The sequence below is a fragment of the Deltaproteobacteria bacterium GWA2_45_12 genome, assembly GCA_001797365.1.
In the GTDB taxonomy this organism is placed as follows: domain Bacteria; phylum UBA10199; class UBA10199; order UBA10199; family UBA10199; genus UBA10199.
Window position 1 is genome coordinate 1 of record MGPH01000048.1, and the last position, 54,141, is coordinate 54,141.

The 54,141-nt window shown below is 45.8% G+C and carries 38 protein-coding genes and 3 pseudogenes; 26 read left to right on the plus strand and 15 right to left on the minus strand.

Features of this window, described 5'->3' with window-relative positions; genetic code table 11:
- Positions 1-1,604 (plus strand): annotated as a pseudogene (locus tag A2048_04760) (hypothetical protein).
- 53 nt (positions 1,605-1,657) lie between these two features.
- On the opposite strand, the gene A2048_04765 reads toward A2048_04760, so the two are convergent.
- From A2048_04765 to A2048_04785, 5 genes are all read right to left on the minus strand, one after another.
- A complete protein-coding gene (locus A2048_04765) occupies positions 1,658-2,206 on the minus strand; it encodes a hypothetical protein (GenBank protein OGP08333.1) in 549 nt (182 codons plus the stop codon).
- Entirely contained in the window at positions 2,203-2,934 is a 732-nt protein-coding gene (locus tag A2048_04770) for a hypothetical protein (GenBank protein ID OGP08334.1), read from the minus strand. The genes A2048_04765 and A2048_04770 overlap by 4 nt, the downstream gene beginning before the upstream one ends.
- A 200-nt stretch (positions 2,935-3,134) precedes the next feature.
- Positions 3,135-4,352 (minus strand): kinase, encoded by a 1,218-nt coding sequence (locus A2048_04775; protein ID OGP08335.1) that lies wholly within the window; start codon positions 4,350-4,352, stop codon positions 3,135-3,137.
- A 2-nt stretch (positions 4,353-4,354) separates the two neighbouring features.
- Positions 4,355-4,669 carry a hypothetical protein gene (locus A2048_04780; GenBank protein ID OGP08336.1) on the minus strand — a complete coding sequence of 105 codons (315 nt, stop codon included), beginning with the start codon at positions 4,667-4,669 and terminating at the stop codon, positions 4,355-4,357.
- Positions 4,670-4,759: 90 nt separating this feature from the next.
- Complete coding sequence (locus A2048_04785; GenBank protein ID OGP08337.1) at positions 4,760-6,286, minus strand: hypothetical protein; 1,527 nt, start codon at positions 6,284-6,286, stop codon at positions 4,760-4,762.
- Positions 6,287-6,373: 87 nt separating this feature from the next.
- Here A2048_04785 and A2048_04790 point away from each other — a divergent pair, with 87 nt between their 5' ends.
- The 9 genes from A2048_04790 to A2048_04830 all read left to right on the plus strand — a co-directional run bounded on the left by A2048_04790 (position 6,374) and on the right by A2048_04830 (position 15,059).
- On the plus strand, positions 6,374-7,999 hold the full coding sequence (locus A2048_04790; GenBank protein ID OGP08338.1) for a hypothetical protein: 1,626 nt from the start codon (positions 6,374-6,376) through the stop codon (positions 7,997-7,999).
- 2 nt (positions 8,000-8,001) lie between these two features.
- Positions 8,002-8,574: a hypothetical protein gene (locus tag A2048_04795; GenBank protein OGP08339.1), complete on the plus strand. Its 573-nt coding sequence runs from the start codon at positions 8,002-8,004 to the stop codon at positions 8,572-8,574.
- 32 nt (positions 8,575-8,606) lie between these two features.
- On the plus strand, positions 8,607-9,611 hold the full coding sequence (locus A2048_04800) for a GTPase ObgE (GenBank protein ID OGP08340.1): 1,005 nt from the start codon (positions 8,607-8,609) through the stop codon (positions 9,609-9,611).
- A gap of 100 nt (positions 9,612-9,711) precedes the next feature.
- On the plus strand, positions 9,712-10,518 hold the full coding sequence (locus tag A2048_04805) for a glutamate 5-kinase (GenBank protein OGP08341.1): 807 nt from the start codon (positions 9,712-9,714) through the stop codon (positions 10,516-10,518).
- Positions 10,515-11,768, plus strand: coding sequence for a glutamate-5-semialdehyde dehydrogenase (locus tag A2048_04810; GenBank protein ID OGP08342.1), 1,254 nt, complete (start codon positions 10,515-10,517; stop codon positions 11,766-11,768). The genes A2048_04805 and A2048_04810 overlap by 4 nt, the downstream gene beginning before the upstream one ends.
- A 14-nt stretch (positions 11,769-11,782) precedes the next feature.
- The gene (locus tag A2048_04815) at positions 11,783-12,229 is read left to right on the plus strand and encodes a ribosome silencing factor (GenBank protein ID OGP08343.1); all 447 of its coding nucleotides are present in this window, start codon (positions 11,783-11,785) and stop codon (positions 12,227-12,229) included.
- On the plus strand, positions 12,229-12,678 hold the full coding sequence (locus tag A2048_04820) for a hypothetical protein (protein ID OGP08344.1): 450 nt from the start codon (positions 12,229-12,231) through the stop codon (positions 12,676-12,678). Before A2048_04815 ends, A2048_04820 begins: the two co-directional genes overlap by 1 nt.
- An 80-nt stretch (positions 12,679-12,758) precedes the next feature.
- A complete protein-coding gene (locus tag A2048_04825) occupies positions 12,759-14,312 on the plus strand; it encodes a phosphoglycerate mutase (2,3-diphosphoglycerate-independent) (GenBank protein ID OGP08345.1) in 1,554 nt (517 codons plus the stop codon).
- A gap of 30 nt (positions 14,313-14,342) precedes the next feature.
- Complete coding sequence (locus A2048_04830; protein OGP08346.1) at positions 14,343-15,059, plus strand: hypothetical protein; 717 nt, start codon at positions 14,343-14,345, stop codon at positions 15,057-15,059.
- A 112-nt stretch (positions 15,060-15,171) separates the two neighbouring features.
- On the opposite strand, the gene A2048_04835 is transcribed toward A2048_04830, so the two are convergent.
- Both A2048_04835 and A2048_04840 read right to left on the minus strand, forming a co-directional pair.
- Positions 15,172-17,472, minus strand: coding sequence for a hypothetical protein (locus tag A2048_04835; GenBank protein ID OGP08347.1), 2,301 nt, complete (start codon positions 17,470-17,472; stop codon positions 15,172-15,174).
- Between the two features lie 55 nt (positions 17,473-17,527).
- Positions 17,528-18,439: a hypothetical protein gene (locus A2048_04840; protein OGP08348.1), complete on the minus strand. Its 912-nt coding sequence runs from the start codon at positions 18,437-18,439 to the stop codon at positions 17,528-17,530.
- 183 nt (positions 18,440-18,622) lie between these two features.
- Between A2048_04840 and A2048_04845 the strand changes: the two genes are divergently transcribed.
- The 3 genes from A2048_04845 to A2048_04855 all read left to right on the plus strand — a co-directional run bounded on the left by A2048_04845 (position 18,623) and on the right by A2048_04855 (position 23,570).
- Entirely contained in the window at positions 18,623-19,783 is a 1,161-nt protein-coding gene (locus A2048_04845) for an acetyl-CoA acetyltransferase (protein ID OGP08349.1), read from the plus strand.
- A 68-nt stretch (positions 19,784-19,851) separates the two neighbouring features.
- Positions 19,852-22,287, plus strand: a complete 2,436-nt coding sequence (locus tag A2048_04850) for a hypothetical protein (protein ID OGP08368.1) — start codon at positions 19,852-19,854, stop codon at positions 22,285-22,287.
- Between the two features lie 95 nt (positions 22,288-22,382).
- Entirely contained in the window at positions 22,383-23,570 is a 1,188-nt protein-coding gene (locus tag A2048_04855) for an AAA family ATPase (protein ID OGP08350.1), read from the plus strand.
- A gap of 188 nt (positions 23,571-23,758) precedes the next feature.
- On the opposite strand, the gene A2048_04860 is transcribed toward A2048_04855, so the two are convergent.
- A complete protein-coding gene (locus A2048_04860) occupies positions 23,759-24,016 on the minus strand; it encodes a hypothetical protein (protein OGP08351.1) in 258 nt (85 codons plus the stop codon).
- 570 nt (positions 24,017-24,586) lie between these two features.
- On the opposite strand from A2048_04860, the gene A2048_04865 reads away from it, so the two are divergent.
- From A2048_04865 to A2048_04880, 4 genes are all read left to right on the plus strand, one after another.
- Positions 24,587-25,288: an antitermination protein NusG gene (locus tag A2048_04865; protein OGP08352.1), complete on the plus strand. Its 702-nt coding sequence runs from the start codon at positions 24,587-24,589 to the stop codon at positions 25,286-25,288.
- Positions 25,289-25,309: 21 nt separating this feature from the next.
- Positions 25,310-25,675, plus strand: coding sequence for a hypothetical protein (locus A2048_04870; GenBank protein OGP08353.1), 366 nt, complete (start codon positions 25,310-25,312; stop codon positions 25,673-25,675).
- 153 nt (positions 25,676-25,828) lie between these two features.
- Positions 25,829-27,442, plus strand: a complete 1,614-nt coding sequence (locus tag A2048_04875) for a hypothetical protein (GenBank protein OGP08354.1) — start codon at positions 25,829-25,831, stop codon at positions 27,440-27,442.
- 327 nt (positions 27,443-27,769) lie between these two features.
- Positions 27,770-36,094, plus strand: coding sequence for a hypothetical protein (locus A2048_04880; protein ID OGP08355.1), 8,325 nt, complete (start codon positions 27,770-27,772; stop codon positions 36,092-36,094).
- Here the strand turns inward: A2048_04880 and A2048_04885 are convergent.
- Complete coding sequence (locus A2048_04885) at positions 36,084-36,446, minus strand: dihydroneopterin aldolase (GenBank protein ID OGP08356.1); 363 nt, start codon at positions 36,444-36,446, stop codon at positions 36,084-36,086. The two genes, A2048_04880 and A2048_04885, sit on opposite strands and share 11 nt — an antisense overlap.
- A 49-nt stretch (positions 36,447-36,495) precedes the next feature.
- On the opposite strand from A2048_04885, the gene A2048_04890 reads away from it, so the two are divergent.
- The 5 genes from A2048_04890 to A2048_04910 all read left to right on the plus strand — a co-directional run bounded on the left by A2048_04890 (position 36,496) and on the right by A2048_04910 (position 40,410).
- Entirely contained in the window at positions 36,496-37,125 is a 630-nt protein-coding gene (locus A2048_04890) for a GTP cyclohydrolase I FolE (GenBank protein ID OGP08357.1), read from the plus strand.
- The gene (locus A2048_04895; protein ID OGP08358.1) at positions 37,115-37,531 is read left to right on the plus strand and encodes a hypothetical protein; all 417 of its coding nucleotides are present in this window, start codon (positions 37,115-37,117) and stop codon (positions 37,529-37,531) included. The genes A2048_04890 and A2048_04895 overlap by 11 nt, the downstream gene beginning before the upstream one ends.
- A gap of 727 nt (positions 37,532-38,258) precedes the next feature.
- Positions 38,259-38,684 carry a hypothetical protein gene (locus A2048_04900; GenBank protein OGP08369.1) on the plus strand — a complete coding sequence of 142 codons (426 nt, stop codon included), beginning with the start codon at positions 38,259-38,261 and terminating at the stop codon, positions 38,682-38,684.
- A gap of 13 nt (positions 38,685-38,697) precedes the next feature.
- Complete coding sequence (locus A2048_04905) at positions 38,698-39,501, plus strand: hypothetical protein (GenBank protein ID OGP08359.1); 804 nt, start codon at positions 38,698-38,700, stop codon at positions 39,499-39,501.
- A 54-nt stretch (positions 39,502-39,555) separates the two neighbouring features.
- Positions 39,556-40,410, plus strand: a complete 855-nt coding sequence (locus A2048_04910; protein ID OGP08370.1) for a methylenetetrahydrofolate reductase [NAD(P)H] — start codon at positions 39,556-39,558, stop codon at positions 40,408-40,410.
- Here A2048_04910 and A2048_04915 read toward each other — a convergent pair.
- The 6 genes from A2048_04915 to A2048_04940 form a co-directional block, all read right to left on the minus strand.
- Positions 40,407-40,859 carry a hypothetical protein gene (locus A2048_04915; GenBank protein OGP08360.1) on the minus strand — a complete coding sequence of 151 codons (453 nt, stop codon included), beginning with the start codon at positions 40,857-40,859 and terminating at the stop codon, positions 40,407-40,409. The genes A2048_04910 and A2048_04915 overlap by 4 nt on opposite strands.
- Positions 40,860-41,259: 400 nt before the next feature.
- On the minus strand, positions 41,260-45,813 hold the full coding sequence (locus A2048_04920; protein OGP08361.1) for a hypothetical protein: 4,554 nt from the start codon (positions 45,811-45,813) through the stop codon (positions 41,260-41,262).
- Between the two features lie 57 nt (positions 45,814-45,870).
- On the minus strand, positions 45,871-48,531 hold the full coding sequence (locus A2048_04925) for a hypothetical protein (GenBank protein ID OGP08362.1): 2,661 nt from the start codon (positions 48,529-48,531) through the stop codon (positions 45,871-45,873).
- Between the two features lie 78 nt (positions 48,532-48,609).
- On the minus strand, positions 48,610-49,155 hold the full coding sequence (locus A2048_04930) for a hypothetical protein (protein ID OGP08363.1): 546 nt from the start codon (positions 49,153-49,155) through the stop codon (positions 48,610-48,612).
- A gap of 108 nt (positions 49,156-49,263) precedes the next feature.
- Complete coding sequence (locus A2048_04935; GenBank protein ID OGP08364.1) at positions 49,264-49,644, minus strand: hypothetical protein; 381 nt, start codon at positions 49,642-49,644, stop codon at positions 49,264-49,266.
- Positions 49,641-49,964, minus strand: a complete 324-nt coding sequence (locus A2048_04940; GenBank protein OGP08365.1) for a hypothetical protein — start codon at positions 49,962-49,964, stop codon at positions 49,641-49,643. The genes A2048_04935 and A2048_04940 overlap by 4 nt, the downstream gene beginning before the upstream one ends.
- A 389-nt stretch (positions 49,965-50,353) precedes the next feature.
- Between A2048_04940 and A2048_04945 the strand changes: the two are divergent.
- From A2048_04945 to A2048_04960, 4 genes and pseudogenes are all read left to right on the plus strand, one after another.
- Positions 50,354-51,643 (plus strand): annotated as a pseudogene (locus tag A2048_04945) (ammonia permease).
- Between the two features lie 87 nt (positions 51,644-51,730).
- Positions 51,731-52,069: a transcriptional regulator gene (locus tag A2048_04950; GenBank protein OGP08366.1), complete on the plus strand. Its 339-nt coding sequence runs from the start codon at positions 51,731-51,733 to the stop codon at positions 52,067-52,069.
- A 235-nt stretch (positions 52,070-52,304) separates the two neighbouring features.
- A pseudogene (locus A2048_04955) lies at positions 52,305-53,657 on the plus strand (ammonia channel protein).
- A gap of 88 nt (positions 53,658-53,745) precedes the next feature.
- Complete coding sequence (locus tag A2048_04960; GenBank protein OGP08367.1) at positions 53,746-54,084, plus strand: transcriptional regulator; 339 nt, start codon at positions 53,746-53,748, stop codon at positions 54,082-54,084.
- The last annotated feature ends 57 nt before the right edge of the window (positions 54,085-54,141 follow it).

Below are 54,141 nucleotides of genomic sequence, written 5' to 3' on the forward strand. Positions count from 1 at the left end.
ATTCTGCTCTTAGTCCCGAACCCTATCTTTGGCAGCTTCATACCGTCGGGTTTAATAAGAATGCCGATAATAATGGGTTTGATGACCTTGTAAGCGATAATGCTTTTGTGTTTCCGACCTCGGGGCTTACTTATGCAGACTTCACAACCAATCATTCGGCCGTGGCAAAATTAGCCAATGTTCAATGTGAAAATTGCCATGGTCCCGGAAGCCAGCATGCAGGGGATCCCCTTCGCATTGCAAATTCATTCGCACAGAATGGTGTTTGTGCCCAATGCCATATTCAGGAAGATGAATGGAAAAATTCTGCCCATAACATGACGGGTGTGGTTCATGGCAGTGGGAACTATCAAAACTCTTGGGTTAGTAGTACGGGCTGTGTTCGTTGCCATAATACAAAGGGCTTTGTAAGTTATCTGGAGGAAGGAGAAGAAGGGCTGGGCGATATGCGCAGTGATACTGGTTCGTTTCCTGGAATTACTTGTGCCGGATGCCATAATCCCCATGATGCCACTAATCCCCAGCAACTAAGGCTTGAAGGCAATGTGACCATGATAGCCGATGGCTTAACCGTTGATGCCGGAAAGTCCGCGGTTTGTTACACATGCCATGATGGAAACTATTCCCATGGCGAATATGATTGCGATGCCGATGAAGATGGTGTGACGGGAAGTGCTGACGTGGGGAATTCAACCTGCGACTCGAATGACGAAACGGCCCTTGGATATTGGAGAGGGGGCTACCATTACACACCCCAAGCTCCTGTCTTGGAAGGCAATGAGGCTCTTGCCGATCTTGACGATGATGGAACCGATGATTTTGACCTTACCGAAAATTCATTCCACTCCGGTGAATCCTTTACACTGGCCTCGGTTACCGGTGATTCAAGCCTAAGTTCCAATAACGATAAGTGTATTACTTGCCATATGTCGACGGGACCAGAGGCCGATGAACCGGGATATCAGCATTTGGGTGGGCACGCCTTTAAACTTCGCTCCGATCATGGGTTGGGGCATCTGACAGGGGGTGAAAACCCTGATGACTCCATTGAAGAAGAGGGTGAGCTTATGCTGACCAGTGCCTGCACGGCCTGCCATGTGTCCTTGACCGATTTTAACAGGACAGCCCGGGCGGATTATGACGGCGATGGCTCCCTGGAAGGGATTCAGGATGAAGTCAAGGGACTTCTTCTTAATCTGACAACCCTTCTTAAATCGCTTGATACGGACAATATCAAACAGGTGGCAGCTGGAGGAACTTCACAGGGCACCACAGAAAGTGGCGGTGTCATTAGTGTCGATACCCTGGCTTGGGCGGGAACCAAGTCAAGCGGGTTAACCGAAGCAAATAGTTGCTCGGCTGGGGCTCCTACAGGCGGAAGAAATGCGTATCAGCAATGTAATTTCCTGGATGCGGATGATGCCCTGAAACGAGCCATGTGGAACTACAACATGATTGTCCGTGACGGAAGCCTTGGCATCCATAACGCGGCTTATACAGTCCAGGTGTTGCAAGGTACCTACAAAGCCTTGGGCATCCTATTAGGTGGAGAAGCATCAACCTTTACCTATAAGACCGATTTCCCCAACGCGGCACTTCGATAAGGGTCTATGACTTAATTATCTGATAAAAAACCCGGGGCTGGCCCCCGGGTTTTTTATTTGATCTTGATTATTAGCCCTAACGCTTTCGCAATCTTTAAAAAATTGGATAATCGGATATCCTTTCCCGCCTTAAAGTTGCTTATACTCACCATCGAAAGTTGAGTAAGGTGAGCCAGTTCACGGATGGTTTTATTTTTCTTGGCCATTTCAGAGAAAATGATTTCGGAAGCGAGACGTATATCGGTAATATTGCTTTTATCAAATGTCAGATTCAATCCGAGTTTTTGACCATATGGTTTGAATCGGTTATCTAGCTCCACAATTTTTTTGATAAGCGGTTCTTGAAGGCGTGTTAGCATCAAAAAATCAGTGAGATCTTCTAGGGTTTCACCATCAGTGAAATTAAAAGAATAAGTATTATTTTCGAAGGATCCAGGAATCAATTTTTCGAAAAAAATCCAACGTATGTCTTGTCGGGGATTTTTTTCGAAGGTAATCGTATATTTCTTATTTCCAAGTAGTGATGGGCGGGTTTTGATATTGGCAATGGGTGTATCAATGCTTAATTGCAGTGCATTCAAAAAATCATCCCAGGTTTTCATTTTTTACCTTTTCTATATAAATGAATCAGATCGTTAATGCAGGTGGCATTTTTGATTTCATCAAGACGGTTGATGAGAGCTTCTGATTCTGTATTATCCCTTAAAGGGATCAGTTTCTTGATCGTTGGCTCCGTTAAATCAGTAATTTTATTTTTTATAGGGCTGAGAATTTTTTTGTTTAACTCTTGGGCGTATCCGACTTCAAATAGTTCCAGATAGTGAGGAATACTACCTGTGTATTTCAAAAAGCAATGTGCGGAATCGATCAGGATTATTTTTTCATCCGCAAAATTATACAAGTAATTGGCGTTGTGCCGGTCAACCTGACCGGTGAGCCAGTCAAAGAGTCCACATTCAAAAATATTGAGGGCATGTGTTGTTAATTTTCCTTGGCTGGTTGTGAATTGAAGGGCGTCTGGATAATTAAGCCAAGCCTGCACAGTTGTTTGTTGATCTATAAGCCACAAAAGAGGCACTTCCAAACCGATATGAGAAGCAAGTTTGAAAGACCAATATTCTCTTTCAGCCAAGGTTCCGGAATCAATATTGATTTGGCATTCTTTATGGTTTCTTAAAGAAGGTCTTTTGAGAAAGAGCCTTCCCTTCTTTGTCTGGTAAAGCTCCTGTATTGCTGTTTGGCCACGTGAAGGATAGTTCTGTGTGGCTAAAGGGAGCTTAGTACCTTTTTCAATCAGCTTAAGAACTTGGCTATTGGTGAGTTTGGCCATACATAAAGAATACTTTATAAAGTATTCTTTATCAAGTTTTCTTTATCCACCTACGTCCCCGCTCGTTGGCGGGGACTTCGGCGGACGAGCCGAAACGGTTAAAACCCTCCGCCTTAGGCGGAGAATCTTGGGTCCAGGGCTTGCCCTGGGGTGCATACCATTGATTGTTTGATTTATGGTTCTGTTTTGAACTTGGCAGTTCATTTTACTTCCTTTGCCAGTTTCACTGTCTGGAAATTTTTTTCAATCACTCGAATTGAATGGGCGGTTAAAGGGAGGTGTTTGGATTCTTTTTGCCATACCTGGCGAAAACGTTGGACAGTTTCTTTGGCAGTATCTAGTACCAGTTTTTCCGGCAGACCAACCTTTGCAGCCAGATAAGAAACTTGGTCCAAAGAAAGTTCCGCCATGCGTTTGGATTTAACGAGTTTTAGCGCCATATTTTCATCGTTGAGATAAGAAATTGTGGAAACAAAATCATAACCCGAGGAAAGTTTGGCGTTTCTCCGGTCGGGGTAGATCAATGAAAAATTTTTCAAGTGCATGTCTGCATTGCCGATGAAAGTATTGAAGACCAATCGACGAATGAATTCGGTAATTCCTTCCGGGCCCGTCTCTTGCCAAAGCACTTCGGCAATATTTTTGTAGCTTCCCTTTTTGTATTTTTCGTCAGGATACACTCCAAATACTTGGGCAAAGTCTTCCATATGTACTGGGCCCTTGTCGGTTCGGTCAAACCGACGCACGGCCAAGGCTTGGCCCTTTACTTGGCCCATGTTCGTGGGAAGCCCCTTGATCTTGTTCAAATCAACAAGTCGTATTTCGGGAATATCCATGCCGATGCTTTTTGCCAGTGTCATCATGGAATATTCATTTTCGGGGACATCGGCAAAGCGCATGGAGGGTAGTTTGACAATCCACGAGCCGCCCACGCCTTCTGCCGGGATGGTGAGCCCGCCTTTGGCTCCTGCCACTGCCGAGAATTTCATTTGCACACCAGCCAATGAGAAACGCAGTGCATCCTTGTGTGAAACTTGTGCCTGGCCTTGAACCGAAGGTGGCCAGGTTTTTCCGTCAGCGGGTTCTACTTTCAGGGCACCAGGCAAGTCGTGGCCCAATACCCAAAGCAGAAAAAATTCGCGTTTCGCATTTACGTCGGCACGACGGGCCAGATAATCCCGCAAATGACCTTCGGGAAGCAGATTGGAAAAAAAAGGTGGAAGCTGTATGCGTGAAGGTTTCACATCGGTGATCAATTCACCAAAGCTATCTTTAAAGGAAAGGCTCAATACGGGTCGTGAGGGATTATCGATATAAGCTTGGCTGAAACTAAAAATTGTTTGTTCTCCAGGCAAAAAAGTGAGCACTCCCACAGGTTCATCATATAAGAATACGTTTAGCGAACTGATATCAGGCATATCTAATCCTCATTGGTTTCCTGGTCATCAAGTGTGTAGGCGGGTTTTATTTCATGGCTGTGTTGTATTTTTTCTTTGGAATTAATGAGGCCTTTTACCAACAAAACTTCCTGTCTGGGAATGAGCATGACTTCCAATTCCAAATTGCGAGCCATTTCCACGAAGCTGGCCAATTTTACATTGACTTGGCCCGCTTCAATTTTTGAGAGATGGCTTTGGGGAATCCCAAGCTTGTCGGCTAAAGCCCGCTGACTTAAACTTTTTGCCTCACGGGCGCTTTTGAGTGTGTGAATAAGTTGTTGAAGGGTGGAGTTCATTATATATATTGTAACATATAAAATATGTTACTTGATATAGTTTAACAGATCAACCCAGGCGTGAAAAGTGGTTTTTTAAGGAGTTCTACTTCATTCTTTTACGATATGGGTCAAATTCTGAAACCCTGCATCGGGCCTTAAAGAATAGCCTTTCACATTTTTTTGGGTGACCACCCAGTTGTTTTCATACCAGAGCGGGATGATGGGCAGGTCGTCAAAAATGATTTGTTGCACTTGGTTGTAAATGGATTGACGTGTTTGAAAGTCAAAATGAAGACGCCCCTTTACCAATAAATCATCCAAAAATTTATTTTCATAATAACCCCTGTTTGCCCCTATAGGAGGAATTTGGCTTGAGCCAAAGGCATAATAATAAATATCCGGATCGGTGACCCCCACCCAGGTCAGGCTATACATTTGGAAATGTCCCGTGCGGATGTCCCTGAAAAAAGTTCCCCATTCATACGAGCGCACGTCCACATCAATCCCCACTTTTCTTAAAAAGGAAGCCACCAACAAAGCCATATCGATACGGTCTTTTTTGGAAGATGTTTTGTAAACAAGCTTAAACCTCATTTGGGGGCCGTCTCCATCCGGATCGCGAAAGCCAGCTTGGTCTAAAAGTTCCATGGCCTTTTGGGGGTTATAGGGAATGGGTGTGAGGGAATTTAAGTGATACGGATTTTGGGGGGATAAAAGAGAAGTGGCCCCCTTTGCCATGCCATTTATTTTGTAACGGATGAGACTTTCGCGGTCGATGGCATCATTGATGGCTTGACGCACGAGCGGATTTTTCAAAATGGGGTCTTTCAAATTAAGGCCAAGATAGGCAAAGTTCACTCCCATATCCTGAGAGAGGGGAAGATCTTTCAAAGTGGGGATAAGAAGGGTGGGCAGAGAGTTCTGAACAAGGTCTATCCGCCCTTTGAGCAATTCCAGTGTTCTTAAATTGTCATCGGTAATCGTACGAAAGACGATTTTTTTCGGATGGTTTAACTCTGTCTCTGTGGCCCGTTCCAATACGATTTTTTCTCCTTCAGTTTTCTCGACAAATTTGAAAGGTCCCGTTCCCACGGGAGTAAAACGGGTATTCTCGGCGACACTTTGGGGTAAAATGGGAAAACAGAGGGCCACTAAAATGGGGGCAAAAGATTCTTTAAGGACAAAACGTATGGAGTTTGGCCCGGTTTGTTCTATTTTTTCCAGCTTGTCCCATATCTGTTGATGGGGAGAACCATTCTTTTTGAGCGATTGGTAGGTGGCCATGACATCGGCCGGAGTCAGTGGTTCCTGGTTGTGAAAGAAAATGCCGGGTTTTAGGGTGACATAAACGTCTTTGTCATTTTTAATTTGATAATCCAAAGCGAGGTCCGGAGTAATTTCCAGCTTATTATTTATTTGGAATAGGCCGTTATAGATAAGGTGGTTTATTTTTGAGGTGTTTGCTTCTGTTGAAAGACGGGGATCTAATTGTTGGGGATAGGCTTCAAGCCCGACAATCAGCGTGTTTGCGTCATTGACTTTTGGAGTGCAACCAAGGTAACCAAGCAAGCCGAAGACAACAAGGCCATTGATAATACTCCACTTTTTTCCCCGAACTTTGGCGCAGTGAGCCATAATTTTTAAGTTTTTATCACAGCTTGCCCTGCAAAGAAAGCATGGTGTAACATATCGGGGAAGCTTTTGGAGATCTGCAATTACTTTATGAAGTCGAAAATCCCTGCTTTATCCCTTTTATTATGTGTGGCGTTAAGTGCCTATTTTTTGATTGTGGGTATTCCCAAACAAATTGAAAAAAAGACAGCCATCCAGCATGGCTTGTCGGTTTTATCGGTGGAACAACCCCTTGAATCCATTAACCCGGAAGACAAGCCTTTTACCATTGATGCCATTCGCGTGAAATCAAGTGGCGAAGACACCCAAGGGACCGATGATGACCCTTATTTCCAGGCGCGGGAAGCCTATAAAAAGCGCTTTGGCTATGATTATGACGAACCCTGGGATGGCCAAAAAGTAACGCATATTTTTTCGGTGACACCGGCCATGGCCGGCATGGTTGATTTTTGGACGGAAGTTTTTGGACATTATGGCAAGGATCAATATGTTTTCCATCATCGCGATGATGTTTCCATTGTCTATTCCGTCATTGATCTTTCCGATTTGGATCCAATGGCGGCCTCCCTTTCCCCTGAAGAATCCGAAAAAATCAAAAAATCTTATCTTAATGAGGAAGAACAACGCATTGCCAAGCTGCTTAAAAAACTTACCGAAAAAATTTCAGGCCATGATGAGCTGACCCCTGAAGAAAAAAGACTGGCCGATTTATTTCACCAAAACCCATCCCTTTCCATTCGTGATTCAGCCAGTGACGAGCTTATTCGGATTCAAAGCGGGTTTGCCCACAAGATGAAGGAGGCCATTGTTCTTTCGGGGCAATACATCCCTGAATTTGAAAAAATCTTTTCACGCATGGGTGTGCCGGTTGAAATCACGCGTCTGCCTCTTATTGAGTCGGCGTTTAAAATTGATGCTTATTCCTCTGCCGCTGCTGCAGGCCTTTGGCAGTTTATTCCCGATACCGGCAAACGTTATTTGCGTATGGATGATGTGGTCGATGAGCGCTATGACCCCTTTTTGGCAGCCTATGCGGCGGCCCAGCATCTGCTTAACGAATACAAGCTTTTGGGTTCGTGGCCACTAACGATCAATGCCTACAACACCGGGCCCCAAAGGATGATCAATGCCAAAAGACAGCTTGAAACCGATGATATTGCTGTCATCATCAAAAATTTCAAGGAACCCGGATATCAGTTTTATTCGCGCAATTATTATCCTGAATTTTTGGCCGCGCTTCATGTTTATGAAAATCAGGAATATTATTTTGGGAAACTTGCCAAAAAAGATCCGCTTGATTATGACCTGTTTTTACCCCAGCAAAAAATAAACCTGTTGGCGCTGGCCCGTGCGATAGATATGGATTTTGATGTACTTTCTTTTTTAAACCCGTCTTTTAACAAGGATATTTTATCGGGAAAAAAGATTTTACCTCCCGGTTACATGGTGCGTGTGCCTAAAGAAATGGGCCGGTTGGTATCCCGTGTGGCCATGGACTATTATGAAACGGGGGCTCGTGAAGAATGGCATATTGTGGCCCAGGGAGAAACTCTCCAGGATTTGTCTGCACGTTACGGAGTTTCTATGGATGTTTTGGAAGATTCCAATCACATCATGGCCCAAGAAGTGTTGACAGCGGGTATGGCCATTAAAATTCCTTCAACCCAGGGTGTGGCTATTGGGCAAGCCCTCCCAACGAACTCTGCTGTGGAATAATCATGAATTTTGAAAACTTGTCAGGATTACTTGCCGAAGAGATCAAGGACACTCTTAATCACATTGAGCTTCCCTACATTCCTCAAGAAGCGGCGGTTCTAGTTCCTTTGTGCCAAACAGAAAAAGGGCACGAACTTCTTTTTACCAAAAGAACCGAAACAGTGGCTACACACAAGGGTCAAATCTGTTTCCCGGGGGGAGTCAAAGACGAAACAGACCAGACTTTATGGGAAACCGCACTGCGTGAAACACATGAGGAAATCGGGATGCCCCCGCATCAGATAAAATTGATTGGAGAGCTGGGAAAAGTCATTACGCCCACGGGTTTTCGTATCACCCCTTTTGTGGCCAGTGTGGGGGAACTTACATCTTTAAGCCCGAACAAGCATGAGATTGACACTATTTTTTCAGTTTCTATGGACCATTTGACCAATCCGGTTAATTTCCATTTGGAGAAGAAAACCTATTTTGATGTGACCTATGATGATCCTGTTTTTACCTTTGGCGCCCATAAAATATGGGGAGCTACAGCGCGCATTGTGGTCGAATTATTGGAAAAATGGAATAAATTGTAGGGGCAAGGCTTGCCTTGCCCGTACCTAGGCCCATGAAATTTATTGATGAAGCAAAAATCTGGATCAAGGCCGGGGATGGGGGCAAGGGGTGCGTGGCTTTTCGCCGAGAAAAATTCATTCCCCGTGGCGGCCCCAGTGGTGGCAATGGGGGCAAGGGAGGGGACATCATCCTGTGTGGCACCAAAAACATGACCACCCTCATGGATTTCAGGTTTAATAAACATGTGAAAGCCCCAAAAGGTGCGCATGGTGAGGGAGCCTTAAAAGATGGAAGAGGGGGGCAGGATGTGGTGATGAAAGTCCCCCTGGGCACGATCATTTACAATGAGGATACAAACGATGTTTTGGGGGATATTACCGAAGAGGGGCAAACACTTGTCATTGCCAAAGGCGGACGAGGTGGAAAGGGGAATACCTTTTTTAAAACATCGGTCAATCAAGCTCCCCAATTTGCACAGCCAGGAGAACCCGGTGAAGAAAAAAATATTCGCCTTGAGTTGAAATTGCTGGCCGATGTGGGTTTGGTGGGCATGCCCAACGCGGGCAAGTCAACACTTCTTTCCGTGATTTCAAAAGCTCATCCCAAAATTGCAGATTATCCCTTTACTACCTTGACGCCTGTTTTAGGTGTGGTCACTCACAAGAATTTACCTGCATTTACCGTGGCGGATATCCCCGGTTTGATTGAAGGCGCCCACAAGGGGGAGGGGCTGGGCATCCAATTTTTAAGGCATGTTGAGCGTACAAAGATTTTTGTCCATTTAGTCAGTGTAAGCCCGGATGAAACATTAAGCCCACAGAAGAGGTTTTCAACCATTGAAAAAGAATTGGCCCACTATGACCCTTCCTTTCCCAAACGAAAACGCATGGTGCTTTTGACCAAAATCGACTTGCTCCCGACCAAAAAAGCCCTTAAAGAAGTCATGGAACCTTTCAAGAAAAAGAAACTCAAGGTTTTTGCCATTTCAGCGGCGACACGTGTTGGTATTGGAGAATGGCTGGATTATTTGGGAAAATGTTTGGTTACTGGTTGCTAGTCGCTCGAGGACTCGTGGGGATTGATCGTCGCTCGTAATACGGGCAAATTCCCCTCGAGTAACGAGTCCTCGAGCGACGAGTTCACGAGCCATTAAAAACATGGAACGAAAAAAACATATTCGTCGCATCAAACGACTCGTTGTCAAAATAGGGAGTGGCATTGTCATCAATTCCAAGGGAGTCAACGCTTCTTTTTTAAAGGCTTTGGCCACCGTTGTTGCCCAGTTAAGAACCTCGAAAGTAGAGGTTGTTGTTGTTTCTTCCGGCGCTATTGCATGTGGCATGGGTCTGGTTGGCTTGCATCGCCGGCCCCATCTTGTTGCCCAAAAACAGGCCGTGGCTGCTTTGGGGCAACCCCTTTTGATCCAGTATTACATTCGTGCTTTTGCCAAACACGGTATTTCAGTATCGCAAATTTTGCTTACCCGGGACGATTTGGAAAACAAACATCGTTTTCTTACCGCCAAGCATGCTTTAAAGGAGCTTTTTCGCCTAAAGTCGGTTCCTGTCGTCAATGAAAACGATTCGGTAGCGGTCGAAGAAATCAAGTTTGGCGATAATGACCAGCTCTCCGCCATGGTGGCTCATTTGGTGGAAGCCGATCTTTTGGTTATTTTAACCGATACCGATGGCCTGCACGACAGGGACCCAAAGCGTTATCATGATGCCCAAAGAATTTCCGTTGTTCCCAAGGTGGATAAAAAAGCCATGGGGATGGCCATGGACACTCTTTCAGCCAAGAGCACGGGGGGAATGATCACAAAGTTAAAGGCAGCAAAAATGGCGACGCGTTTTGGGATTCCCACTCTGATTACCCGGGGGAATGATCCCCGAATAATTTTGGAAGCCATCAAAGGATGTGATGTAGGAACCTTATTTTTGCCTTCATCCGGGAGTAGACGATGAAAACAAGCTCCATTCAAAAATTAGCCCGAAAATGTCGCCAAGCCGCCCCTGTTGTGGCCACCCTTTCTGCCGATTCCAAGAACAAGATTCTTACGGACATGGCGACCCTTTTGAGAAACTCGCAGACAGAAATAATCAGGGCCAATGCCAAAGACATAAAAGAAGCCGACAAGAAAAAACTTGTTCCCGCCATGAAGGACCGGCTTTTGTTGAATGCCAAAAGAATTGAAGAGATGGCCCGAGGCTTGGAAGAAGTGGCCGGCCTTCCCGACCCTGTGGGGCAGGTTGTTAAAAATTATACGCGTCCCAACCGATTGCATGTAGAGCGTGTCAGAATCCCCCTGGGAGTGGTGGGTGTTATTTATGAATCGCGTCCCAATGTCACGGTGGATGCGGCCGGGCTGTGTTTTAAGTCGGGCAATGCCGTTATTTTGCGCGGTGGTTCTGAAGCCCTTCATTCCAATAAAATGCTTGGGGCCCTTTTACAGAAGGCATTAAAGTCTAACAACGTCCCCCCCCATATCATTACGGTGGTGCCCACTTCCGATCGCAAAACTTTGAGCACCTTGCTTACCTTAAGTAAAGAAATTGATGTTCTCATTCCTCGTGGGGGCGAAGGTCTGATGAAATTCATGGAGGAAAATTCCAAGATCCCTGTGATCAAACATGACAAGGGAGTGTGTAATTTATTTGTGGATGAATCGGCAGACCAGGCCAAAGCCCTTGCCATTATTGAAAATGCCAAGGTATCCCGTCCGGGGGTGTGTAATGCCCTGGAGAATTTGCTGGTGCACGAAAAAATTGCCCCTGAATTTTTGCCCAAACTTTCAAATCACTTGGTTCCCAAAAATGTGGAATTGCGTGGGGATCGTGCGGCCAAAAAAATGATTCCCCACATCAAACTGGCCACTGAAAGAGACTGGTCGACGGAATATCTTGATCTGGTTCTGTCGGTGAAGGTGGTCAAAAACTTGGATGAGGCTATTTTGTTTATTCGGAAATATGGTTCAAATCATACGGAATCCATTCTCACTCAAACTGAAGCCAATGCTACCCGGTTTGTTCGCGAGCTTGACTCGTCGTGCGTCATGGTGAATGCTTCCACACGCTTTAACGACGGGGGGCAATTGGGGCTGGGGGCTGAAATCGGCATTTCAACAACCAAGCTCCATGCCTATGGCCCCATGGGTTTGGAAGAGTTGACGACCACAAAATTTGTGGTACGTGGAGAAGGACAGATTAGAACTTAATTTTTTTAAAAATTATGAAAAAAGATTCTATAAGAAATTTGTTGGAAGTAATTGTTGAGGCAGCCAAGGACACCAAGGCAGAAAACATCCTGGCTTTTAATTTAAAGGGGGAATCAACCCTGGCAGATTATGTTATGGTTTGTCATGGAGCAAGTTTAAGGCAGGTGGGGGCCATTGCCGAACGTATTGACACCGAAGTTTCAAAGAAACTCAAGAAAAATCCCCTGAATGTCGAGGGAGGCCGGGAGTCTTCCTGGATTGTCCTTGATTATGGGGATATCCTTTGCCATGTGCTTACCGAAGAAGCACGCCAGTTTTATCGTCTGGAAGATTTGTGGTTTGGATCCAACCAGGTTCATTTTCATACTGCAAAACCAGAACCTAGGAAAAAAACTCCCACCAAAAAGAGGAAGGTCCCTGCCAAACCAAAACGGGCTCCTGCCAAAAAGAAGAAAAAATAATGGCCAAAATGATTTTTCTTACCGTAGGCTCCCTTAAAAATAAGGCCTGCCTTGCATTGCAAGAGGAGTATTTGGGCCGCATCCGGCATTATACTTCTTGTGAGTTGATTGAAGCTCGCGACGCCACTCAAAAAATCCCCGAAAGTGAAAATCTCCTTAAAAAAATCGGGTCAGGTGATTTTGTCGTATTGCTTGATGAAAAAGGAAAGACTGTTTCTTCGACGGGTTTGGCCCAACAAATTCAAAAATGGAATGGCCAGGGATTAAAGCGCGTTGTTTGGATTGTCGGGGGCGCTTTTGGTGTTGCTGAAGAAATAAAAAAGAAAGCGAACCTTGTATTGTCCCTGTCTTCCTTGACTCTGCCCCATGAGTTGGCTAGGGTTGTTTTTTTTGAACAGATTTACCGCGCGTTTACGATTCTAAAAGGTGAAAAATATCATCATGAATAGAAGGTGAGTTATGAGTTATGAGTTATGAGATTTTTGTCTCCGTTTTTCTCATAACCCATAACTCATAACCCATAACTTTCTTGAACCCCACCGTTCTCATTATCCTCGATGGTTTTGGTCTTCGTTCCCAAACAAAAGACAATGGTATTGCCCTGGCCCAAAAACCCTATTGGGATTATTTGTGGGCCACCTATCCGCATACCCAGATTGAAGCTTCTGGCCCCGCTGTGGGTTTGCCAAAAGGGATTATGGGTAATTCAGAGGTGGGACACATGAACCTGGGCGCTGGGCGCATTGTGTACACGGGGCTTTCCCAGATTTATCAGGCCATCGATGACGGAAGCTTTTTTACCAATGAGGCTCTTTTATCGGCCATGAATGCGGCCAAGAAAAATAAATCAGCATTGCATCTTATGGGGCTCCTTTCAGACGGTGCTGTGCATAGCCATCAGGATCATCTCTATGCCCTTTTAAAATTGGCCAAAAAGAGCGGCGTCCAAAAAGTTTTCATCCATGCTTTCATGGATGGTCGCGACACGCCTCCGGCAAGTGGTCTTAAATATATCGGTGAGCTCGAAGAAAAAATAAAAGAAATCGGTTGTGGCCAAATGGCCAGTATGAGCGGCCGTTTTTACTCCATGGACCGTGACAAACGTTGGGAACGCATTGAAAAGGCCTATGATGTTTTAACGGGGACATCCTCGGAATCTGGCATGTCAGCAATAGCCATTGTCAACCAATCGTATCAAAAAAATATTACTGACGAATTCATGATTCCCCATGTTGTGGTGGATAAAAAAGGGAAACCGGTAGGGTCTATTCAAAAAGGGGATGCCGTTATCTTTTTTAATTTTCGTGCTGATCGCGCACGTGAAATCACTCAGGCTCTCACTCAAGAGAATTTCACTGGTTTTACGCGTAAAGTATTTCCAGAACTGGCTGCTTATGTTTGCATGGCCCCCTATGACGAGGCGTTTAACCATCCCGTTGCCTTCGAGCTCACCTGGCCCCGGCAAGTATTGGCTGAAGTTTTAAGCCAAAAGGGTTTCAGGCAATTGCATATCGCTGAAACCGAAAAATATGCCCACGTTACTTTCTTTTTTAACGGAGGGCGTGAAGCTCCCTTTGATGGCGAAGGCCGCGTTCTTATCCCTTCACCGCGTGAGGTTCCCACCTATGATTTAAAACCTGAAATGGCTGCCCAGGCCATTACCGATGAAGTGGTCAAGGCCGTTGAAACAGATCAATATGATTTCATCATCATGAATTACGCCAACCCCGATATGGTGGGGCATAGTGCCAAGGAAAAACCGATCATATCGGCCATTGAAACGGTTGATCAATGCCTGGACCGGGTTGTTTCGGCTGTTCTTAAAAAAGGCGGGCAGCTCATCATCACTGCAGACCATGGCAATGCCGAACAAATAGTGGATGAAAAAGGAATTCCTCACACAGCACACACAACCAATCCAGTGCCTTTTGTTGTGGTTGCCGATAGATTTCGCGTAGGGGCAAAAAATATTTTGCCCCTACGATCCGGGGGTCGTCTTTGCGATGTGGCGCCCACTTTGCTTTACATGATGGGCTTGCCAAAGCCTGCCGAAATGACCGGTGAGAATTTGATTGTAGGGTAATGACAACCCGAGGGTTGTCATTACACAAATGTGGTTTTTTCATCCTTGGCCAATTTCTTTTTCCCCCACAAATGTCCTTTATGTGATGTTCTTGCGATTCATGAACGTGGTTTTTGCCAATCTTGCCGCACTAAAATCAATCCCATCACCGGGCCACGTTGCCCCCAATGTGGTGTTTCTTATCTGGATGTTTCTATCACGGCACATCCCTGTGTTTCGTGCCTGAAGGAAACTCCCCATTTTGATTGGCATCGCAGTCTCTATGCTTTTGATGAAATCTCGAAAAATCTGGTTCATGGCCTTAAATACAGCGCTCGTTTTGAAACCATCCCTTTTTTTGTGGAAGAATGGGTTAAACACCATGGCAAACTCCTAAATGGAGCGGATTATCTGATTCCTGTTCCACTTCATTTAAGGCGATTGGCTTCGCGCAGTTTTAATCAGAGTGTGGAATTAGCCAAAATCTTAAGTGTAAAAACAAAAATCAATTTTTTGTGTGCTTCGCTGGTCAAGGCAAGAAAAACTCTTCCACAAACGCAGCTAAAGCGCTCCGAACGTTTATCCAATGTGAAAGGCAGTTTTCAGTGGGAGGATATCAAATACAATCTGAAGGATAAGAAAGTCATTTTGGTTGATGATGTGTTCACTACGGGTTCCACTTTGTCTGAATGTGCCCGTGTGCTGAAAAAAGAAGGGGCCAAAGAAGTCGGATGTTTGACTGTGGCCCAAACACTTTTGGAGAGATAAGAATCGTCACCCCCGCCCCATTCATCCCGCAGATCGGGATTCCCATTAGCGGGGGTCCATAATGGGATGGCCCCTAAGGGCCATAAAATAATGGATTCCCGCTCTGAAGAACTCACTTCGTTCGTAGCGTGGCGGGAATGACAGGGGTATTAAAAATCCATTTTTTAAAACAGATAAGACAGGCAGGGAATAACACCAGTTCAGCCGCAAGTCCCGTAAGAATCGTGACCCCTGATAAAAGCCCAAAGTAATAAGTGGGCAAAAAATCCGAAACGCACAGGGCCCAAAAGCTTAACGATAAAACCGCAGACGTTGACACAACGGCCGGCCCCAAATTTTTAAAAGTGTTTGCGATGGCTTCCTTTAAGCTGAGGGAATGGATTTCTTCTTTGAGTTCCATGACCAAATGAATGGTGTCGTCGACTGCCAGCCCAAGGGCTAAGCTTGCAATCATCAAGGTGACCATGTTTAAGGGAATGTGCATCCAGCCCATGATTCCCAAAGTGACAAGGATGGGAAAGACGTTTGGAATCATGGCCACCAGCCCAAGCTTCCACGATCTGAAAACAAGGGCCATAATGACTGTGATCAAAATAAAACTGGTGGTGAAACTAGTTATTAAAGAATTGGCAATCATCTTTTCCATATTCATCCATACAATATTGGCGCCTGTCACGGTAAGGGCAAGCGGTGCCCTTAAAGTTTTTGCTGCCAATTCTTTCACTTCTTTGAGCATCTGTTTTCCTTCTTGTGTGCCTTGGGCTTCAACCAGGGCGTTGAGCCTTAAGGTGGAGTAATCCGGGCTTGCCAATCGCTTGAAATAAGGATCTTTTTCCAAAAATGAAAACAGGGTTTCCACTTCCTGTGTTGTTGAAGGAATACCAAAAAAATCGGGATTGTTGTCATGAAGAACCCGATTCCCTTTTTTGAGGAAATCGATGGCCGATAAAGGATACCCGGCGTAATTAATTTTTTGTGTTTCTTTGGCGAAAATCTCGATTTCTTTGAGTGTTTCCGGATTTTTCATGCTTCCAGGCTCTCCCTTGACGATCAGGTCAATGGTGGTGGTGCCCCCAAAACTTCGATCAATCAATTTTACATCCTGTCTTAAGCTTGAGTCGGGGGGGTAAAAGCGGATGGGTTTGGTTTCAATGGTCAGTTGGGGGATTTTAAAAATTGTTATTCCAAGGACAAGCAAGGCAAGAATCAACACGGGTTTCCAATGATCGCGACTAAGCCCCGCCAAAAGGGAAACCGCTTTGGATATCCAGGGAGAGGCGGGTTCTTTTGTTTTAAGAGAAGAACCAAAATGCATCACCAATAAACTAAAAGGCCCGACGGTCAGGATAAAAGCCATGACAATGCCGATGACGGCAAAAAGACCAAAATGACGGGTGGCTTCCATGGAGCTTGTGGCCAGGGACCCAAATCCAATCCCGCTTGTAACCATGGTTAAAAAGCCGGGCTTGATGAATTTATTTAAACTGTGTGCAAGCTTTTCTTGGGGAGAAAAATTGGGTGGTTGGTGGATAAAAAGGGAATACACGTGGATAAAGTCCAAAACACTCACCATAAGGATGAGCGGGGGCAGCATGGCAGTGACAAAATTAAGGGGTTTCCCCAAAAAACCGATGGTACCTAAAAACCAAACAAAAGAGGTGCCCACCAACCCCAGACAGAGCAAAACACCCGGGATACTCCGAAACAAAAAATAAAAGACCACGCAAACGATGATTAAAATAATTGCTGTGCCCCAAACTTGGGCGTGGCGTGTGCTTTGGGAAAGGGCCTGTTCAAAAGTGGCCTGTCCCGCAAAATGGGTTTTAAAGGGTACTTTTTTGTTGGCCTGTTCCAGAATGTTTTGAATGTCCCTCCAAGTTTGTTCCCGGGCTTCCTGTTTGAGAAGGCTGTTTGTTTGCGGTTTTAAAATAACGAAGATCGAAGTGAGTTTTTTGGAAGGATGAATGATGTATTTTAGGAGAAAAGGATTTTTAAGGGCTTTTGATTTAAATGTTAATGTCGTCTCTTCGGTAAGCGGATATTCAAACAAATCTTCCATCGAAAGCATCCCGTCTTTTGCGACCATGTTTTGAGCTTGTGGGAGTGCATGCACCTTGTCGACATGGGGAAGTTTTTGCAGCGATTGTGTGATTTCATGCAGTGTGTTCAAAAAATCAGCGTTGAAAAGAATTTGGGGCTCAAGGACCAAAAGATAGGTGTAGTCGTTTTCAAATTCTTTGATGAAGTTTTGATAAGTGACCAGATCGGGGTCGTCCTGTGGGAGCATGTTCTCTAAGGTGTTGACGGTTTTAACCTGCAAGGCTCCCCAGAAAAGAAGCGCTGTCAGCAGGGCAGAAACAATGAAAATGATTTTTTGGTAACGAAGGATAAAGGAAGGTAAGGATTGTTTCATTGAAGGTTGCACCATCTTTTAAATAGTACATGGGGGAATAAAGCTTGTCGAATTCTTAAAGGAGAAGGGTGAGAGCGGCAATATGTTCCGGCGTTGTTCCACAGCATCCGCCGATGAAATCGGCCCCGGTGTCAGCGAATTTTTTCATCCATGTGGCGAATTTTTCTGCTTGTAGTGACAGGTCGCGACCTGTCACTACAGAGGCATTCGGTTTTACCGCGATGGAACATTTAATTTCTTTTCTCATCTTCTCAAACACTGGCCAGATCGATTCGGGCCCAAACGAGCAGTTCAATCCAATAATATCCACGCCTCTCTTCTCTAAATAATAAGAGGTAGTCACGGGATCGCTCCCACAGGCAAGCAATCCGTTTTCACCAACTGTCATTGAAATCATCAAGGGAATTTTCTTGCGGATGGTTTTAAGTGCGACTTCGCTGGCCACTTCAATTTCAGCGGCATCAAAGAGAGTTTCGATGACGATCAGATCGACTTTATTTTCTAAAAGAAGACAAATCTGTTCCTCATAAAGAGCGGATGCTTGTTTTGTCGAGAGTGATTTGAAAGGTTTTTGAAGGCTTCCAATGGGGCCGATGCAGCCGGCGATTCGTGGTGCAGAATCTAAAATCTCCCCTCCTTGATGAAAGGGGGATGAAAGGATTTCTAATGCTTGCCGAACGAACCTAACCCCGGCCTCATTTATTTTTTTGATGTCATCCGCCATTCCCGTTTCAGCCAAACGATTCCGCGAAGCCCCAAAGGTATTGGTAAAAAGGATTTGTGAGCCGGCCTTTGCATAAGCTTTATGGACTTCCACTATTTTTTCAGGGTGGGTCAAGTTCCAGGAATCCGAAGCTGTGTTTGGCGCTAGCCCCATGGTTTGCAAATAAGTGCCCATGGCGCCGTCAAGGAGGATGGGTTTTGACATGTTTGTAAAATAACGGACATGGTGAGCTTTGTCCAGCAAACGGGACCCGCTACGCGGTGGTCGAACCATGTTTATTTCACTCGAATCTTGACAAGTTTTTAAAGCCGTGGTTTACACTGAATGGTCATTCATTTTTTAGTTATGAGAGAATGAGTTACTAAGTAATGCGACCTAATATCTTATAACTCATGACTCACAACCCACCTTCTATAAGGAGTTAATATGCGTGAAGCCGTTATTGTAGCAGCAGGCCGGTCCCCCATGGGGCGTGCCTTAAAAGGCCAGTATGTTTGGACCCGTATCGATGACTTAGCCGCTGAGGTTATCCAAAAAACATTGGCCCAAGTTTCCAAATTAAACCCAGCCGAAATCGAGGACCTCATTTTGGGATGTGCCATGCCGGAAGGCGAGCAGGGCATGAATCTGGCCAGAAACGTGGGCTTCTTGGCGGGTGTTCCTCTGACAGCGGGCGCTGTTACGGTGAACCGCTTCTGCTCTTCGTCTCTTGAAGCGATCAACATTGCCGCCTTGAATATCATGGCCGGTAATGGCGAAATTTTTATTGCTGCAGGCGCTGAATCGATGAGCCATGTGCCCATGGGGGGGTTTAACCCTTCCTTAAATCCGCGTTTGATGCCGGGTAAGGGGCTTCCCAACGCTTATATCTCCATGGGGGTCACTGCTGAAAACCTGGCTGAAAAACATAAAATTGGTCGCAAAGATCAGGATGAATATTCTGCCAACTCACACATCAAGGCTTTAAAAGCGATGAAGGAAAATTTGTTCACTGAAATTGTTCCTGTCACGATCAAAAAACAGGATGGAACCACAATAGTAGTCAATATTGACGAAGGCCCTCGTCAACCCGATGTAAAAAAATTGGGCGAGCTAAAGCCGGTTTTCAAAGAAGGTGGGTCTGTTACAGCAGGTAATTCATCCCCCCTTACCGATGGGGCTGCTGCGGTGGTCATGATGTCGGCAGAAAAAGCCAAACAACTAGGCCTGAAGCCCTTGGTAAGAATTCGCTCAATGGCGGTGGCTGGTTGTGGTCCGGAAGTGATGGGTGAGGGCCCTGCCTATGCCGTTCCCAAAGCTTTGAAACGTGCAGGGCTTACATTAAAAGACATCGATATTTTTGAATTTAACGAGGCTTTTGCCGTGCAAACGATGAGTGTGGCGAAAATTTTGGGACTTGATTGGAATGATCCGCGTATCAACCCAAAGGGCGGAGCCATTGCACTGGGCCATCCTCTTGGATGCACTGGGGCACGCATCATGTCCACACTGATTCATGATCTTAAAGGCTATAACAAAAATATCGGCATTGAGAGCATGTGTATCGGTGGTGGCCAGGGGTTGGCCACAATTGTGGAGAGGGTTTAATAAATCGTAGGGGCGCTGCTTGCTGCGCCCCCCAAAGAGGGCGCGCCAAGGGGCGCCCGTACGGAGATATTATGCAAATCAAAAAAGTCGCTGTTATCGGTTCAGGGGTGATGGGGGCTGGAATCGCAGCTCATTTGGCCAATGCGGGGATCCCTTCAGTCCTTTTGGATATCGTGCCCAAATTTACTGAAGAAGATGCCAAGGCAGGTCTTAAAGAAACGGATGCGCGGTTTCGCAATAAGTTGGCTCTCAAGAGCATTGAGGAAGTCATTGGTAAATCCAAGCCTTCCCTTATTTTCGACAAAAAAGACATGAAGCTTATTTGCGCCGGCAATACCCAGGATGACCTGAAGCTACTCGGCGAATGCGACTGGATTATTGAAGTGGTCACCGAACGTTTGGACATCAAGCAAAAAGTTTTTGAAACAGTTGAAAAAAACATGAAGAAGGGCGCCATTATCAGCTCGAACACTTCGGGCATTCCCCTTAAAACCATGGCCGAAGGTCGTTCGCCGGAATTCCGCAAAAATTTTGTCATTACGCATTTCTTTAACCCCGTTCGCTACATGAAGCTTGTTGAAGTGGTTTCAAGTTCTGAAACCGACAAGGAAGTTCTTTCGACGGTCGTTGACTTTTTGGAAAATACGCTGGGCAAAGGGGTGGTTACAGCCAAGGATACTCCCAATTTCGTGGCCAATCGTATTGGTGTTTATGCATGGATGGCGTCTTTGCACGAGGCTTTAAGCCGTGGCTTATCCGTTGAGGCCGTTGATAAGATTGCCGGAGCAGCCCTGGGGCGCCCAAAATCGGCTGCTTTCCGTACCGCGGACATGGTGGGTTTGGATACCCTTGTGCATGTGGCTAAAAATACCTACGATCTTTGTTTACAGGATGAATCGCGGGAAGCTTTTAAAATTCCCCCCATCTTGAACACAATGATTGAGAAAAAACTCTTTGGCGATAAAACAAAGCAGGGGTTTTATAAGAAAACAAAAGGTCCGGATGGGAAAAAGGAAATCCTTTCGATCAATTTGAAAACCGGTGAATACGGTCCGCAGGAAAAAGTACGCTATGACTCCTTGGGGGCCATTAAAAATTTGGAAGATCTCCCTGAAAAAATTCGCACCATGGTGGGTGCCGCCGATCCCGCCGGGGAATTTGCCTGGAAACAGGTGAGTGACACCCTTGTTTACGCAGCCAATCGCATCCCTGAAATTGCCGACGATGTGGTCAATGTAGACAACGCCATGAAGTGGGGTTTTAACTGGGATTTGGGACCTTTTGAAACCCTGGATGTCTTGGGTGTGAAGAACGTGGCTGACCGTTTGCAAAAGGAAGGCCGTGCTGTCCCCGTGATTATCAAAGCAGTGCTTGAAAAAGGAAATGGTGTTTTTTACAAAAACGATAAGGGAAAGAAATTTTTCTTTGATCAACGCACCAATTCCTACCAGCCCGTTCCTCTTAAATCGACTAACATTGTTATTAGAACCTTGAAGGAACAAGGTCGGGAATTGAAATCCAATACCGGAGCTTCTCTCATTGATATTGGTGATGGTGTTTTGTGTGTCGAATTCCACACCAAGATGAATGCCATCGATGGTGATATTGGCGACATGCTCAATGCCGGTATTGATTTGATGGAATCCAGCCGCGACTATGCCGGTTTGGTGATCGCCAATGACGGTGGCAATTTCTCCGCGGGCGCGAACTTGATGCTCCTGTGGCTCGAGAGCCAGCAGAAGAATTGGGACAATATCGAAAAGTTGGTGAAGGGTTTCCAGGATGTTTGCATGCGTCTTAAATATTCATCCAAACCCACGGTGGCCGCCCCCTTTGGACTTACTTTGGGCGGTGGTTGCGAAGTGAGCATGGGCTGTGATGCCATCCGTGCCCATGGGGAATGCTATATAGGACTTGTGGAAGTGGGTGCCGGTTTAATTCCCGGTGGTGGTGGTAACAAGAATGTGCTTCTCAATGTGGAAGCAGCCCTGAAAGCCAAAGGGGCCAAGGGCTGGGCAGGTCCTTCCGATGGTGGGTTCTTTCCCAAAGTCCAAAAAACTTTTGAGACGGTGGCCTTTGCAAAAGTGGCGACTTCCGCCAAAGAAGCCTATGGTCACAATTATTTCAAGCGTTCCGACAAAATTTCCCTTTCCCGTGACAAGCTTCTCTATGATGCCAAGCAGGATGTCTTGGAAATGGCCAAGACTTATCAAAAAACAACCCCTCGCGAAGATATTTATGTGGGTGGAGAAGGAGCCAAGATGGCGCTCCTCAATGGTATTGAGGGTTTCCGGGCCCAAGGTTTGATCAGCGAGCACGATGGTCTTATCGCTTCAAAATTGGCGCATGTGTTAACGGGCGGAAATCTCCCCAATCAGGGTTTTGTCTCCGAACAATATCTTTTGGATGTGGAACGCGAAACCTTCCTGCAACTCTGCGGAGAAGAAAAATCCCAAGCCCGCATGCAGTCGCTCTTGATGACGGGGAAGCCGCTGAGGAACTGATACATTCTTATAAAGAATTCAATAAAATCAATTAGATAAAAATTAACTTTACATAATGAGTTAATTTACTCAATATAATAAGTAAAGTAACTCATATGTTTCAACGTAAACTTTTATCCTTATTGAGCCAAAGGGCTGTGGAACCCAGACGATTTATTCAGGTGCTTCAGGGGCCACGGCAGGTGGGGAAGACCACCCTCGTGCATCAATGTGTGGCTCAAGTGGGGTTGCCTTGCCATTATGCCACGGCGGATGAAGCCTCCCCTCATGACAAAACATGGTTGATTCAACAATGGGATTTGGCCCGAATCCGGGCGCACGAAAGCAAGGAGGGGGCTGTTTTAATCATCGATGAAGTCCAAAAAATAAAAGATTGGTCAACCACGGTGAAGTGGTTGTGGGATGAAGACAGTAAAAACAAATTGGCATTGAAGGTTTTTCTTTTGGGGTCTTCCCCATGGCTTGTGGAGAAGGGTATCGGCGAATCTCTCGCCGGACGCTTTGAATTGATCCCTGTTCCCCATTGGAGTTTGACTGAAATGAAAACGGCTTTTGGATGGGGCCTGGATCATTTCTTGTATTTCGGGGCTTATCCCGGGTCCGCCGCACTGACAGACGATGAGCTGCGATGGAAGCGTTATATTCTGGATTCGTTGGTGGAAACAACCCTGTCGCGCGATATTTTACTGATGAACCGCATTGACAAGCCTGTCCTACTTCGGCGGTTGTTCCAGCTTGGGTGCGAGTATTCCGGTCAGATTGTTTCCTACCAAAAAATGGTGGGGCAACTTCAGGATGTGGGGAACACAACCACATTGGCCTATTACCTGACTTTGTTGTCGGGAGCGGGGCTGGTTTCTGGCATTCAAAAATTTTCAGGTCAAAAAATCAGGCAAAGAGGTTCCAGTCCCAAGCTACAGATATTGAACACGGCTCTCATGAGTTGCCATTCGGGTTTGACTTTTGAAGAAGCCCAAAGAGATCGCGATTTTTGGGGTCGCCTGGTGGAGTCGGCTGTGGGGGCTTATTTACTCAATGGTATTCAAGGGACTTCATGGGAGATTTTTTACTGGAGAGAGGGCGCCCGGGAAGTTGATTTTGTGATCCGGAACGGGAAAAAGGTGATTGCTTTGGAAGTAAAAAGCGGCAGAAAAAAAGAATCCTTGCCGGGGATGGAAGTCTTTACCCAAAATTTTAAAACCCATCGTCAATTGTTGGTGGGAAATCAGGGGATCCCTTTGGAGGAATTTTTAACGGCGCCGCTTGGGCAGTGGGTGCAATGAAAAGCTTTTACGTTTCCCCTGCGATTTTTTTTCAACATGGTGCTAATAGATACCCAAGTCAAAAACATAAGGGTATTTGACTTTTTTCCCAGGAAGATGGCTTTCGCGTACGCAAAAGAAATCAGCATCCCATCGGATTTGACCGTTTGAATCTCGGCCCATCGTGGTGATCACAAGTCCTGCCTGTCCTATTCGCTTCTTAATTGCTTGAAGAGAGCAGGAATAACTTGAGGATGACTGGAAGTAAGCGCGGCTTCTTCCCCCTCTGACAGGAGGTATCCATCGGGTGTTTGTGATTTTAAGGCCTGGTCTAAATCTTGGATGAGCTTTGTCTCCTCCGGCGAAGAGGCTCGTTGAAGCAGGGTCTCCCTTTCATGCGTTGAAAAAGCCCCTTGTGCCGGGCTTTCTGGCCTGATTGCCAGGGGTATTGATTTGGCGAGATCCATTACCATGGATCTATTATCGGCAGAAAAAGGCTTTTGTTGTGCCTTGAACGACCTCTGCTCACACGACAGTCAGGAAGTCATTTGTGGCTTATCTATACAGAGCGACATAACTCCCCCTCTTAGCTTAAGAGGGGGTTGGGGGGAGTTAATCAGCAAATTAAAATGTCGTTATGTATAGTTTTTCATAAAATTTCTGTTTCGGTTTCTACCAATGGTTCCGACTTCTCAATAAAAATTTTTTGAGTGATTTCATCCCAGTTTTTTTCCTGGGGGGTGATGATAATTTTTTGGGTGGTTTCACTTAAATCGTTTGATGTTTGGGAGTTCATGTTGGGGGCCCTTTCCTTCATGGTATTTAACTAAAAGCAAAACGCATGCCAGAAGTTTTGCGCCTTTAGGATGATGAAAAGATGGGGTTTCTTATAATTTCACCTGATGCTTTTGGTGGTTGAAAGACCATGAAAATGTTTGACTTGCATAAATGCTGTGGCACACTCACCTCAGTTTTTTGATTATTCATTTAACAAGTCCGCCTTCGCTGAAGCTTCGGCGCGACAAGGGAGGTATTTTATGGATTGGGCTTTATTTAATATAGATGGGGTCATGTTTTTGCTCCGTTGGGTTCATTTTATTTTTGGGGTCATCTGGATTGGAATGCTTTATTACTTTAATTATGTGCAGGGGGAATTTTTTAAGGAAATTGATGCTGGTGTAAAAAATGTGGTGATCACTAAACTAGTGCCACGAGCTTTGTGGTGGTTTAGATGGGGCGCCATGATCACTTTTCTTTCGGGATGGCTTATTATTACGGGAACGCTTCATTCCGGCGTACCGCTTACCTCATCGTGGGGACTTCTCATTTTATTGGGAGCCACTTTGGGAAGCCTGATGTGGTTTAATGTTTGGTTTGTGATTTGGCCGGCCCAAAAGGTGGTGATTGCTTCTGCCAACAAGGTTTTGGCAGGGGGGCAGGCTGATCCATCCGCAGCAGCCCGTGGGGCCAGGGCCCTTGTCGCCAGCCGTACCAATGTGCTTTTTTCATTCCCCATGCTTTTTTTCATGGGAGCGGCCCGCCATTTAATTTTAAGCCGTGATTTTTCAACTGTGAATTTTGGTTTGGTCGCTATTGTTTTTGGGGTCATTTTTCTTGCTTTGGAATTAAATGCCCTTAAAGGAAAATTGGGCCCTTTAACGACAATCAAAGGCGTGATTCATAGCGGTGTGGTATTGACAGCCGCGCTCTATGTGATTGTGGAATTGGTAACGCGATAGATTTTACGTAGGGGCAGACACATGGGTCTGCCCCTACATTTTATGATTCTCAAAATTTGTTTTTTCTCTTTCGGTATTTTTTCCCTTTTTTCCTGTTCAAAAAACCAAGGTTCCCCTCAAACCCAAGAAGATCTTGTGGCGCAGGGCCGTGCCATTTATACTACCCAATGCACTATTTGCCATCATCCTGATCCGACCAAAGACGGCCCTGTGGGGCCTGCTATTAGTGGCTCATCTAAAGAACTTGTGGAAGCCCGGCTCTTACATCAATCCTACCCCCCCGGCTACCAACCCAAACGCCCCACCCATGTGATGCCGGCTTTTCCTTATCTTCAAAAAGATATTGAGGCTTTGGTTCTCTTTTTGGAATCCTCGGCTCAATTGTAATCATGTTGATTATGGGGAAATTGAAAAATAACAATAAGAAGCATGCCCTATTACCTTTCTGGATTTGACTGAGATGAATTCGGTGTTTGTTTCTTTGGATTATTCTTGTTACCTTTTACAAGGATGAAGATTTTTTAGAAAAGAGGTCTCCTTATGAAGGATCAGCCATGGGCCACTTTTGTTCTAGTTTTCTTTTTTGTTAGTTGTTCAGGGGCACCTTCCTCAACATCCAATACAGAGTCGGATAATCAATTTTCAGATAATGATAGCTGTGGCGATAATATTTGCAGCCAAGATGAAACAAACCTGAATTGCGAAGCCGATTGTCCAGTTCCTTTACCGGCATTGAGTTGTGGAGATGGTATTTGTAACAATAACGAAACAACCCAAAGCTGTGTTGTTGATTGTCCAGCCCCACCGCCTCTTGGGCTGCGCTGTGGTGATAAAATTTGTAGCCCAGGGGAGACAAACCTGAATTGTGCGGTGGACTGCCCAGATGCACCCCCTCCACCACCCGCTCCACGTTGTGGAGATGGTGTATGTAATAATGGTGAAACAAACCTGACGTGTGCAGCCGATTGCCCAGCCGCACCTCCCCCTCCGCCACCTCCAGCTTGTGGGGACAATCAAGTGAATCCAGGGGAACAATGCGATGATGGAAATCAGGCCAATGGCGATGGTTGTAGCGCCAATTGCCAAATTGAAATTGTGGCTGACCGAAATCAGTTGGTCACTTTAGGGCGCCTCCCCAATATTCCCGCTGCATGTTTTGAAGGCTCGCTTTGCCATTGGGATGCACTTGCCGTAAGTCCCGATGGCACACGCATTGCTGCCGCGTATCGGCACGAGGTCCAAAGAAACATTGTCGGTGGGCTTATGTCATGGACTCTTAATGCCCAGGGCCAATGGGTTTTTGCGTGGGATACAGGCAGTGGCCAAAATCCCATACGTGTATGGAGCGAGGGTTGTGACTTTCATCCAAGTTTAGCCCGCATTTACTGTGCTCATCAACCTTTGCCCGATTTGTCACGGACAGAGTTGCTTGTTTTTAATGCGACCAATGGGCAACTGCTCAATCGTGTTTCTGTACCCACAAATAGCCGGAATGCGCAGGACGAACCTTATTTTGGGGATAGTGCCCGGGTTTCTCCCGATGGAACTTGGGTGGCCATGACTCAAGGAGTTAATGCGGAAGGTGCTCTTTCTCAGGTGATTGTTTTTGCTACTAACGATGTAGCTAACGCTGCCACACGAAGCGCCCTGAACATGGCTTTTCCCGATGAAGTGGTTTTCAGTCAGGATAGTCGCTTCCTCTATGCAAGTTTGTTTACAAGTGGCCAGGTGAAGCGCATGGCACTCCAACAAGAAAGATGGGTCGATGGTGGAAACCTTGAAGCTTGGTGGAGCGTGGCAGGGATGGATGTGGATGGATTTAATCGCCTTGTTGTGAATCGGTGGAGCCATCCGGATCGGCGAGTTATTATTATCACTCCAAATAATAACTGGGCTGCAAGTGACGTGCGGGGTGTGGCCAATATTGATGGTACCAGTTATGACCTGTGTGCTGATTCACGTCTTAATTTTGGCAACATGGCGTGGGCTGTAAGTCAAGATGGGCAAGCTCAAGCCATTAATACTGAAACGGGTAATATTTTGGGCGTTGGGCAAATAAATCCTGTGAATGGCAATGGCATCAGCATGAGTTGCGCTCGCCAAACAGGGCAGCCCTTTATCATCTCTGAAGGAACCCTGTGGACGTGGGAATAATTGATTTGCTTCATCATGTTCCTTTCGCTTCCTTTTTATTTAAGTTCGGAAAGCAAACGCCTTGCCTCTGTTATCTTTACCACCTCAAATAACACAAAACATAAAACTCCATAGACAGGATAAAGACAAATTTGTTCTCAAACTGAGAACCATGTCATTTTGAAATATATACTTTTTACCGCCCTGCTTGAGGGGGTATTTTTTATTTCACCTTCTGCTGATTTAACCACATAATAATAAAAGATATTTTACAAATTTAAAATAGGGTTATTTTTTACCCTTTTGGCCTTTCTTTTGCACTTATCCAGTCGGGTATCAATTTTATATATGAACCGACTTATTTCTCAAATTCTTTGGGGGCTTGTTTTTATTTCCCTTCTTTTTTTGTCTTTTGAAGGATGGGGAGCCAATTCCATTGTTCGAAAAGCAGTCGTTTATTATGTGAATTCGGAGTTTGGCAGTGATACCAACTCCTGTCTTTCTTCCGGTGCGGGGGCTTGCAAAACGATTCAGACTGCTATTGATTTGGCCGGCTTTGGAGACAGAGTTTTTATTGAAAAAGGGATTCATGTTCCCCAAGTATCTATTACGTTTCGAGGTAAACCCCTCACGCTTGAATGTGAAAATAGGCTTCATACTTTTATTCGTCCGGCACCTTATATTCCTGCTTTCACTTTTAGTGGGGCGGAATCCTTTTTTAGTGTCGTGCGTGGATGCACCATTCAACCTACGAGTGCGGGGGCTTTTTCATTAAATAATGGTTCGGCAGTTACCATCGAAGGAAATATCATTTCCTTGTCTGATCATAATAGTAATTGGGCCCTAAGTTCTTGGGGAGCCGGCTCCTTTATTTTCAGGAACAATATCGTTCGCGGAGGCTCGGGTATTTATGCCGACGGGGGGAGCGATGTAAGCCCCATCCAAATTTATAACAATACTTGCATTCAATGTAATACCGCTTTCACCACCGCAGGGGTCGCCAACCACGTGAAGATGTGGAACAACCTGGCTTATGGCGTGGAAAACGGTTTGGCAGGATGCAGTGCACTCTTTCCCGCGCAAAATAATCTTGTGGCCATGGTCAATGTTTCTAGGTGGGATGCGGCCTGTGCCGGTGGCCTCGAGGAGGACCCACGTTTCATCCATGATTTTATGGGGCGCATTGAAAAGGCCGACATGCATTCCGTGACGGTGAAGGGGGCCAACTGGGTCAGGGATGAATGGAAGGGAGAATTTTTTTGTAATCTGAGTTCGGTGCCCTATCCACGATGTTTCCTTGTTGATTCCAATACCGCCGACACGCTGTACGCCTACGACGGTGAAGGTTGGGTCAGCAATATGAGTAATCCGGATGATGTTTTGGTGATTACCCGTTTGGCCTATGGAAGTCTTTCGCCGGCGGCATGCAATGGCAACGCCACATATCCCCCGGTTGATGTTTATGGGAACAATTTTGGTTGTGCCGATGTAGGGGCTGTGGCTCATGCAGGTGAGGAGGGTCTTGATCCGGACCTTAAGGAATTATTTGTGGCCGAAAACGGTTCGGATACCGGAAATTGCCGGGACAACAAGAAACCCTGCGCAAGCCTTGTCTATGCTTATAGCCAATCGGTTAAGGATGATACTGTTCGGGTGGCTCCCGGTGATTATTCCCTTCCATCAACCATTCAAATAGCCGCCAAAGGGGTTTCCATAACAGGGGCAGGAACAACGGGGACAAACATAACCCGTCTGGTTTCCCAGGCAACGACAATTTTTGACTGCACGTCAGGTGTTGGCTCTGAGGCGAGTCTTTCCAATTTTGTTCTCCAAATGCCGTGGTCCAGGGGGGCGGGGGTATCTGTTCGCGGTATTTGCCATTGGGATATAAATCATAATGTTTTTTCCCTCATGGAAGGTACGGCTGTTACAGGTTGGACAGGGGGTGTTGGAACCTCGATGACAAATAATATCGTGGTGGATGCCTGGACGGGGGCCTATGGGGCTTATACGGCTCCCTTTGATGTTCACCGCAACACTTTCATTGGGGGGCGCAGCACCTACGGTAACAGACAAAATAATATTATCGCCTTCTCATCCCTTGATACCTGCAATGCAAGCAATCCCGCTTCCCAAAATGATGTTTATGGAACCAATAGCTTTTATGAAAGTGGATGCAGTGGAAATGGCAATTTAGCCCTTGATCCCCAATTCGGGGGAGACACAGGTTTTGCAGAAATCATTGAATCCAAAACCCTCATTGATTGCGGAGCGGATTGGGCCCCCAATCAATGGAAGGGCTTTTTTCTTATCCTTAATAATCATGGTTTCTGGATTGAATCAAATACACAGAATTCACTGACCGTCGCTACCGGCCGTCTTGACTGGTATGGCAAAGGAGGGGACTCTTATCTCATCACCAATCTGGCTCCTTGTAACGAGGCTGTTTTGAGCATGGGGGCTGTTGATAATGCTGAATGCCTGCAAGGAAAAGCCTTAACAGATAAAATGGTTTCGGGCTTTCAAATCGTCCAAGAAGATGGCGTATCCCTCTGCAAACTTCCCGACCCTATTTGTGGCAATGGTAAAATTGAAAAGGGTGAGGAATGTGATGATGGCAATTTAAGCAACAACGATACCTGCACTTCTGCGTGCCAGGTTCAGACCTGTACACAGGAAAAATGTGACGGTGTGGATAATGACTGCGATGGTTTTACAGACGAAGGGGATGCCATTGATATGAAGCGGTTTTATTACGATGCCGACCATGATGGTTATGGGGATGCGGGAAGTGCTGGTCTTACGGGTTGTCAGGCGATGGATGGCTATATTGAGCAAGGGGGGGATTGCAATGATTATGATGGAACGGTTCATCCCAATTTTACCGGCCCTGACACTTGTGATGCCAAAGACAACGACTGCGATGGTCGTGTGGATGAAGATTATATCCCCAATCCCACCATGTGTGGTGTGGGCGTCTGTTTGAATGCCGGTCAAAGGGAATGCGTTGCCGGCCAGTTGGTCGATACGTGTACGGCCAATGCCCCGTCGGCTGAACTATGCGGCAATAACACCGATGATGATTGCGATGGCCAAACTGATGAAGGTTTTGATGTGGGTGATGTTTGCCAGACAGGTGTGGGCGCCTGTAAGGCCGATGGCCACAAGGTTTGTAGCGCCGATGGACTTTCTACCACCTGTGATGCCGTGGCAGGTTTTGCCATGGAAGAACAATGCGGTAACCAGAAGGATGACAATTGTGATGGTGCGGTGGACGAAGGTTTTGAAGAATTGGCCAAGGATTGTTCAGACGGTTTTGGGGCCTGTGCTGCTTCCGGCAAAATGGTGTGTTCCCCAGACGGCCACTCTCTTGTGTGCAATGCCGCTATGAAACCGGCGATGCCTGAAGTGTGTGACGGTGTGGATAATGACTGCGACAGTCAAATAGACAATGTGGCGGGGGCCGGAGACTATTGCACGGCTGGTGAAGGCCAATGCTGGCGCGATGGTGTGATGGCCTGCCAGGGTGGAGCGCTTGTTTGTACGGCGCAAGCAGGGGAGCCTGTTGTTGAAGAAGGGGATTTGTGCGGAAATTATCTCGATGATGATTGCGATGGTGTCATTGATCAAAACGATGACGATTGCCGGGCTCTTTGCCCCGATGGAAGCCGGGCCGTGGCCAGTGTGGGAGGTATAAACCAGTTTGTTAATATAAATGATGGAAGTGCTGTGGCCCAAGTGAAGCGCTTTGTGAGACTTAACGAAGGGGATGTCCAGACCTTTGTGGGGGTTGGTGCCGATTCCAAAGTTTATTCCATTGATGGGGTTACCCACAACGTAACCCAGGTTTTGGGTGTTAATTCCATTCCTCAAGATGAAAAAATAATCGATGCCGCTTTTGACTCAAATAATGATGTTATTGTGTTAACGGATCAAAGTGATGTTTATCGCATAGCGGGGGATCAGGCTAATTTTGTGGTCCATATTGAAAATGCTTCAAAACTGGTCAGCGGAAAACGTTCCTCTTACAACGCCCTTGTTTCTGATATCTATTCGGGGACGAATTCTTTTAAATCTATTAATTCCTCCGGAATAGAGGATCCTGAAATTTCTTCTGTAGAGGGAGCCATGGGGCTTGTTGCTTACAACCCTGAACTTCCAGGATATGAGGGGGGTGTTTATGAAATAGGCTCTGCGGAATTAAGCGATGATTCGTATAACGCCATTTCTGATTATTCTCCTGAATCATATCCCGCATACACTATTTCTGATTCATACAATGGCATCTCTCAAATTCAGTCTGAAGTCTATGTGGTGACCAGTGACAATTTCATTGATCGTTTATATGGCGATAACACTGTTGAATTGATTGCCGACATGAATGGCATGGGCCAGCTTCACGATGTGGCGACGACGGGATCGGAAGTTTATGTGGCCTATGGAAACCGGATTGCCCGTTTTTACCCTGGTTCCGGCCTGACGGTGACGCAGAATAATGCCGACGTTCAAATGACACAAGTGGCCCAGTTTGATGCAGGGGGTGTTCTTCGTGGATTAGCCCTGGATGCCCAGGCAAGCGAGGTTTATGTGGCCTCTGATGCCGGGGTTTATAGTGTGGATGCCTATGGGTTTGATAAGTCATTTAGGAAAATATCCGACACAATCATTGATGGAAATATTCAATTTGTTCCCAGTTTGTGTGGAGGCCCCGATGCCGTTATTGAAGTGCCCTGTGCCGGAGGTGACGTAGATGAGGATGGGCTCTGTGATGAATCGGATAATTGCAAGGAAGTGGCAAATGCCGATCAGGCCGATGCTGATGGCGATGGTGCCGGGGATCTTTGTGACGCGGCTTGCCCTAACGACGCTGCCAACGATGGGGACGCCGATGGTATTTGCGGAGCGTTAGACAATTGTGAAGAAGCCGCGAATCCGGATCAGGCCGATGCCGATGGCGATGGTGTGGGCGATGTGTGTGATCCTCCTTCATGCGGCAATGGAGTTTTGGAAAAAGAAGAACTGTGCGACGACGGCAATCAAACCGCGGGGGATGGATGTAATGAATCATGTCAGATTGAAGAATGCCAAACAGGGAATGTAGAAGTCTGTGCTGTTGATGCTGCCAAGGGCGTTTGCTTGCAGGGGGAGAGAGTCTGCGTTGTGGGTAAATGGGCCCAATGTGTGCAGACAGTGACCCCTTCTGTTGAAGCCTGTGATGGTGTCGATAACGATTGTGATGGCACCATTGATAATGACATCCCGGCGGATAGTTGCAGTACGGGTTTGGAAGGTGTTTGCAGTACGGGTACACAAATTTGTCAGAGTGGAAATCTTGTTTGCAAACAGGATAAACACCCCTTGCTCGAAACATGTGATGGGGCCGATAACGATTGCGATGGAAGCGTGGATGAAAATGCCTCGGATGCCAAGACTTGGTATGCCGATGCCGATAATGATGGTTTTGGCGGGGCCCAGTCAGTAAAAGCCTGCACGCCTCCCAGTGGTTATAAAGATACGACCAATGATTGTGCCGATAATGATGCCAATCGTTACCCCGGGGCCTTTGATTCCTGTGATGGTGTGGATAACGATTGTGATGGCCGGGCCGATGAAGATTTTGCGCTTGGAGATTCGTGCAACATCCATAACGGGGAAGGTTGTTCCGAGGACGGAAAATATGCCTGCAGTGCCGATGGCCGCAGTGTGGAATGCAAGGTGACTGAGGAAGTTAATAAAAATGAGTGCGGTGTTTGTGGTGGCACCAAAATAAGTGGTCTTGGCAATGCCTGTTCCCAAACTAATGAAGATGGCTGTAAGGAAGAAGGAAGCCTTGTCTGTAATGCAGATGGCAATGGAACCCAGTGCCAATCCAATGGTCCCGTATTTAAAAATAGCTGCGGCGTTTGTGGCGGGGCCACTCTGACCGATGTGAACACTTCGTGCACTTTTGCCGATCAAACAACCGGCTGCAATGAAGCAGGGATGCGTGAATGCGCCGGTGATGGTCAATTCACCCAATGTAAATCGATTGCAACAGTTGAAAAGAATTCATGTGGCGTATGCGGTGGGCCGGAAGTTTCAGGTGTTGGGGATGCTTGCACGGTGAAAAACGCCAATGGTTGCCAAGACAAGGGGACTTGGCAATGCAGCGCTTCTGGCATGGGCCGTGAGTGTGTGATTACCACGCCTGCCACCCTGAATGCGTGCGGTTTGTGTGATGGGACGCCCATAATCAATGCGCCCAACACCACCTGTACCCAGGAAGTCAATGAATGTGAACAAACCGGCCAGTGGGTTTGCAGTTCGGATAAAAATTCAACCCAGTGCCAGATTACTTCAAGTAATATGAAGAACGGCTGTGGTCTTTGCGGTGGCCCCGTCATTACCGATGTGGGCACTTCCTGCAATGAGGGGGTCGGGGCTTGCGAGGTGACAGGAAGCCGTGTGTGTGCTGAAGATAAACGTTCCACAGTGTGCGATGCCCAGGCAAAAACACCCACGACCGAAATCTGTGATCAAATCGACAATGATTGCAATGGTACCATTGATGATAATGATGTGTGCCACCTTGAGGAAACTCCTTCCCAACCCACGCCTGAAGAGCCGGCTCCAGCACCCACTCCGGAAGAACCTGTAGTATCCTGTGGGGATGGCCAAGTGCAAACAGGTGAGGAATGTGATCCGCTTTTTACGGAAACCCCTCTGCCTACAGGCAAGCAATGCTCGGCAGAATGTAAGCTTGAAGATAACCCCTGTGCCGAGGGCGAAACTTACCAGCAAGTTACCATGACCGTGCCTGTAACCCAAGATGGTCAAATCCCTCCGACAGATGAAAAATACGATGCCGTCGTTAAAGATGCGCAAGGAAGCCTTGTGGGAAGTTTCTCCGGCTTTGGAAGCATCAAGACAATCCGCTCCAATGGTCTTGGCAGGGTTGCCATCCGGAATGATCAAAATGTTTTGTATCAGGCTAATATGGTGACAGGTGAGGTTTTACAGGTAGGGGCTCCAAAAACACGCATGATTGACGAGGCTTTTGTAGGACGTGGGGCCAACCTTGTGTATATGACCGAAGATAAAATGATCACCAAAGTTGATGGTGAAAACCGGGCAAGTATTTTGCCAACGGGCTTACCCCAAGAGACTGTTCTTGTAGATATAGAAGGCGGAAGTGAAAACACCTATGCGGCTCTCGATGCCGATTATAATTTCTACCATGCCGAAGTGGGGCAGACCTTGCAAAATGATTTCAATCTTGAAACAGCCAGGCCCGGTATCAAGCTGGAGCATTTTGTCGATTTCAAACATCTGTCCGGAAATGACTATCTTGTCGCCACCGACAAATCTGTAGCTATGTTGAATTCAGGGCAAATGCGTGAAATTATTTCATCCTTGGATTTGGGAATTGATGCCATTGAATCTGTAACAACCAATCTTGAAGGGGATGCTGTCTATATCACTTCAGCAAACAATGTTTATAAAGCGCCTCTTGGTCAGCCAACGATCAGAAATTCAATTTCAAAATCATTCAAAAAAGCTGAAGTTAACGACATTTCAAACCAGATACAAGCCCAGATTGAACCCTTTATGACGGGGGTTGCCCACCTTGAACCCACTTCCATGTGCGTGCGTCAAAACCTCGAAAAACGTTTTGTTGCCGAACGTATCATTCCTGAAACCTGCAATGGGCTCGATGACGATGGGGATGGTCAGGCCGATGAAGAAGTGCAGGATGAAGGACTGGGAGAAGCTTGTGAAACAGGTCAATCCGGCGTTTGTAGCCAGGGGGCCAAGGTATGCAGTGAAGGTAGAATCATTTGCCAGGCCTCTCAGACGGCCCTGGCCCAGGAAGTCTGCGATAATGGTTTGGATGATACCTGCAATGGCGCCATTGATGAAGCCTGTGGGTGTAACGATGGTGAAACCCAGGATTGCGGCGCGGGCGATTCGACTGATTTCTGCGCACAAACATGCGCTGCCGGAACTTGGGGGGCATGCACGGTAGTCGCGGGGCAAAATGGCGTTGAAGTGTGTGATGGCAAGGACAACAACTGCGATGGGCAAGTGGATAATGTCTCCCAAGACATGGAAAGTGTCCCCCAATGGTTCCCTGATGCCGATGGGGATGGCCAGGGCAGTGTTAATGAATCATTAAGATCCTGCAATAAGCCGGATGGATATGTTGATAATAGCAATGACTGTGATGACACCAAGGCGGGTGTGGGTAAGGATATGCCTGAAGTGTGTGGGGATGGGCTTGATAATAATTGTGATGGAACCAATGATGAGGAGGGTTGTCGTGTCGAGGGTGTAGAAGACAACGGTCCGGAAATTGCCGATGTGAAAAAGAACAACGATGGAAGTATTGATGTTGGTCAACCCTGTCCTGAGGGGTCCATCAGTATAACCTTAAAAGAGTATTGGGGCCTCAAAGAGGGAAAGATGAAAAAGATCATCGACAATAACAAGAATGAGGTTTGGATGGAAGCAGATGGAAGTTTGGCTGGTGAATGCGCCCAAGGCAGCGCGGGAGCTAAAGTAGCTGGCAACAGTTTCGTTAAGTGTAGTCTCGAACAAAATGCCTCTTCCCACGTTGGATTTGCGGGTATGGTGCTTGTTTTTGCCGCTTACTGTTTGATAGGAGTGTTTTTCAGGACCCGCATTAAAAATTAGGGGTTCCTTCCCTCTTTACATACACCGAAATCTTTTTGGCATGGGCAATGGCCAAGGGTTTGTCTACGGTGATTTCTACCCAGGTTTGGGGCCATTTTTTTAAAAGGGTGTTGGCAATTTCTTCGGCAAAAGTTTCGATCAAATGAAAATGCCTTTCCTTAAGTAAATTCAAAATAAGGTGGTCTACCACATCATAATCAATTGTTGAGTCGAGGTGGTCGGTCAGGGCCGCTTTTTTTACATCCACCCCGATTCGTACCGATACAATCAATTTTTGTTTCTGCTGTTTTTCCCATTGGTAAAACCCCAATTTTTCGTCGTATTCGAATGTTAGATGCAGGTGATCACTCATTGACAGTTTGTTATCAGATTGGTTAAGACCAGGCAATCGGGAGTTTATTATGGCTTCAAACAAAAAATTAAGGGAAAAACACTGGCTTTCAGGGCAGCAGGGCAAGGTGGCTTTGGGCCCCGAAGCTGAAAAAATGGAAACAGCCGTACGAAGCTTGCTTGAATCATTGGGTGAAGATCCCAATCGCGAGGGCTTGCTTCAGACTCCCCAGCGTGTGGCTCAGGCGCTTTTGTTTTTAACCAAGGGATATGAGGAAGATCCGGATGAAGTCATCAACAAGGCCGTATTTCATGAAAAACACGATGAGATGATTGTGGTCAAAGACATCAGCCTTTACAGTTTATGCGAACATCACATGCTCCCTTTTGTGGGGCGTGTTCATGTGGCCTATATCCCAGACCAAAGGATCATCGGGTTGTCCAAAATTGCCCGCTTGGTTGATATTTATGCCAGGCGTCTTCAAGTGCAGGAACGCCTTACACAGCAAATTGCCAAAACGCTTCAAGATGCGCTCAAGCCGAAGGGAACTGCCGTGGTGGTGGAAGCCGAACATATGTGCATGCAAATGCGGGGAGTGCAAAAACGGGGTTCGGTCATGATCACCTCGGCCATGCTGGGTGTTTTCAGGGCCGAAGCCACACGGTCCGAATTTTTGGCCATGATTAAAAATGGAAGATAATCCGAAAAAAATTTCAATCACATGCAGCCTGAATATTCATGCGGCCCACAAGCTTTACCGCGATGACTGGAGCCAGCAAAAAAATAGGGATGTTTTCGGGCATTGTTGCGATTTGCATGGGCATCAATATCGCCTGGAGGTGACGATTAAGGGGGGGATTGACCCGGAAACGGGAATGCTCATGAATGGATATGCCTTGGAAAATTTGGTGAAGCAAAATATTTTAACCCAGTTGGACCATAAATTTTTAAATGACCATCCCTTTTTTAAAGATCGTCTAACGACTGTTGAATGGATTTCCGTTTGGGTTTTTGATGAAATCAAAAAAAAACTCCCGTCCCCCTGCGTGTTACAAAAAGTGAAATTGTGGGAAACTCCCGATTTGTATGCGGAGTATGAAAATTAAAAACATCATCTTCGACTGGTCAGGGACACTTTGTGATGATGTGAAATCATCCTATCTTGCCACCAAGCACACCATTCGCCATTTTGGCGGCCCGCATCTTACTTTCAGGCAATACCGGGAACAATTCGATCTTCCTGTCTGGAAATTTTACAAAAAACATTGTCCCACAACCCATGTCAATGAAATTGATAAATATTATTTCAACTATTTTGCCCGTATCGTAGGGGCGCCGCTTGCTGCGCCCCGCTATGGGGTGACACGCGAAAGGGCGCAGCAAGCAAGGGCGCAGCAAGCGGCGCCCCTACTATTCAAACAAATTCCGCAAATTCTAAAAACAGCGCAGGCCATGGGCCTGAAGCTTTTTATTTATTCCACCGTACGCCAGGATTTGCTTGAAAAATGGTGCCACAGACACCACATCAAAAATTTCTTTGAAGTCATTGGCGGGAGTGTGCGCGACAAAGAGCGGGGGCTAAAATCGTTTTGCCGAAGGTACGGACTCAAAGCGAAGGAGACGCTTTTCATTGGTGACATGGAGCATGATGTTCGTGCCGCCAAGAAAGCGGGTGTTTTAAGCGGAGCCATGCTGTGCGGGTATCATGCAGAAAAGAGGCTCCTCGATTTGGCCCCTGATTTTGTCTGGAATGATCTCCAAGGGTTGATGAAATTTGTTTGTACGTTGATGGATGGGTCCTTCGACTCCGCTCAGGGACCACAGAGATTTCCGGTGGCTGAGCGGAGTCGAAGCCAACCAATCTTCCCCATCCCCACCGTGGGTGCCCTTATTTTCAATAAGGAAGATATTCTGCTGATTCAAACACACAAATGGTCGCACACCTTTGGAATTCCCGGAGGAAAAATCAAACAGGGTGAGACGATGAATCAGGCACTCAAACGTGAAATTTTGGAGGAAACGGGTTTGCGCATCAAAGAAATACGCTTTGCTATGGTCCATGACAGTATTGATTCGCAGGAATTTTACAAGAAAGGGAAACATTTTTTACTTCTCAATTTTTATGCAATCAGCCAGAGTCGGCATGTTGTTTTAAATGACGAGGCCCAGGCGTTTGTTTGGGTGAGTTTAGGCCAGGCCTTAAAATTGCGATTGAATCATCCCACTCGCGTGTTAATACAACATTATCTTAAATCTTAAGAAGGAGAAAAACATGCAGAAATCAAGTATTGGTAAATGGGTTCTCATATTTTTTGGGGCTTTGGTTGCTTTTGGTTTTTTGATGCCCTTTGTGATGATTGGAGCGGGGGAACGGGGAGTCGTATTGCGTTTTGGGGCTGTTGAAGACCGCATTCTTGGGGAAGGGATTCATTTCCGGATTCCGTTGGTCGAGTCAGTGGTGACGGTGGATGTTAAAACACAGAAAGTTGAAGTGGATGCCCCGTCTTTTTCCAAAGATATACAAAATGTTGCTACACGCATCGCCCTCAATTTTCATCCCGATCCCAAAATGGTCCAAAGACTTTGGCAGGAAATCGGTTCGGATTATGAGTCGCGCATTATTTCACCGGCCATTCAAGAATCGGTCAAGGCGGCCACGTCCCAGTTTACCGCGGCCGAGCTTGTGTCCGAGCGGCAAAAGGTAAAAGATGAGATCAAGCGTGTGCTGGTCGAACGTTTAGCCCCCCGTTACATTAGTGTGGATGATTTCTCGATTGTGAATTTTGATTTTTCGGATGCCTATGAACGTGCTGTCGAAGAAAAACAGGTGGCCCAGCAACAGGCCCTGAAAGCGGAAAATGATTTAAAGCGTATTCAGGTGGAAGCGGAACAACGCATGGCTCAAGCCAAAGCCGAAGCCGAGGCCATTCGCATCCAGACAGAAGCCTTGTCCAAAAATTCAACCCTGGTTAATTTGGAAGCCGTTAAAAAATGGAATGGCCAGTTACCCTATTACATGATGGGGAATACGATTCCGTTTATCAATGTGGGCGACACCAAATCATCGGGGCAGTAGGGATATTTATTTGTATGGTAGTAAGGGCAATTCATGAATTGCCCTTACGAATTCATGAATTTCACCGATTTTTACAAGCCCGGCACATGCCGCTATTCCTTTGAAGTTTTTCCTGTAAAAACAGAAGAGGGTGTTAAAAATCTCCTTCAGGTTTTAGGGGAACTTAAGGATTTTGATCCAGCCTATGTTTCAGTCACCTATGGGGCCCTTGGCTCCACGCGCGATCTGACGCGCGATTTGGCCCTGCGTATCCACCGGGGAACTAAAATCCCTACAGCTTTCCATTTTACTTGTGTTGGGTCCGGCCGGCAGGAAATAAAAAATTATGTCGAGAAACTCAAAAAAGAGGGACTCAATCTTGTTGTGGCCCTGCGTGGGGATCCTCCCAAGGGGGGCGCCTTTATCCCTCCTACCGATGGTTTTCGTTATGCCAATGAGCTTGTGACTTATCTTAAGTCGATTAATGGCTTTAGCATGGCTGTGGCAGGTTATCCGGAAGGGCATCCCGAGGCTGGCAGTAAAGAAGCCGACCTTGTAAATCTGAAAAGAAAAGTGGAGGCTGGGGCTGATGCTGTGATCACGCAAATGTTTTTTGACAATCGCGATTATTTTGATTTTGTGGAACGGGCACACAAGGTGGGCATTAGTGTCCCCATTATTCCCGGTATCATGCCCATTTTGAACCTGAAGCAAATTGAAAAAATCACCGGTCTTTGCGGAGCCAAAATCCCTTCCCAACTTCATCAAAGGCTTGTCCAATGCGGTGAAGATGTCGAGGCGACGCGAAATGTGGGGATTGAACACGCACTTAAACAATGCCATGAACTTAAAAAATCAGGGGTGCCCGGGATTCATTTTTATACACTGAATAAATCCCTATCCGTGGCTGGTATCATTGAAAACCTTTAAAGATTGTTGATTACCTCATCCACATGCCCTTCCACTTTCACCGGCGAAAATATTTTTTTGATCTTCCCCTCTGGCCCGATCACAAACGTGGATCGCACGATACCCATGAATTCACGGCCCATGAATTTTTTCATTTGATAGACACCATACGCATTGGTCACTTTTTTATCGGCATCCACCAAAAGGTCAAAACCCAGGCCATGTTTGTCGATGAATTTCTGGTGTGATTTTTCATCATCAAAACTGACGCCTAAAACAACCGTATTTTTCTTTTTGATGTTAGGAAGGTTGGTATTAAAATCACAGGCCTCGGTGGTGCAACCGGGGGTCATGTCTTTGGGATAAAAATAAAGGACGACGTTCTTGCCTTTTAAATCTTTGAGAGAGATGGTTTTTCCCTCTTGGTTTTTTAATGAGAAATCAGGTGCTTTGTCGTTTTCTTTTAACATAGGCTCTCCTTGTTTTATTGTTTGTTCCTACGGGGGATACCATAATTCTATGAATCTTGCCGGTCAATTTTTAAAACATTTTGGGGTGCAAAAAAAAGAGCCGGATTTTAGATTTTTGTCGGAAATCATGACTCCAAAATGGGGCCAAAAAATTTCGCTACCGTTTAAAAACAACACCGGTTTCATGGGATGAGTTTCAAAAGTATTGGAATGCGTCGTTTGATAGTGGGGGCGCTGCTTATCGCGCTCCTATGTTGATCGTGACAAAAATTGTGGATGGGGTGCATTATTATTTGCACAAGAATCATCTCAGGATTACGGGGCCCCAGGGTTTTATGCAGAGAAACCTGGACAGGCGTGAAAGGGCCGAAGTTTTCAAGAAGATGGGGGTCTCATCTCATTATTTATCTGTGGCCTTGACATCTTCAATATGAAGTTCGGCTTGGGTGAGATAGTCGTGCACTCTGATTTTATTTTTTTTCTTTCCTGGATTTTTTTCATCTATTTCTTCCGTTATGTCTAATCCCAGCGCCATCTTTGTTCTAAGTAATCCGGGAGTATGCTGGACTATTTTTGAATCAAATTTGATGGTTGCTTTGGGATAAGTTTGGGCTTCAACCTGAACTAGAGGGATGGATATCCAGGGAGTTCCATTATCTTTGCCGAGCATATTTATTTCATTGATGTATCCCTTGGGGAAGACAAGGCTTAAAAAAGATGCAGGGGCTTGTTGATCATCCTGGGTTATTTTAACTCTTCCTTTTTCAAACGATGCAGCATAATCCAGTTGGGTAAGGGCTAAATTTCCTCCTTCAAAAGTGAGGGTTTCAATTTTCCCTTCGTTTATGCCAAGCCGGTAAATGTGGGGTAAGCCTAATTTAAGGCGAGCCTTGATACGATTGCCTCCCATGGTGAGGTCCACTGTGGCGATGGCTTCCATGGCAAAATCTCCTTGCAGAGTTGCCTGGCCATTGACAAAGGATGATCGCGAAAAATTTCCCGTCCAATCCAGGCTGTTCAATTTGAGGTCGTTTATTTCCAGCCCGTCGGGCAGTTTGAATTTTTTGATCCATTCCAAAAGAGAAGCGGAATAACCCATTTTTTCGGCGGTTTCATAAAATCCCGTTTTTTGCTTCAAGTGTAAGGCCTTGGCCAGATCGATTTCTTTGGGGTCTTCCATGTGAAAGCTGATATTTTTTCCCTCAAAAACAACCTGGTCCTTGGTCACTTCAAAATACACATCTTCCATGGGGAGATTTCTTCCCATTTGGATGGGGAAATCTTTTATTGTTACAAACCCGTTGGTCGCTGTGAGCTTTTTGGCCTGAAAACGGAAAGTTTTTTCATCATCGACAAGCACATCGGTCAAACTTCCCGATTCCGTTTTATGGGCAAGAGGAAGGTAGGCTTGAAAATCTTCACCGGAAAGATTCGAGAATTTAAATCCAAATTTGTGATGATGAATTGAAAAATCGGATAATTCAAAATGATCCGCCGCCATTTCCAATGTGTGATCCGAGGCGCTATGCAAAAGAACACCCTGGGATTTCATTTTGAAAGCAGTGTCTATCTGTTTCCCTTCCCTGTTTTTCTGATGTAAATCGACATCAACCTTAAAAGCATCGGCACCGGCACGAAACTCGTTTGTATTGGTTTGAATAAAATACGGATTGTCTATGCGTATATTTGAAAAAATTCCGTTAAAGGTACTCAAGGAAAAACGGGTTTTGTCTATGAAAAGAGTTGTGTTTGCTCTAAGGCTTTTTCCCCGCATTTCAAGGGTTCCTTGTTTGAGGGTTACCCCTTCCAGATCGATTCCCTTGCCTGCTTTTACACCCATGCCCTCCTTTTTTACTCCCATCAGACGTGTTTTTGTGAAATGAATTTCGTCAAAATGATAGGTGTCCGGTTCGTTTTCTTTTTTCCAGGCGTGTATTTTTTGAGGGCCATCGTTTTGGGTGGCAAGGATGATAGGGGTGTTGGCAGAGCCAATGATCATTTTTTCTTTAATGTCCACATCGACATGAATGGCGGCTTTCTCCCAGTGAAAGCGCATTTCATTTTTTACTCTGAAGGAAGATTCTTCATTTTTTGGCGAGTCTTTCAAGCTGTTAATAAGTGCAATGATGATCTCTTTTGTTTTTTCAAAATCAACGGGAATGGTCAGTTTATTGCCGTCAAGTTTGATCCCTTTTTCTTTAAGAGTTTCGTCCGAAACCAAAAAGAGTTGGCGTAAAAAATCGACGGATTTATGACTCCACGAATCAAATTCGACAAGCAGGGTACCGTCCTTGCAATTGGGGCAAATGCCCTTGTTATTTCCTGTATAAGGGTCAATATCGGTACGTATAAGCTCCATGCCGCGTAATCGGAAATTTTCATCAAAAGGAATGGGAACAAAGGCCTGTGCTGAAATGCACGGATAAGGTTCTCCCGGTCTTGCCAGTTTCAGTTCCAGTTTCTGGATTTCTTCTTCCCCTTGTTTGTTGGCAAGAGTTGCCACCCTGAATAAAATATCGCCTTTTTCTTTCCATGTAAGACTTAAGTTTAAATGGTCACTTTGTGAAACGGTTATAGTGCCCGGATCATGGGGAAGTGTCATCCATGTGTTGGGGATGGCCCCAATGCCGTTGATGATGCCGGGAATGTAGTCGATTATTTTTTGAAAAGAAAAAGGCGCACTCTTTGCGTGGGTATTAACGGTTTGGGGTTTTTGTGTATAGGGGTAGAGAGGTTCCTCTTTTTTTCTTTCGGCAACTTGTACAGGAGGGAATGAGGCTTTCTGCGACTCGAGGCTGATATCCACATTGTTGGGAATGATGATGTCGCTGGGGCTTAGGATGGCTTGTTTCATGTGAATGCGGACAAGATATTCGGCATCCTTGTCGGTGTTTCCTTGAAGCACTCTGAGGTTTGTGGCTTCAAGCAAAGAGTTTGGTATTGTTTTACTTGAAAGCAAAATGTCGCCATCAAAAGTAATTTCTTGGGTTTCGGGGTTGTAGTAGAGGGTGGTAATTTTTAATTGGCCGTCATCAATGGGCACCGTTAAATGTAGTTTGTTAAAGGTGAGTTTTCCGCGGGCCTTTGTTTCCAAAAAATAAGGCTCCTTAGGGTTGGCACTGACAACGGTGAGTTCTTTTGAGTCGGGGTTGAGCGTGGCGACGGTTTGACCAATCTGAATATGGCTTAGCATGGTATTGGATAAAAACCGGGTGGTCAAAACTGTTTTCATGTCTGCCAAAAATTTTCCTATGTTTATGGATAATTTCTCGGAAGATTCTAGGGCATCTTGAGATGCATTTTCAGGCGGAAGAGATCCGATGATGATATTTTCTAATACTCCCCGGGGATTTTGTGACGAGGCTTGCAGGGAAAATCCACCTGTAAAGCCCGGAATAAGGAAATTGAAATCTTGTAAATCAAGCCGCCCGATTGATAATTGAGAGTTCTCCCCCAGTGTCAGATGCCCCGTGAGTTGTCGGGGATGACGGCTTGTTGGTAATTCGACTTGCATGCGAGGCAGGATCATTTCGTTTGTCTGCCATTCGGGGTCATAATACCACCGAAGATAGCTTTCGTTTATGGAGCACACATAGTCCAGATTAAGATCGGCATTTTCCAGATCATGGCTTGATACACCAAGGAAACATCCAAGTTTGGTTCCTGCATCCAAAATGGGTGAAACAAGACCGTGAAATTTACCGGTTACATTTATTTGGGAATCCAGTTTCCATTGGTTTCCATTTCCGGAAACGCTTCCTTCTAGATTGCTGGCAGTCAGATCACCAAACAGCGATTTGTTGTCGGCTTTTAGACTCAAAGGGGAGGCTTCATAGGTGATGTTTGTATTTTCAGGGGATGTATTAAAATTAAAATGGATCCACGGGGGGCATTCTTCAAAAATTTGATCGCAGGCATTGACATCAATAACATTGGGGCCTTCATTTTCTTTGCCGGGAACAATTATTTGGCCCTTGTCCACATAAAGTCGCCCTTCCCCTTCAAAATTTTTATTCGTCCAATCAAAAAGTGAAGAGTCCAGATCGAGCCGTACATTTTGGATGATTTGAGCCTGGTCACACCAATTCAAAAATACATGAGCCTTTTGGGCTTTAAGGGAAAGATGGTTGGTGCCACGCATTTCAAACTCGACTTCCTTGGCTTGAACTGAAATTCCCTTGGAAGGATCTTGAAAAAGAGGTTTGACCGGCCACATCCTGATTTTGAGAACCATTTGATCGGGTTGGAAAAGGGTTTGCTCCATTCTTTGACTTATTTCTTTTATCCCCGAAGCATCAGGATTTTCGGGGTTTTCTTTTTTGCTTTCGTTCAAGATTTTTAAAAGAGTGATGGGAGTTAAGTAGCTAATCCCTCCTAGTTTGCCTTTGATGATGTTGGTGAGATCGTATTGGTGGGGCCACCCATCCAGGACAGCATAGACATTGCCATAAATGAATTTGAAACCTGTCAACGTGAAAGAAAGACTGCCTATGTGAAAAGCCACATGGCCCCGAATGGCCATTTCACCCATTTCAATTTTACCTTGGCGTGATAATTCCAAAGGGCGTGCAACCATCAGGGAAGCCCTTGGCCCCACAACAAGGCTTGCATCTATTCCCAAAAACGAAGCAAGTTTAAAACGACCTTCTGGAAGGGGAAGATCTAATTGATCGACGCTTGCGCGGTCAAAACTTGTGAGTAAATATTCAGGTGTGGGAACTACTGATAAAGCATCTTGGTTATGACAAAAGGGATATTCTTTAAAAGAAGGGGCAATGGCATAACTATTATCCTGAATTTTTTTCCACCATTCGCCGACAAGCTCCGTCAATTCACCCTGGGCCAATTGAAAAGGAGAAAGGGGTGATTCTTTGGTCTTGATCCGGCCCGTATCTGCCGGCGTATGCCCATGGATTCTTTGCGGTCTGGATGGTGAAATAGCTGGAGGTGCCATTATGGCAAGGCTTATCGGCTTTTACTTTGAAAGGTTACCTGTTTTTTGTGCTTCTTCTTAGTTGTTTGAAATATGGGTTCCTAAAGAATTTTTGACCTTGAGAAATTCACCAGAAATAGGAAAGACGGCAGGATCAAATCCCATGTGTTTGGTGAAGGCTGTCAATCTTTTTTCGGAATAGGAAGATCCGGGCAAGTGTGCAGCTACCACAGAGGCCAGCATGGGGTTGATGGCCTTATAAGGGGCTGGGGTTGAAGCAGGGGTAGTAAGTGGGGATCCCGTTAATTCCAAAATTCTTAAACATTGTTGAGCGGAAAGATTTGGATTTACCCGCATCAAAAACAAGATAGCGCCTGAAACATGGGGTTGGGCTGAGGAGGTCCCGCCTTGTTCGATCCAGGCAAAAAACGGTACATTTTCATCGTACCCCAAGGGAGCCATGACGGGGTCCGCTAAAGCTGCAAGGCGTATAGGATTAGTCACATCAGCGCCTGTTGAATAATTGGAAACCCTGTCATCTTCCACATGAGGGGTATTTCGATTATCCACAGCACCCACGAGAATTATATGGGGAATAAATCCAAGGATATTAATGTGGTCTTTCTTGCCATCATTCCCTGCGGAAACAATGACGACAATTCCCTTTTCATGCAGTTTTTCAACAACTTTTTTCAACCTTTTGAAAATTTGTGAATGAAAGACATGGGATCTAAAAACTTGCGGGACTTCTAATCCAAGACTTAGGCCCACAACCTTTAAGGAAGGATTTCGGTCTGCTTCTTGGAGGATTTTTTCTAAACTTTCGGCCATTTTTATGGGAAAATCGGCGACTTCTTCACGAATGGAAACAATGGCAAGTTCGGCTTGGGTCATCCCATACGTTTCTCCTACAGCCAGAGAGGTGGTCAAGATCCCATGGCTTTTGGTTCCGGAGCTCCATGCTGGTTTTCCGAGAATGGTAATTTTGTTTTTGTCAGGATGTCCCTTTTCCACAAGATTGTAAAAACTGTCCACACTGGCGAAACTGAGTTCCTTTCCTGTTGGTTTGAGCTCGTCAGGAAGGGTAAGTAAAGGGGCGTAGGGATGTTGGGAGAGAAAATATTTGCGCACCCCATTAATATGTCCCCGCTGGATTAAAATTTCCGGGAGAGACTTGAGGGCCCTTTGAAATTTTACAGGAAGATCCACTGATTCATAAAAACCATAGAGCGGGGTGCCTCCCAGTTCGGTCCAAACCCAGGGCAAAAAAAAATCGGTTTGAACAGCATGGATTGTTTCAGGCGCCCAATGGGCTATTTCATTAAGCGCTGCCATGATTTCTTCATCGGTAGGGTCTGTAAGAAGGGTAAGCATCCTTAGGCTTAAGCTTAACTTCGCATAAATTTCTGGTGGTAACTTTATTTGAAGGAGTTCGGCCATTTTCTGGCTTCCCAAACGTTTGGCATATTTCCCAAACAAATCCATCCCGACGTTGCTTAAGACAGAGGAGAATGCATTTTCATGATTTAAACTTTGGATCGTAGTGCAGATGATTTCAATTTCAATGTCTCCAAGAGAAAAATTTTGCCATTTTCTGGTTAATTCAGGTTTTTTTTCATGGGAGATTAACAAAAGATAAGTTTCTTTCTTTACCTCGGGGGGAACTTTGTCAGCTTTAAGAATATGCTCGTAAATATTGTAAACATAAAATTCCGAGGCTTCGTCCCTGGTATTGTCATCTTTTTTGAAACTATCAATCCATAAGGAGTGATGACCAACGAAATCAGGAACTAAAGAGTTTTGAGCGGTAAGGAATCGGTTCATGGAATTCCAGAAATCCGGTTTTCTATGCAAGGCTGTGACATGGGTTTTAAAAAAATCCCACATTTTTTGTGCTTCAGCGGGATTCATTTTTGAATAATCAACTCCATTGAGGGAAACCATTTTTTCCGGATCTTGATTGAAAAAGTTTTCATCGAAAACAGGAGAAGGTGATGCGGAATTTTCTTGGGCGGCCTGGGATAGGTTCAATAAAAACCCGATTTGTGAAAATAAACGCGTGTGACTCCAGTCAAAATCCGGTCGATGAACAAAAGCAGACAATGGTTTGAAAAACTCGGATACTTTTTCCCTTTGATGGGGAGCCACATCCACCCAGGCATTGGCCAAACTCGCAAGAATTGAAATGGTCGATTTTTCTTCCTCCGTTAAAAAAGGACGCTCCTTCCGCTTGATCATGAGTTCCGGATAACTCGACATCTTTTCCGAAAGCCATGTAAAAAACCTTTCTTCATTGGGGACGAAGGCATTTTCCAAGGCCAAAAAGGCCCATCCCACTTCCTTTTTATGGGCTCTTAATTCATTCCAAGCCTTATCAAACTGATGTCGTGTTTCTTTAGGAAACCAGGTTGCATAAAACCGGACATGAAAATAGATGACGTCGGTTTCATCATCCCTTGGTATCAAAGTATTAAAACCGGGGCGGGTCAGAAGATGGTGTAATTTATTCAAAGGAATGATCTTAAAAGGGGCTTCTTTTTTTCCACCAGGATGGGGGAGCTTAAGCGTAGGGGCCCATAATAAAGAGGTAAGGGGTTGTCTTAATCTTTGAGAATGGGGGGAAAGAGGCAATTCAACTAAAGGAGCAGGCTCTTGATACGTGACAAGGGTTGCCTGATCAAAAGACGATTGCCCAAATACTAAACGGAGCAAATCTGTGGGTAGGATAGATAAACCCATGTTTCTTTATCGGCAGATTTTAGAAGAAGTTGTGACTCGTTCCTTCGTTTGGCCAACAGCTATTAGCATAGCCATTATCTAAACCTTATCCAACCGTGCCAAAGCCCGTCTTTTGGCCTTGGGAAGGCGCTTGGCGGGGCCTTTTTTCATGGTGGCCCAACGTTTGTGAAGCGGGCGGGATTCTCGTAGGGGCGCCGCTTGCTGCGCTCCCATCCCTACGGCATTTTCAAACATCAATGCCTCATTCATCTTTTTTTCAAATTCAGCCACATTCAAAAAAGCGCAGCCATAGGATTTGGCGGCGTTCAGGATTTTATTATCAGAGGTCACAATGATGAGATTATCCCGTCCTTTTTCTGCCAATTTAATGATGACATCATCGGCCGTCTGGTTTTGCTCGGAAAAAAGAATTCGGATTCCCGCCTGCCGTACTTCTTCAATAGTGACATTATCCGTAAACTGCGCATCAAATACGACAGTGATCGCATGACCTTTCAGTTTTTTGTATTGGGCCAGCCTGTCTACCAACGCATGCCGTCCTGCTTCCAAAGACCTAGCATCCTTCAAACTGAGCGAAGGTGATTGGCGGATTAAATTGTAACCATCGATTATGATCTGGGCCATGAGAGCTTTTTTATGGGGAACAGTCTTTTTGTCAATGCAAGTTTTCTCTTGAGAGAGGTGTCCGCAATTTGCGGAGACCTCAATGGTTTTTTTTGGACGATGGAGTTCTCACAGAGTTGGCAGCAATTTAATCTCTTTAATAAACTCAAAATGTTTTTTATTCCTGGTGGCCAAGACCAAATTCTTTTCCCACGCCGTGGCGGCAATGATGGCATCTGCAGGCTTGAGCGGTTTTTTGGAGTAACGTTGGAGGAGAGTGGAAGCCTTGGCCGCTATTTCTTGGGTGATGGGGATTTCGCGGAGGCAGTTGAAGAGATAAGAAATCTTTTTCCGCTCCTTGGCGGAAATATTTTTATATTGGTTCAGTTCCTTCCGTGAAAGGCGGGAATAATAAAAATCGATGCCCGAGGATAAAAGAATGGCTTTTTCTTCTTTTTCTCCCCTGAGCCAGTTGATGAGGATGTCGGTGTCAAGCAGGAGCCGACTCATGACTGTGTTTCCAGATCGTTTAGGATTTCGTTGAGGGACCGTTTGTCTTTTTGCCTGTTCTTTTCAACCCAGACCGAGCCTTCGGGATGTTTCTTTCCCTTAAATAATCCAAAGCCGGCGTCAGTGGCTGTGGATTCGTTGATGGGATTCAAAATATTATGAACCACCTGTTCCGGAATCCGGTATTCCTTCCCAATACGGATCGCAGGTATCTTTTTAACCCGAATCAACCGACGAATAGCCGCCTCCGTAAGCCTGAAAGCCTCGGCCACTTCACTGACGGTGAATAAATGGGTTAATAATGATGTATTTGTATCCATACATGTGTCACAGTAATATAGATACGTTTCTATAGCAATAGATACTTTTTAGTGATTTGTATGTTTATGGGAAAAGAGACGATTGAGACTATTGCCAAAGAAAATCCAATTTCTATCCCTGCCCATTTTTTAATCACCTGCTTTTTAATTAGGCATTTTTAAATTCAGCCCGTTTTTTTACTTCCATTCATTTCAATAAGTTAAATAATTTTCAGGCTTGGCATAATGTTTGCTTATGCAGAGGGCGCCCATGGTTATGGTTGATCGGGGCAATTAAAGTTTTTAAAAATTATTAAGGAGATGTCATGAAAAAAAAAATGTTTTTGATTTTTGCATTCCTGGTGCTGCTGGCACCCGGAGTTAGTTGGGGACAGGAAACAGGGGAATTAAAAATCGCCCTCGATACCATTTGGACAATGGTCGCGGCGTTTTTGGTTTTTTGGATGAATGCAGGGTTTGCCCTGGTTGAATCAGGGTTGTGCCGCAGTAAAAACGCCTGCAATATTTTGGCAAAAAACTTTATCGTTTTTGCCATTTCCTCCCTTGCCTTTTACTTTGTCGGTTGGGGACTCATGTTTGGGAATGGAAGCGGTTTTGTGGGAACAGAAGGCCTGTGGGTTATTGGCGGGGCTGATAATTCCCCGGCAACAGGTGAGGCCTACCAAGGGGCCTATTCCTCCATTGCCTGGACGGGCATTCCCCTTTACGCCAAGTTTTTCTTTCAATTGGTTTTTGCCGGAACAGCAGCCACTATTGTTTCAGGGGCTGTTGCCGAAAGAATCAAGTTCCTTTCATTCATTGTTTTCTCCTTCATCCTTGTGGCGTTTATGTACCCTGTGACCGGTCACTGGATTTGGGGTGGTGGATTTCTTGCCCTAAAAGGTTTCTGGGATTTTGCAGGATCTACAGTGGTGCATTCGGTAGGTGGATGGTGCGCCCTTACAGGTATCCTGGTTTTGGGACCCCGTCTTGGAAAATTTGGCAAGGACGGAAAAGTGACCCCCATTCCCGGCCACAACATGGGCATGGCAACTTTGGGTGCCTTGATCCTTTGGTTGGGGTGGTTTGGTTTTAACCCTGGGAGCACCATGGGTGCCGCCGCGGTGGATATTGCCCACATTGCACTTACTACCAACATGGCTTGCATTTCTGCCATTATTACTGCCGCCGCAACAGCCTGGATTGTCTTGGGTAAACCTGATTTGTCCATGATCTTAAACGGCTGCTTGGCGGGCCTTGTGGCCATTACAGCCCCTTGCGCTTTTGTAAGTGTGGGAAGCTCGATCATCATTGGAGCCATTGCCGGGGTGCTTGTGGTTCTGGCAGTCATCGGTTTTGACAAAATTAAAATTGATGACCCTGTCGGAGCTCTTTCGGTGCACTTGGTCAACGGTATCTGGGGAACTTTGGCTGTTGGGCTTTTTGCTCAGGACAAGCTGGTTGCAACAGCGACCGGCAATGGTCTTTTCTTTGGCGGTGGGATGTCGCTTTTTATGACTCAGCTCATTGGTGTTTTGGCCGTGGCTGCTTTTACCATTGTGGGATCGTTGATCGCCTGGCTCATCATCAAAGTGTTATTCGGGCTGCGTGTGTCCGAAGAGGAAGAACGCGAAGGCTTGGATATTGGGGAACACGGGAACATTGCTTATCCCGATTTCCAGTCTTCAACCGGACACATCTAAACTTGACGCGCTGTCAGACTGTCGCCCTGTCAGACTGCCAGAATCGGTAGTCTGACAGACGACACAAAGACAGTTCGAAGTCCTATGAAAAAAATAGAAGCCATCATCAAACCGTTTAAACTAGATGAAGTAAAAGAAGCCCTGACCGAAGCCGGTGTAAAGGGAATGACGCTCACTGAAGTGAAGGGCTTTGGGCGCCAGAAGGGCCATACCGAACTCTATCGTGGAGCCGAATACGTTGTTGATTTTTTGCCCAAGATCAAAATTGAAATTGTGGTGAAAGATGACGAAGTTTCAAAACTGGTTGATTCCATCCAGAATGCTGCACGAACGGGGGCCATTGGAGACGGCAAGATTTTTGTGTCTCCTGTTGAAGGAGTCGTACGTATTCGTACCGGCGAAAAAGGAGAAACAGCGATCTAAAATGGAATTTAATTTGATTTGATTTTGAAGACTTGTTAAGGGCTCTCCCTGCCTTTAGAAAAATGGATCATCATCAATTAAAGATTCGTTTTTCTTCAAGGTGAATATTAAACAAGGGAGAGTCCTTATGCTTTTAACTATGAATCGTGTTTTGAAGTTTGTGGGTGTTTGCTTTGTTTTTTGGATTTCATTTGGCAATTTTGTTCCATTGACTCTTGCCGCGGAAGAAAAAATGGAACCATCACTCGAACAGCGAGTGAATGATCTCGAAGCTTATATCAACAACACAGGTCGTGGTTCCGATGCCGTTGATTCAACTGTATCGTCCAAAGTGGGTGGAGCCGGTCCCGGCCATAACGGCTGGATGATGACCTCAACCGCTTTGGTTTTGTTCATGACCTTGCCCGGGTTGGCGCTTTTTTACGGGGGTCTGGTTCGTACTAAAAATGTTCTTTCAGTGATGGCCCAGTGTTTGGGGATTGCAGGGCTTGTCACCCTTATGTGGTGGGCCTTTGGTTATAGTTGGGTGTTTTCATCGGGTAGTCCTATCTTGGGTGATTTAAGTTTTGCCTTCCTTAAGGGGGTTAATTCTAATCCCAACACCAATTATTCCTATTGGGTCTCTCATAATGTGTTTTCCATGTATCAAATGATGTTTGCCATTATTACGCCAGCCCTTATTATTGGCGCGATTGCCGAACGCATGAAATTCATGGCTGTCCTCGCTTTTGTGGCTTTGTGGATGGTTGTTGTCTACTTTCCCTTGGCCCACATGGTATGGGGAGTTGACGGGCTCATGAACGGTGTATGGAATGCGGGTGCAAAAATCAAGGCCATCGATTTTGCCGGTGGAACTGTGGTGCACATGTCTTCGGGTTGGTCGGCTTTGATTTTGTGCTTGATGCTGGGTAAGCGTATCGGGTTTGGAAAAGACCACATGTCTCCCCACAGCATGGTGCTTTGCATGGTTGGAACCGGAATGCTCTGGGTTGGTTGGTATGGGTTTAATGCTGGCAGTGCGGTTGCCGCCGATGGTGTGGCTTCCAATGCCTTCATGACCACCACGTTGGCAACGGCTGTGGCTTGTTTTACCTGGGCCATGTCGGAATATATTGTTCGTGGCAAACCAAGCATCCTGGGTTTTTGCTCAGGAGCTGTTGCAGGGCTTGTGGTTGTGACCCCTGCCTGCGGGTTTGTTACGGCCAGTGGCGCTATTGTGATTGGCTTGCTTGCCGGTCTTATTCCCTTCTTTGCATGTTATAAATTAAAAGCTTGGCTTGGTTATGACGATGCCTTGGACACCTTTGGTGTTCATGCCGTGGGTGGAACCTTGGGGGCTTTGTTAACGGGTTTCTTGGCCACTGCCGATGCCAATGCGAATTTGTCCATGAACTTGGCCGACATTGTTGGGAAAACTTTGTGGGTGGAACAACTAAAGGCCATGGGAATTACAATAGCCATGGCGGTTGTGGGCACTTTAATTATTGGCACCCTAGTCAAAGTATTGATTGGTCTGCGTCCTGCTGCCGATGTTGAAAGACAGGGCTTGGATCTTAGTGAACATGGTGAATCGGGATATATTTATTAAAGAACGTGCTGTCGCGCTATCGAACTGTCGCATCTCCAGATTTTTTCTGGAGGGATGACAGGTCGGCAACTCGACAGTTCGAAATAACATGAAAAAAATAGAAGTCATTATCAAGCCGTTTAAGTTAGATGAAGTTAAAGAAGCCTTGACCGAATTGGGAATTAAGGGAATGACCTTAACCGAAGTCAAGGGCTTTGGTCGCCAAAAAGGGCATACAGAACTTTACAGAGGTGCCGAATATGTTGTCGATTTTTTACCTAAAATCAAAATTGAAATTGTGGTGAAAGATGACGAAGTGGCCAAGTTAGTTGACGTTGTTCAAAACGTTGCCCGCACAGGTTCTATTGGAGATGGCAAAATATTTGTTTCTCCTGTGGAAGGTGTGATTCGTATTCGCACCGGTGAAAAAGGAGAAAATGCGGTTTAACGAAACATTTTTTGTTTGCCATAGCCCTTCCAGACTTGCTAGGAGGGCTAGGCTTTG

Bases quoted from the DNA above. Each gene is read 5' to 3' on its own strand.
- A2048_04765 (OGP08333.1), bottom strand. From the start codon at position 2,206: ATGAAAACCTGGGATGATTTTTTGAATGCACTGCAATTAAGCATTGAT.
- A2048_04770 (OGP08334.1), bottom strand. From the start codon at position 2,934: ATGGCCAAACTCACCAATAGCCAAGTTCTTAAGCTGATTGAAAAAGGT.
- A2048_04775 (OGP08335.1), bottom strand. From the start codon at position 4,352: ATGCCTGATATCAGTTCGCTAAACGTATTCTTATATGATGAACCTGTG.
- A2048_04780 (OGP08336.1), bottom strand. From the start codon at position 4,669: ATGAACTCCACCCTTCAACAACTTATTCACACACTCAAAAGCGCCCGT.
- A2048_04785 (OGP08337.1), bottom strand. From the start codon at position 6,286: ATGGCTCACTGCGCCAAAGTTCGGGGAAAAAAGTGGAGTATTATCAAT.
- A2048_04790 (OGP08338.1), top strand. From the start codon at position 6,374: ATGAAGTCGAAAATCCCTGCTTTATCCCTTTTATTATGTGTGGCGTTA.
- A2048_04795 (OGP08339.1), top strand. From the start codon at position 8,002: ATGAATTTTGAAAACTTGTCAGGATTACTTGCCGAAGAGATCAAGGAC.
- A2048_04800 (OGP08340.1), top strand. From the start codon at position 8,607: ATGAAATTTATTGATGAAGCAAAAATCTGGATCAAGGCCGGGGATGGG.
- A2048_04805 (OGP08341.1), top strand. From the start codon at position 9,712: ATGGAACGAAAAAAACATATTCGTCGCATCAAACGACTCGTTGTCAAA.
- A2048_04810 (OGP08342.1), top strand. From the start codon at position 10,515: ATGAAAACAAGCTCCATTCAAAAATTAGCCCGAAAATGTCGCCAAGCC.
- A2048_04815 (OGP08343.1), top strand. From the start codon at position 11,783: ATGAAAAAAGATTCTATAAGAAATTTGTTGGAAGTAATTGTTGAGGCA.
- A2048_04820 (OGP08344.1), top strand. From the start codon at position 12,229: ATGGCCAAAATGATTTTTCTTACCGTAGGCTCCCTTAAAAATAAGGCC.
- A2048_04835 (OGP08347.1), bottom strand. From the start codon at position 17,472: ATGAAACAATCCTTACCTTCCTTTATCCTTCGTTACCAAAAAATCATT.
- A2048_04845 (OGP08349.1), top strand. From the start codon at position 18,623: ATGCGTGAAGCCGTTATTGTAGCAGCAGGCCGGTCCCCCATGGGGCGT.
- A2048_04855 (OGP08350.1), top strand. From the start codon at position 22,383: ATGTTTCAACGTAAACTTTTATCCTTATTGAGCCAAAGGGCTGTGGAA.
- A2048_04860 (OGP08351.1), bottom strand. From the start codon at position 24,016: ATGGATCTCGCCAAATCAATACCCCTGGCAATCAGGCCAGAAAGCCCG.
- A2048_04865 (OGP08352.1), top strand. From the start codon at position 24,587: ATGGATTGGGCTTTATTTAATATAGATGGGGTCATGTTTTTGCTCCGT.
- A2048_04870 (OGP08353.1), top strand. From the start codon at position 25,310: ATGGGTCTGCCCCTACATTTTATGATTCTCAAAATTTGTTTTTTCTCT.
- A2048_04875 (OGP08354.1), top strand. From the start codon at position 25,829: ATGAAGGATCAGCCATGGGCCACTTTTGTTCTAGTTTTCTTTTTTGTT.
- A2048_04880 (OGP08355.1), top strand. From the start codon at position 27,770: ATGAACCGACTTATTTCTCAAATTCTTTGGGGGCTTGTTTTTATTTCC.
- A2048_04885 (OGP08356.1), bottom strand. From the start codon at position 36,446: ATGAGTGATCACCTGCATCTAACATTCGAATACGACGAAAAATTGGGG.
- A2048_04890 (OGP08357.1), top strand. From the start codon at position 36,496: ATGGCTTCAAACAAAAAATTAAGGGAAAAACACTGGCTTTCAGGGCAG.
- A2048_04895 (OGP08358.1), top strand. From the start codon at position 37,115: ATGGAAGATAATCCGAAAAAAATTTCAATCACATGCAGCCTGAATATT.
- A2048_04905 (OGP08359.1), top strand. From the start codon at position 38,698: ATGCAGAAATCAAGTATTGGTAAATGGGTTCTCATATTTTTTGGGGCT.
- A2048_04910 (OGP08370.1), top strand. From the start codon at position 39,556: ATGAATTTCACCGATTTTTACAAGCCCGGCACATGCCGCTATTCCTTT.
- A2048_04915 (OGP08360.1), bottom strand. From the start codon at position 40,859: ATGTTAAAAGAAAACGACAAAGCACCTGATTTCTCATTAAAAAACCAA.
- A2048_04920 (OGP08361.1), bottom strand. From the start codon at position 45,813: ATGGCACCTCCAGCTATTTCACCATCCAGACCGCAAAGAATCCATGGG.
- A2048_04925 (OGP08362.1), bottom strand. From the start codon at position 48,531: ATGGGTTTATCTATCCTACCCACAGATTTGCTCCGTTTAGTATTTGGG.
- A2048_04930 (OGP08363.1), bottom strand. From the start codon at position 49,155: ATGGCCCAGATCATAATCGATGGTTACAATTTAATCCGCCAATCACCT.
- A2048_04935 (OGP08364.1), bottom strand. From the start codon at position 49,644: ATGAGTCGGCTCCTGCTTGACACCGACATCCTCATCAACTGGCTCAGG.
- A2048_04940 (OGP08365.1), bottom strand. From the start codon at position 49,964: ATGGATACAAATACATCATTATTAACCCATTTATTCACCGTCAGTGAA.
- A2048_04950 (OGP08366.1), top strand. From the start codon at position 51,731: ATGAAAAAAATAGAAGCCATCATCAAACCGTTTAAACTAGATGAAGTA.
- A2048_04960 (OGP08367.1), top strand. From the start codon at position 53,746: ATGAAAAAAATAGAAGTCATTATCAAGCCGTTTAAGTTAGATGAAGTT.